A 57,671-nucleotide genomic window follows, 5' to 3' on the forward strand; every position below is an offset into this window, starting at 1 on the left:
CAAATCTGCACCTTGCTCAACAAACGCTTGTTGCTCAACAACAGTCGTATAATCTGAACAAACGTCGTTTTGAAGTTGGGATTGACAGCGAAATACCACTACGCCAAGCACAAATTTCGGTAGAAACAGCACGTAATGACGTCGCAAACTACAAAACCCAAATTGCAGAAGCACAAAACTTGTTAAATCTGTTGGTGGGTCAATCTGTACCGACTGAATTACTGCCAGTGCAGACTGTACACAACATTACCCGTCAGTCTGTTTTTGGAACAGGTTTACCGAGTGACTTGCTAAATAACCGTCCCGATATACAACAAGCGCAATATCAACTGAGTGCTGCGGGTGCAAATATTGGTGCAGCGAAAGCACGTTTGTTCCCAACCATCAGCTTAACCAGTTCGGCAGGTTTGGCATCAGCAGATTTATCAGATCTATTTAAATCTGGTTCATTTGTCTGGTCTGTCGCACCGAGTCTGGACTTGCCTATTTTTGACTGGGGAACACGCAAAGCTAATGTAAAAATTTCTCAGACAGATCAGCAAATTGCGTTAACGTCTTATGAGAAATCGATTCAAACCGCTTTCCGTGAAGTCAGTGATGCTCTTGCGATTCGCCAAAATATTGGAGATCGTCTATCAGCACAACGTCGACTAGTTGAAGCAACCAACAGAAACTATCAACTTTCTAGTGCGCGTTTCCGTGCAGGGATTGATGATTATTTGACAGTGTTAGATGCTCAGCGTTCGAACTACTCTGCTGAACAAGGTTTACTCACACTACAACAAGCCAATTTGAACAACCAAATTGAACTCTACAAAACGCTGGGTGGTGGTGTTAAAGCCCAAACCAGCGATGAAGTTCAACATCAACCTTCTAGTCAAGAATTACAACAAAAGTAATTCTGTCTGAAATAAAAAATGCTTACTTCGGTAAGCATTTTTTATAGGTCAAATTCGGATATTGAAAGCTCATCAATCGCATGATTCATCAGAACAGATAAAGCAAGTATCATCGACAAAACACAACTGACGTTTATTTTACTTTTGATTTACGGATCATTTTATACAACCATTGCGGTGCAATACGTGACATTGCCACACCTAGTTTTTCTTTTGCGCCGCCAATCACAATATATTCCTGTCCACTCATCACTGCCCGAATTGCAGCTTTGGCAAATGTATCGACATCGAGTCCTTGCTCAATGGCTTCATCCTGATGTGCCTGTGGTTGCCCCGCACCATTAAGTGCATTAAATGACACATTGGTCTGAACAAACCCCGGGAAAATCACCGCAACGCCAATCCCCTGATCTGCCACTTCGGCACGTAGACTATTTGCCCACATGTGAATAGCAGCTTTTGCAGCAGAATAAGTTGCACGATATTGTGTCCCAATTAACCCTGCAACACTCGACACAAACACAATTTGACCATGACCTTGTGCTAACATTTTAGGCAAAACAATTTTGGTTAAACAGACCTGTGCAAAATAATCAATTTCCATGATTTTACGTTCAGTTTGCATCGATGTTTCACTAATCAAGGCACGTTGACTAATCCCTGCATTATTAATGAGCCAATCTACTTTACCTTTGCGTTGTAAAATCTGCTGATAGGCATCTACCACCTGTTGCTCATTAGTCACATCCATCACCACATAGTCATGTCTTTCTGGTGCGGGTAAATCTTGCAAAACTGCTTTTAACTCATCTTCCCGACGTGCCGACAAAATCACCTGTGCACCTTGTACAGCACAGACTTGAGCCAATGCCCGACCAATCCCCGAAGATGCCCCTGTAATCCACACTACCTGATCGTTTAGGTTTATATTTGACATTACTTTTTCCTTTGATTATTCAGTCGTGTTTTCAGGGTTTAAAAAAGTTAAAAAATGGTCGATATAATAAGGTGCAGACTCCAGATCCACCTCTCGTCCTAAACCTTCTAAGCGTTTATATGCAAGATGGCAACTCATCTGAATCACTCCATTGAGGGTTTTATCCACCACAAAATTAAATTTCAGCATATCTTTGGGATGATGAATCAATTGTTGGATACCTAAATCAATGATCTCAATCAAACACCCAAAAGCTTCAGGAATAGCCACTTTTTCGCCCTCCCTGACACGCTGAATCGTGGCATACGTTTTTGCCACCAAGTCATCATTTACATCATACTTTATAAAAATCTGATTTTGCTGCTGCACAATCATCTCATTAAAATAATTTACAACAGGCGCTAAGCGTTCATTACTGAACAACGCAATTGCCCACGGTAAATACTTTTGAATCGCATGCAACACATGTTCTATGACTTTTTCAGAATCCTGTGCAATTTTATGCCCTTCAGGTTTTCGGATACGACGTTTTTGCTGTTCTAATAACGCAACAAAAACCTGCCGAATAATCTGTACCGCAACATCTGCCAAGACTTCGCCTAAATCATGCGCCTGTTTGTGTTTAACTTTGGCGTTCAATGCGGTCCGAATCTGTAAAAATTTTTGATAAGACTGCGTGTCTACCTGCAAATATACTGCATACGCCATAAAAACGATTACCCCAACTTTTGTTCTATTCCTGCCGTTTCTCGCCTGTTTACAAACCGTAATAAGATGGCGATGGTCAGCTTTACACTTGCGCTATCATCTCAAAAATACGCATCGTTTTAAACATAAACGATGTCGCTTTTCCGCTTCGTCACACCTCACGCAACACTTAAATTTTTTGTTATAATTAAAAGCAATTTTTATTCACTTTTGATCTGTTAATTATGACTGACGCTCAAGCAACAAACGCTCAGAATATTGCTACAACGTACGATCCGACTGAGATCGAAAAGAAATGGTACTCCATCTGGGAAGAAAATGGCTATTTTAAACCATCAGGTCAGGGTGAATCTTTTAGTATTGTGATTCCACCGCCAAACGTGACAGGCAGCCTGCACATGGGGCATGGTTTTAACAATACCATTATGGATGCTTTAACCCGTTATAACCGTATGATGGGTAAAAACACACTTTGGCAACCGGGAACTGACCATGCGGGTATCGCAACGCAAATGGTGGTTGAACGCCAACTTGGCGCGCAAAACATTAGCCGTCATGACTTGGGCCGTGAAAAATTCATCGACAAAGTTTGGGAATGGAAAGAACAGTCGGGTGGCAACATTACACGTCAAATCCGTCGTTTGGGTTCATCTGTAGACTGGTCACGTGAACGCTTCACCATGGATGAAGGTTTATCGAATGCCGTAAAAGAAGTCTTTGTTCAACTTCACGAACAAGGTCTGATTTACCGTGGTAAACGCCTAGTAAACTGGGATCCAAAATTACAAACTGCCCTGTCTGACCTTGAAGTTGAAAACCATGAAGAAAAAGGCTCTTTATGGCACTTTAAATATTTCTTTGAAGATAAATCTGTTAAAACTCAAGATGGCAAAGACTATTTAGTCGTTGCAACAACGCGTCCTGAAACACTATTAGGTGATACAGCAGTTGCGGTACATCCTGAAGATGAACGCTATCAACACCTAATTGGTAAAAACATTGTCTTGCCAATTACAGGACGTTTAGTTGCGATTGTTGCTGATGATTATGTCGAAAAAGATTTCGGTACAGGCTGCGTAAAAATTACCCCTGCACACGACTTTAACGACTACGATTTAGGTCGTCGTAATCACTTGCCAATTATCAATATTTTCAACAAAGAAGCAGCGATTTTGCCTGAGTTTGAATATATTGAAAAAGCTGGCGAACAAATTTCTAAAACCATTACTGCACCTGCGGACTATATTGGTTTAGACCGTTTTGTGGCACGTAAGAAATTAGTCGCTCAAGCCGAAGCTGAAGGCTGGTTAGATCAAATCCAACCTTACGACTTAAAAGCACCACGTGGTGACCGTTCAGGCGTAATCGTTGAGCCACTTTTAACCGATCAGTGGTATATCAAAATTGAACCGCTTGCAAAACCTGCTGTTGAAGCGGTTCAAGACGGACGCATCAAATTTGTTCCAGAACAATACACCAACATGTATATGTCATGGATGAATAATATCCAAGACTGGTGTATCTCTCGTCAACTTTGGTGGGGTCATCGTATTCCTGCTTGGTACGATGCCGAAGGCAACATCTATGTTGGTCGTAGCGAAGAAGAAGTACGTGCCAAAAACAACATTGCAGACAGCGTTGAATTACAGCAAGACGAAGATGTGTTAGACACATGGTTCTCATCTGGTTTATGGACATTCTCAACTTTAGGCTGGACGGGCGATGCTGCTCAAGATGCAGCAAATGACATTTTAAAAACCTTCCACCCAACAGATGTGTTGGTGACTGGTTTTGACATCATTTTCTTCTGGGTTGCCCGTATGATCATGATGACCATGCACTTCATGAAGAATGAAGATGGTACGCCACAAGTTCCATTTAAGACTGTTTACGTTCATGGCTTGGTACGTGATGGCGAAGGTCAAAAAATGTCGAAGTCGAAAGGTAACGTGCTTGACCCACTTGACCTTATTGACGGGATTGACCTAGAAAGCCTTGTTGCTAAACGTACTACAGGTTTGATGAATCCGAAACAAGCCGAGAAAATTGAAAAATCGACTCGCAAAGAATTCCCTGAAGGGATTAATGCCTATGGTACAGATGCAGTTCGTTTCACGTTCTGTGCACTTGCAAACACTGGTCGTGACATCAAGTTCGACTTAAAACGTGTTGAAGGCTACCGTAACTTCTGTAACAAAATCTGGAACGCAACTCGTTTCGTTCTGATGAATGTCGAAGGTCAAACTGTTGGTACTGATGCTCGCCCTGATCTATGGGAACTTCCAGAACAATGGATTATGAGCCGTCTGCAGAAAGCTGAAGCTGCTGTACACCAAGCGTTTGCAACGTATCGTTTAGACCTTGCTGCTCAAGCGATTTACGACTTTATCTGGAATGAATACTGTGACTGGTACGTTGAATTGACCAAACCAGTTCTGAACGATGCAGACGTTTCAGAAGAGCGTAAAGCTGAAGTACGTCGTGTATTGCTTGCAGTGATGGAAGCATCTTTACGTTTGGCTCATCCGTTAATGCCGTATTTGACTGAAGAAATCTGGCAAACTCTTGCACCAATGCTTGGCAAAGGTGGTGCAACCATCATGACAGCGCAATACCCAGTGCCTGAAACTGCAAAAATGAATGACCAAGCCGAAGCAGATATGCAATGGCTACAAGGTTTGATTGGCGCAGTGCGTAACATTCGTGGTGAAATGGGCTTAGGGAATGCGCGCTTATTGCCTGTGTTACTGCAAAATATTTCTGATGCTGAACGTGAGCAAATTGAACGTATTCAACCTTTATTCAAAGCATTGGCTAAAGTTGAAAGCATTGAGTTTTTAAGCCTAGACCAAGAACCACCACTTTCTTCTTCAAGTGTGGTGGGTCATGCGTCTGTGTTTGTACCAATGAAAGGTTTAATTGACCCGAAAGCGGAACTTGCCCGTTTGCAAAAAGACTTGGATAAAGTCCAAAAGCAACATGACCAAATTGCAAATAAACTTGCAAATGAAGGCTTTGTTTCTAAAGCACCAGCAGCGGTGGTTGAAGGTGAAAAAGCGAAGCTTGCTGAGTTTGCTGCTCAGTTAGAGAAAGTTAAGGCGAATATGGAGCAAATTGCTGCGCTTTAATGCAGTGGTTTGATTAAAAAAATCCCCTCATTTGAGGGGATTTTTTATTTATAATTTAATAAATTAAATTATGAAAAATATTATGCCAAAATATGATCTAAAAAACATAATCCATGAAATGCAGGATTCACCAGCTTTAAAATTTTTCCGAGAAATGCAAGATTCTCCTACTGTGAAAGCTATTCGGGAAATGCAAAACTCTCCTGCTATGAAAGCTTTTCGGGAAATGCAGAGCTCTCCTGCTATGAAAGCTTTTCGGGAAATACACGATTCTCCTACTATGAAAGCTTTAAGTGCCATTCGTGCATCACAACAGAAAAGTTTGAGCTCTATTTTCAGTACAAATTTAGAGGCACAACTAAGATTAGGAAGTACTTTAAGTGCTTTACAGCAACATAGTATTAGTTCAGTTTTGCATGAACGAATGATTGATTACTTTTCTTCTCAACCAATTATTCAAGACCTAGAATCAGCTAATGTTCCAATCACCCCCAACAAAGATAATCTAACGGTCAGCTCAACAACTACAACCGAAGAAAATAGTTCTGCTTCGATCATCATTTCCATTATGTTCTCGATTTTTATAAATATTTGTTCGAGTTCAGTATTTAAAAAATTATCCGTAGATGCTGCTTTTGACTTAACTATAGCTTTTGTCTTTGAATATGCTGTTAAACCTTTAGTTGATGAATTAATAAAAAATGATTCTGAAAGAGCCAATTGTAATACTGAACCAGTAGCTAATATTTCCAACCAAGAAACTCTAAATCAATTTCTTGCAAATAAAAGAGTTGTTATAAATACCGTAGACTTTTTTGAGTCACCCAAGAAGAAAAGCTCCATTATTGAGAGCTTACCCTCAGGCACTCTGCTAACAGTTATACCTGATAAAACCATTTCTAAATCATGGTTAAAAGTTCGAATTACATTAGATCAAAGTGAAATTGAAGGTTATGTTTTAAGGCGTTATACATCACCAGTTAAATAACCCCTACTCCAATTCTTTCCCTGAAGGTGAGGGAGTATCCTTTGTGAATTAACTTGTTATTCGATACGCAATGAAGTTCCCTCTCCTCAAAGGAGAGGGTTAGGGAGAGGTCATATTCGAACACTCACCACAAACAACCCACAAATCCCCCAAAACTGATTCAGTATTCCTCAGCACATCATTATTCCAATACCGCACAACTTTCAAACCCAAAGCTTCTAAAAACTTAGTCCGTTCGGCGTCGTAAGCTCGACCATCATCAGTGCCATGCTGACTACCATCTAACTCAATAACCAAACCTATTTCATGGCAGTAAAAATCCACAATATACGGTGCAATCACATGCTGCCTACGAAATTTAAGATTCATAAATCGCTTGGCTCGAAGTAATTGCCACATTAAGCTTTCTGCATCTGTAGCATTACTTCGCATAGTTTTGGCAAATACTAATAATTGTGGGTTTAGCTTCATTCTTTATTTTCCATTTTAATTACCCTCACCCCAGCCCTCTCCCTAGGGGAGAAGGAGTATCCTTTGTGAATTAACTTGTTATTCGATACGCAATGAAGTTCCCTCTCCTCAAAGGAGAGGGTTAGGGAGAGGTTATAAACCCCCACCACCCAACAACATCTCTACCCCACTCACTTTTTTCATATGTTTTAAGCGTTCCTTTTCCCATTTCAACTGCTGCTTTAACTCAGCACAGTCCGCCTCTATAGCTTTATAAACATCGTTGATATGCACATGCTCTGCTTTTACATTCTTGGCTAACTGAAAAGAATCTAAAATCTCAGCTATTTGGCTCTCAAGCTGCTGACTTTGTGCATCTAAAGCCAGTTTATAAAACCGTAACTGTTCGGCTGATAGTTCTTTAGTGCCTAGCCCTTTATTCTGTTCAAGCCGCAACTGGAGCTTGAGTAAATAAAACAAATCCTGCTTTTCATAGGCCTGACTTGCCTGTTGAAACAACTCAGTTTTTTCTTCTTTCTTTGTTTCATCTTGCTCACGGTCTGGGTGAATCATCGCAGCAATTTTTAAGTAAACTGTTTTGAGTGACTGCGCTGCCATTTGCTCAGCTTGTTTACGTTTCTGTTGTTGCCTTTGCTGTTTGGCTTGTTCTCGCGCTTGTTGTTGCTCGGCAGCATACTGCTCAAAGTCTTCTTCTAACTCTGCACGTTGATCAACGCTTTCTTCATATTCAAATTCTACGGAATGAACTTTTTTATTCTTTTTTCCCGACTCTTGTACATGTTGCTGATAAAAGGTCTCGATCTGTTTTACTAAATCCAACTGTTCAGCAGATAGCATTTTGGAACGCTTCAACATTTGTGCAAGCTGAGCAATTTTTTCATCGAGTTGTTGCATGTCTGCTTTGGAAAACTCATGGCTATGTAACATATTCCAAAGTTGATCCAACTGCTGAAATAGCACTTCATGCAAATCATGATACACAGGTATCAGTTTTTGCCGTATGTGCTGTTGAATCTCGGCTTGTGCATTTTGCCAAGTCGTAAGACTCACTTTTTGCTGTTCTATTTTATCAATTAGGCGATTCAGTTTTTTCTGCTGTGCAGACGGTTCAGACCTTCGCTGCACACTCACTTTGAGATCAAAGGACATACTCATCCACCTGAAAAAGAAAAAAGTGTAGCAATAATCAGATCAGGAAGGTAGCAAAGCATGCTTTAAGAGTGAATCAGTATGTTAATTTCTAGTGAATAGAAAGTGGCTTTCTTCGCTTTATCTTCTTCCCTACCCAGCGATTACCCACATTACAATGATCATGAATAAATCGTCACCATATCCAAGCCAATAAAAACCCAACCATTTACAACATAAAAAGTATAAAAAACATGCGATAACTTTAAGCTGTTCTTATTTTTACAAAGAGGCACAGCGCTATGAATCCAAACACTGCCCCTCTACTGATTGTCACCGACTTAGACGGCTCTTTGCTCGATCATCACAGCTATAGCTGGGCAGCCGCAGAACCTTGTTTAAATCGGCTTAAACAACACAATACTCCGATCATGTTTTGTACCAGCAAAACTAAGCCTGAAGTCGAATTATTACAGCAACAAATGGGACTGACAGAACAGCCTTATATCTGTGAAAATGGTGCTATCCTTGCGACAAACCAACAGACAGCGATTATTGCCCGTCAGTCTTCTGCACTCAATTATTTAGAAATAACACGCATTTTAGATCAGCTTAAAAAGAAATATCATTTTCATTTTTCAGGTTTTGCACACGCTTCATTGCAGGAAATTATGCAATGGACAGGGTTAAGCCCGCTGCAAGCCCAATTTGCTAAACAACGCATTGCGTCAGAACCCATTTTATGGCAAGACTCAACCGACCAATTTACACAATTTCAACAGCAGCTTGAACAATATCAACTATGCTTAATTAAAGGCGGGCGTTTTTGGCATGTCATGAATATTGGCAGTAACAAAGGCGTCGCTCTTTCTCACTTTTTACAGCAAGAACAACAACAAGGTCGTTACTGGCAAACTATCGGTTTAGGAGATAGTCCCAATGACCTACCATTACTAGAAGTTACTGATTTTTCAGTGATTATACAGTCAGCACAGTCCCAAAATATTCTATTGCAGCGAAAAGACTCATCGCATATTTTCCATAGCCAACACTCAGGGCCAACAGGCTGGTGTGAAGGCATTTCCTTTTTTATCAATCATTTAAATTTATAAAAAACAGTGAGGTGTATATGTCAGATTTTCATCAAAATGGATGCTTTACCAATTTTCATAACCTCACACGTCGTCCCGTAGAAGAATTAGAACAAGAACTTATCACTTTTTCAAAACGCCGCAAAATGGGGCTGATTTTACCTTCATTATTTTCAGAACTCGAAGGCCCTGCACTTAAACATATTATTGATGAACTCACACAAGTCCCTTATTTAGAAGAAATTGTCATTGGTTTAGATCGGGCGAATCGTGACCAGTTTCTTTACGCAAAAGAATTTTTTAGTCGCCTTCCACAACGCCATCGTATTTTGTGGAACGATGGCCCACGCCTACAAGAAATTGACGCAAAACTAAAAAAAGAGGGATTATCCCCGCTCGAAGCTGGTAAAGGTCGCAATGTCTGGTTTTGTATGGGGTACACACTGGCCTCAGACCGTACAGACTGTGTGGCTTTACATGACTGTGATATTTTAACTTATGATCGTTCTTTACTTGCCCGACTCATTTATCCCGTTGCCAACCCCACCTTTCAATATGTCTTTTGCAAAGGCTATTATTCTCGTATTGCCAATAACAAATTAAATGGTCGTGTCTGCCGTTTACTGGTTACGCCATTATTACGTGCTTTAGAAATGGTCTATGGCAAGCATGATTTTTTAAGTTATTTATCCAATTTCCGCTATGCACTTTCAGGTGAGTTTGCAATGCGAACCCGTGTGCTCAATGGTATTAAAATTCCCGGAGACTGGGGTTTAGAAATTGGAATTTTGTCTGAAATCTATCGAAACTATAGTCCAAAACGCAGTTGCCAGATTGATATCTTGGATCATTATGACCATAAACATCAACCACTTGCCAATGAAGATGGCACGGGTGGCTTAAAGCGTATGAGCAACGACATTATCTTATCGCTGTTACGAAAACTGGCGACTTTGGGAGTTCATGTGACCAGTGATTCTTTTCGGATTTTAAAAGCGGCTTATTATCGTAATGCACTGGATATGATTGATGTTTATCAACATGATGCACAAATGAATGGTTTGTATTTTGATCAACACAATGAAGAAGCGGCTGTCGAGCTATTTACCCAATGTATTTTAGATGCAGGTCAATCCTTTATCGAACGCCCCAATGATCAACCTTTTATTCCAAGTTGGAGTCGGATTGAATCTGCCTTTCCCGATCTTTTTCAGGAAATTTATGATGCAGTTGAAGAGGATAATTTAGGCAATGTTTAAGATAACTTATCCTCTAGCCATGTTTATCATGATGAATGGTAAATTTTTGGAAATAATAAAAAATTAGCTATAAAATTTCATTAACTTACGTAAAAATTCAATCATATCAAGAATAAAAAAACAGACTTGATTGAGATTTTAACCAAGTCTGTTTTTTACTCAATCGATTGATTTTCTTTCCACATATCGCTCAAAAACATAGCGGATATTAGCGCTGTCCATCGGTGGATTTTTAATTTGAATCTGCTTCATCTGTATTACAACTTGTTCATGGTTGTTATGTTGATATCCTTCAATTGGACTATAAAAATTTAACCAGTTTTCATCTAGTGTCTGCTTTTTCCCTAAAGCGTTATAACTGACTTTTTTGACTTGTAAGCACTGAGTCTGCATGACGCCTGCAACACACGGTTTCGTCTGCGGTGCAATTTCTAAATATAACGGTTCAGATGAAGGCTGTGATTTTACAGGAAGCTGACTACACGCTGTAAATAGCCCTAAAGTGACCATCCAATAATGTTTTTTCAAATTGATTCTCCTTAAATGAAAAAAATCACCAACAACATGGCTGCACATAACACATTAAACAGACCTAAAAGCATCGCTAAATCTGTTCGATACCCCGCAATCAATTCAGCAGGGTTAAGTGATTTCAAAGCGACTTTATATTGTCGTATCGACCATAGACTCATCCCTGCTGCCAGTAGCACAATGATGACTGCAAACCATTTACTTAACGTGGCTTTAGCAAGGTGTTCATGTGGATTAAGAAGCTGAATCAGTAAACTTGAACGCTCTAACACAAAACCAAATGCAATCAGCCCTAAACTACTTCTGTTCCAAGCTAGAAGTGTGCGTTCTAAAGCCAAAAGTACCCGTGGGTCTTGTAAATTAGACATTTTTATCCTTTGATATATTTATCATTATGACTATACTCACCTTATTTCTTTCTAATTGATCTGTAAAGTTTTATTCAGAACACCTTTACACCAAACCTATAAAGCACTATTTTTGTGCCATTTTTCCATTTTAGTGCGCAATTTGCGCTATATCGATTCTTTGTTGGTTTTTATTTTTTTCTATCAATATTTCCATCCTGACATTGCTATATTGGTGCATGTTGCATGGTTATACTTGTGCGATTTTCAGTATACGCACTCTTGTAGATCATTATTATGCAAAATATTGACATCTTATTTCTTTTACTTGGGGCCGTCCTTGTTTTAGCCATGCATGCAGGTTTTGCATTTCTTGAGCTTGGAACAGTTCGTCATAAAAATCAGGTCAATGCGCTGAGTAAAATTTTGTCAGATTTCTCTATTTCTGCCATCGCCTATTTCTTTGTAGGTTACTACATTGCTTATGGACAACATTTTTTCCATAGTGGTGCTGACCTTGCTTTACATCATGGTTATAACCTGATGCGTTGTTTTTTCTTACTCACCTTTGCCGCAGCCGTACCCGCAATTATTTCGGGTGGTATTGCCGAACGTGCCAAAATGCGTCCCCAAGCCATTGCCACCTTACTTTTGGTAGGTTTGGTTTATCCTTTTATTGAAGGGCTAATCTGGAATAATAATCTGCATTTTCAAGACTGGCTGCAACAGCATTTCCATGCCACTTTTCATGATTTTGCGGGTTCAGTGGTGGTTCATGCCGTAGGTGGTTGGATGGCGCTTGCTGCGGTATTACTGCTCGGTGCCCGCTATGGTCGTTACCGTAAAGATGGTGCGATTTTCGCGCACCCACCTTCATCGATTCCATTTTTAGCCTTAGGTTCATGGATTTTGATTGTCGGCTGGTTTGGCTTTAATGTAATGAGTGCGCAACGCGTGGATGCGATTTCTGGACTGGTTGCCATTAACTCACTCATGGCAATGGTTGGCGGAACACTGACTGCAAATCTTATGGGTAAAAATGACCCAGGTTTCTTACACAACGGCCCTTTAGCAGGTTTAGTCGCCATCTGTGCAGGTTCAGATATTGTTCACCCTGTCGGTGCATTAATGATTGGTGCAATTGCAGGGGTCTTGTTCGTACAACTGTTTACATATACCCAAAACAAACTCAAGGTGGATGATGTACTTGGGGTCTGGCCTATGCACGGTGTATGTGGTGCATTTGGTGGTATTGCCGCAGGAGTTTTTGGTCAAACATGGCTTGGTGGTTTGGGCAATGTGTCTTTGATTGTGCAATTTATCGGAACGGTTGTTGCAATTGTGATTGCCTTTGCAGGCAGCCTAGTGGTTTATGGCATCTTAAAAGCAACTATCGGGATTCGTCTAACCCAAGAAGAAGAATACCGTGGTGCCGATTTATCGATTCACCGTATTTCAGCAAATGCCGAAGAGAGTAAATTTTAAGCTAGATTTCAAACCAAGATGAGCAAGAGATCAACTGCTCATCTTGCCTCGGGGAAGAAAACGGCCTGGAACATAGCTTCTCTATATGTTTTAACGTAATATAGGTGCCTCGTTTAGATGCAACTTTTTAACATGCAGAAATATCAAGAATTTTTAGCCGCTACTGTCTCTACTCAAATAGAGTCAATTGAGTCTTATGAAATTGATGGTATCAAAGTATGGCTCAAAAAAGCATCAAAACGCCATCCAAAATGGATGTATACCCTTGCTGCTTGGGGTGCTCGTCTGTTTAATGTGCAAATTTTAACCCCTGTGCCAAACTATGGCGGAGCAGCTTCAATTCATTGTGAAGCATCTCGCATTCAAGCATTGGCTGCTATAGGGGTAAATGTTCCTAAAGTGCTTGCCGTTTCAGATCAAGGTTTATTGATTCAAGATAATGCACAGAATAATAATCGACTCATGCAACTTGACCATGCCTTGGCAAATACAGCAGATTTTGATCGGCGCTTTGCATTATTTCAACAGGCTTGCGAAGAGATAAAAAAAATTCATCTTAAACACAACTATTTGAGTGAAGCATTTGCACGAAATATTTTAGTCGATGAACAATTGAATATTTCTTTTATCGACTTTGAAACCGACCCAAATACAATATTAGACTTAGATATTTGTCAGGCACGAGACTGGTTGTGTTTTCTTTTTTCTACTGCCTTTCGCTTTAGCGAACAAGAAAGACCGCAAGTTGAACAGTACTTTTCAAATTTGCTTCAGGATCAGCCTAAAAGTTTAGCTCAATTAAGTAAACTTGGACGACGTTTTGGCTGGCTCAATCAGGTTAAGGTTGAAAAAACAGGAAACGATGGAAAACGTATGAAAATCTTTCTTATGTTCCTGCAAAAATTAGGTCAACCCCAAAGCTGATTTTTCATTGGGCAAGGTCAACGGTAATCTGACCGTGACCTTTAAACCATTTAGTTCAACACTTTTCGCAAAGGTCAATTCACCACCCACTCGCTGAATGGCCTTTTGCACAATAGATAATCCCAAACCGCTTCCTACTTCCAAATGATGATGCACGCGATAAAAGCGTTTTAATACTTCCTCATATTGCGCTTCGGGAATCCCAGGACCACTATCTTCAATAATGATATAGGCATCCTGTTCTCCCCCAGCATAAACAGAAATATTAATCACGCCTGCCTGCGGAGTATATTTAATTGCATTATCAATCAGGTTATAAATCACTGAATGAAGTGTCGGCTCATAACTCTGTAAAAGCACTTCATCATTTCGCTCAAATCCTAAATCAATATCTTTTTCCATCGCAAGATTCATTAATTGCTCAACGCAGCTCAACGCCACATCGTTTAAACAAATCTTCTTCGGCATTTCCATAATATTGATCGAAGCATCTTGTTTAGCCAATGATAATAATTGGCTCACCAAATGCTGAATACGAGCAAGCCCTTTACTCAAATTGATTAACGCATCATTTTCAGGAAAATCACGCAATAAAATTTTTGTTTGTAAATTTAATGCCGTAATCGGTGTTCGTAACTCATGAGCAGCATCGGCTACAAATTGTTTTTGTTCTTGCTGTGTTTTGGAAATACGGTCAAATAAATAGTTAATTTCATGAATGGCAGGCAATAATTCAATTGGATATTGCCCCTCTTCAATATGGCTCAGTTCATTTGAATCCCGTTGTGCCAACTCATTTTTCATATCATCGAGCGGTTTTAAACTGCGTCGGATCATCCAAAAAATAAATAACAACACCACAGGCATAATCAGAATATACGGCAGCACCATACTTCCTGCGAGTTCTAATGCCAGAACTTGTCTTACCCGTTCATGCTGACTAACTTGAATCTGAAATTTTTCAGTTGGCAACACATAGGTATACCACGTGCCATTTCCCGTTTCTCGCTGATAAAACCCTGCTTTCGATACTTTAGGGACCAAAAGCGGATTCTTTTGCACATCTGTTAAATCATCATAAGACCAGATATCAATTAATAATTCTTGATGTAAATAATCCTGATCTAAATTAAAACTCGTGTGCATTTTTCGCAAATGAAAGACTGTTGCTCTTTTTGCCAGAAACTCCATCTGTGTATCTAAAATACGGGTGAGTTCTTTTAATGCAATATGATAGGTTGAAAACATCAAAATGCATGCCATCACCAAACTTAAGAGTGATGTAAATAAAACCAGCCTTGAATTTAATGATGTGCGCTTTGGCATAAAACAGACTCTAGGTTAATGGTGCCCTAGACGATATCCTAACCCACGAATTGTACGAATAAAATCTTTTCCGAGTTTGGCACGTAAATGATGAATATAAACTTCTATCGTATTACTCGAAACTTCACTATCAAAATCGTAAAGTTTGTCTTCTAAATTGGCTTTTGAAAAAATCTTATTCGGATGCGTCATTAAAGGGGTTAAAATTGCCCATTCACGATTAGACAATTCAATAATTTGCCCTTTATATTTTGCAATATGCTGTTCGATATCTAAAATTAAATCACCATTGACCAAGACTTTATCGTTTTGTGTAGTTTGAGCTTCCACCCCTGCACGGCGTAACAAGGCCTGAATACGCGCCAATAACTCTTCAAACTCATAAGGCTTAACTAAATAGTCATCCGCCCCTTGGTTTAAACCATCTACGCGGTTTTCGAGCTGATCTCGTGCTGAAATAATGAGCACAGGAATTTGTGTTTTTTGTCTAATCTGTTTGAGTACCTGCATGCCATCCATCATGGGCAAACCAAGATCTAGAAGTACAATATCAAACTTCTGTTTGGCCAATGTTGCTAAACCATCAACACCATTATTTACCCATTCGACATCAAAACCATGATATTTCAATAAGGTAATCGTTGATTCGGCAATCATAAAATCATCTTCAATTATTAATATCTTGGTCATGCTTTGCACTCTAGTTTGATGCAGTAAGTGAATGCCTTACCTCATCTTGTAAAATGAATCTCCTAAATTCTAGATTCGGATGATTCATTAAAATAAATTTGTACAGAATTTTCCATACCCCTCATCGCACTAAGAAAATCGAGAAGTATTGGCTTTTTTTCATTGTGAAATTCATTCTACCCTTAAAGTATTCTTTTCTATATCAGATAAAGCTTTAATCGTAAAATATAACAACGCCTTTCATACTCGGCAATGTATAAGGATTAACTTAAAAAACACTTAAACAATAGTTTACAATGCAATTCGTCCCCAATTAGGGAAATTTTTCACCTGAAAAATGATTGTAAAAATGCTTTTCATAATACTCTCTATACAAGTAAAAACATTTCTTGCTTCGTATAAAATGTTCACAAAACAAACAAAAACAGCAGATCATTTGAGCGTTTTAGACACACCCAAAAGCTGCCATAAACAATTTTTTAATTTCTATCCTAAACATGTTTTATGGCTAAAATTTAACCTTTTTCATTGGACTTAAATCAAGCATTGCATTTTCAGAGGACTGTGAATAATGCAAAAATAAGGCTGTTGACCTATATAAACCCGTATTCAACAGCCCCTTTTTTACTGTATTTAGAAATTATTTGGATTTTCCAATTGTTTCATTTCCACAATTTTACTTGGGTCATGTACTGCTGCAACACCATCATCAGCTTTCGTATCAGATAAATGTTCTGGGTTATAAATAGTAATGGTTTCATTCCCATTTGCATCTTCACCAACAATATATTTAATGCCTTTACGGTTCATTTTATGGCACATACGCTGATACCAACCTTTGAAGCCTTTCGTTTCTTCATTTGGGTTGTAATAAAATGCATTCATTACCGCAGGTAAACCTAAACCACAAACCAGACCGGACATTAATACACTAATAAATGTATAACCGATAAGAATACTGCTATATGGGCTTAAAGTCGGATGGTTAGCAACGGCAAGAATCAGTGCTAAAGAAAGACCACCACGTACCCCACCCCAGCTTAAAATCGCTAGACTTCCATTATAGCTTTTGTGGCGAAAAGATGGAAAAAACGCAAACGACATAAAGTTTGCAGCAAACCGTGAAATATGCAAAATAATAAAAGCAACCATTCCACCTAAAATCATGCTGAAATTCAAATCAAGGATAAATAATTCCAAACCAATTAGGGTAAATAAGAAAGAATTAATAATCCCTTCAACAGTATGCCAAAAATGATTAATTTCACGAACAGCATGTTCATTTAAAATATCTGTCCATTTATTTCCAACCACCAAACCACCAATCACACAGGCAATCGGTGCAGAAGCATGGGCAAAAAGTGCAACAAGGTAAGAACCACATGCCAACAATGCCGTCGTTAAAATCAGTGATTCAGGCTCATGCTTACCACGTAAAATCCGTAAAATCCCCTGACCAAATGCCCAGCCAATCAACACTGCAACAACAATTTCATACAACAGTGTTTCAAGCGTTCCACTCAAATTAAAGTTTTTACCCTGAATAACATTTAACAACGTCATGAATACGGCAATACACATAGCGTCATTAAATAAAGACTCACCTTCAAGCTTGACCATTAAATGATGTGGCGCACGAACCGAGCTTAAAACGCCTTTCACACCAATCGGATCTGTTGCCCCTAAGGCTGAACCTAATAAAAGTAACACAATAATTGGAACAGGATGTCCAACCAAAAATTGAAAGCCGTAAAGCATCCCACCAAATAAAACTGCACACAGCACCAATGAAATACTGGCTAAAATACTAATCGGTTTCCAATGATTCCTTAAATCTGACAATTTAAATTTGAGTGCAGATGAGGTCAAAATAAAACAAATAACCCCATTAATTAAAAAATCATAAAAATCGATGCTACGTACTGCACTTTCAATATTATGTAAATTAATCGTAATAAATTGATTTCCACTTAATAAACTGGCAGCCCACTGTAAAACAAAGACTAAAACAGCAGAAACAATCGGAACGCCAATGGCTTGTGGAAAACCTAAGATTCGTTTATTAAAGGTTGTAGTAATAATAGATAAGGCAAAAACAACCGTGAAAACTTGTAAAATAAAATAATTTCCCATGAACTCCCTTACCAACAAAATAAAAAAGAAAAGTATCTTTGTATATCAAACCACGGACTATGAAATGTCAACAAACACATATATAAAAAAACAAATTTATTAAAATGAGTCGTTTTATATCTATCAGAAAGATCAGGAAAAATACCTGATCTCATTATAATGAACCATTACCGAACGTATTACATTGATTTAAATCACCTGATTCAAAACCACGTTTAAACCAAGTCATACGTTGCTCGCTCGTACCATGTGTGAAACTATCTGGAACAATCTGACCTGTAGCGCGCTTTTGAAGATAATCATCGCCAATTTTTTGTGCAGCATCCATGGCTTCATCAATATCCCCCTCCTCCAAAAAGTGGGTGCGCTCATTGTTTGACTTGGCCCAAATGCCTGCAAAACAGTCAGCCTGTAGTTCTTGACGTACAGATAATCGGTTTCCCTGAGCCTGACTTAATTGGCGACGCTGATTATAGACTTTATCAGAAATTCCCAATAAATTCTGAACATGATGCCCCACTTCATGCGCAATCACATAAGCCAAAGCAAAATCGCCCGCCTGATCATTTCTAGATAACTGAGTGTTGTTCTTGTTACCTGTAATTCCAAGCTCTTTACGCATTTCTACAAAGAAAGCGGTATCTAAATATACCGTTTGGTCAGATGGACAATAAAATGGCCCCATTGCCGCCTGCCCTGTACCACAGGCAGTCGTGGTCGCACCACTATAAAGGACCAGTTTAGGTGCCGTGTACTGCAAATGATGTGCTTTAAAAATTTCAGTCCAAGTATCTTCTGTATCGGCCTGAATTGTTGCGACGAACTGTTTCGCTTCTTGTTGTTCAGGCGTTGGCTGGGTTAAAGCCGCATTAGATGAAGTTGTTTGCTGAGTGACCTGTTTGGTGACCTGATATGCCTGTTGTGGATCGACACCAAAAAATTTCCATGCCACAAAAGCAACGACCAGACCAATCACGCTGATTCCACCCGCTTTTGCTGCACCACCGCCACGGCGATCTTCCAAGTTATCGCTTTCTCTACGTCCTTTCCAAAGCATAGGTCACCTCTAAAATATGGCTGATTCCGAAAAATCTAACTTATTTCTCTTTTTTTAACATTTTCTGAATCAAGGATACAACCGCCAAAACAATGGCACCTGCAACAAAACCAATCAACATGTTCAGTGTTGTTGGCATGACACTTCCAAGAATTTGTCCAATAGTTGGAATCACTTCTGCCTGATCTGCCGTGTGTTCAGAGAAATGATGAACAAAAGGAACAGCGTGATTGATAATACCACCACCAACGAGGAACATTGCAATCGTGCCAACGATAGACAAGGCTTTCATTAGCTTAGGTGCAAAACTTAACAAAATCCGTCCTAACGTCTGTTTCCAGCGCTGTGTCATTTTCGATAAAAACAAGCCAGCATCATCAATTTTGACAATGACTGCGACAAATCCATACACACCGACGGTCATAACAAATGCAATCAAACTCATCACAACCACTTTGCTCATCAGTGGCGCACTTGAAACCGTACCTAGAGTAATCACGACAATTTCGGCAGACAAAATAAAGTCTGTACGTACGGCACCTTTGACCTTATCTTTTTCATAGGCAGTAATATCTGTGATGGCTTGGTCAGCAGCAACTTCTTCGACATTTTGATGTTTTTTATGGGTCAAACTATGCAGTACTTTTTCAACGCCTTCATAGCATAAAAATAAGCCCCCAATAACCAACAGCGGGTTAATCAACCATGATGCAACCACACTAATCAACAATGCTAAAGGCACTAAAATACATTTATTCAGCAACGAACCTTTGGCAACCTGCCACACAACAGGTAGCTCACGGTCTGCTTTAACACCAGTGACCTGTTGTGCATTTAATGCCAAATCATCACCGAGCACACCCGCAGTTTTCTTTGCTGCGGTTTTACTCATTAATGCAACATCGTCTAAAACCGTTGCAATATCATCAAGCAGAAGAAGCAAGCTACTCGCCATAAAAGAATCCAAATTATTTTCTTATTTTTTCATTGTAAAGCTATTTTTAAGGTTGGTATGCATCAACTTTAGCAACTTTATGTTATTTGATAGATTTACTTATCTTATGTTAATAAGAATAGAACTTTTTATTGTGATATACCGTACAATAAGTGCCATTCATTTACATGATCATTGATAAAGTTTCAGGATATCCCATGACAACAGCAGATCAACGCCCAATTATTTTGACTGGAGATCGCCCAACTGGACAATTACATTTGGGTCATTTTGTTGGTTCTTTACGCTCTCGTGTTGGCTTGCAAGATTCGCATCACCAGCACATTTTATTGGCTGATGCACAGGCACTTACAGACAATGCCGATAACTTTGAAAAAGTTCGCCATAACATTTTGCAAGTTGCCCTCGATTATCTTGCCGTTGGAATTGACCCAACAAAAACCACAATTTGCGTACAATCTCATTTGCCCGCATTAAATGAACTTACCATGCTCTATCTCAACTTTGTCACAGTTGCACGACTAGAGCGAAATCCAACCGTCAAAGCTGAAATTCAACTTCGTGGTTTTGAACGCGATATTCCAGCAGGCTTCTTGTGTTATCCAGCAGCACAAGCCGCAGATATTACGGCATTTAAGGCAACGGTTGTTCCTGTGGGTGAAGACCAGATTCCAATGATTGAGCAAACCAACGAGATTGTACGTCGTGTAAATCGCCAAGTTGGTCGTGAGCTATTACCAGAATGCAAAGTACTCCTTTCTAATGTGTCACGTTTACCGGGCTTCGACGGTAAAGCCAAAATGTCAAAATCTTTAGGCAATACCATCGTACTCAATGCATCGGATAAAGACATCAAAAAAGCTGTCAATGCAATGTATACAGATCCAAATCACTTACGCATTGAAGATCCAGGTCAAGTCGAAGGCAACATCGTCTTTACCTATCTTGATGCATTCGACCCAAACAAAGAAGAACTAGAAGAACTTAAAGCACACTATCGTCGTGGTGGTTTGGGCGACGGTACAGTGAAAAAACGTCTAGAAGGCATTTTAAAAGAGCTGATTGCCCCGATTCGTGAACGTCGTAATGAGTTAGAAAAAGATCCAGATTATATTTTGGATATTTTAAAGACGGGAACTGACAAGTGTAAGATCATCACTCAAGCTACTTTAGATGAAATTAAAGATGGTTTAGGCATGTTCCGTTTTTAAGTGTGTTTGCATAAATTATAGACAAAAAGCCCATTATTTGAGAAATAATGGGCTTTTTTTTACATAAGTTTTCATTTTATTACATTAAACTGTAATTATTCTGTGATAAATCCTATTAATTCAGTCTGATTTCCGCTATTATTCTTTTAGACCATTTGGTTTTAATTAACTAAATGTCATTTCTCCATTTTACGAAGCTGTACTAATTCAGTTTTTCGTTGTTCAACGCAGTGGTCACCCCAACCATTGCGTTTTTTTTATGCTTTTTATTCCTATTTTCTATTCAGGCTTATGGACTTTACAAAAATCTGCGCTCTAAATTTTATACCATACAGTAAAAACTAATTAAAAATTTCAGAGGAGGAACGATTCATCCAAACAATTAATCCATCAATTATTCTGAATAAAAAACACCAAAACATAGCGAGAGTTTATGGCTAAAAGTCCTTAAATACAGTAATCGACAATTTGTCATTTCAAACCCTATTTAAGTCATTTTAGCCAATCACGCATTTTATCGATGAAACCCTTTATTTATAAAAAGGAATCACCTCATGCAACCAATTTATTTTTTGCTTTTTAATAAATCAAACATTGTCTGACCAATTTCTGCAGGGCTTCTTGTATAAGCAATCCCCGCTTTCTCAAATGCCTGAAATTTTTCCTCGGCCGTTCCTTTCCCACCTGAAATAATTGCCCCTGCATGCCCCATACGCTTGCCTTTAGGTGCAGTTACTCCGGCAATATAACCAACAACAGGTTTCGTGACTTCTGACTGGATAAATTCGGCAGCTTCTTCTTCCGCTGTCCCTCCAATTTCCCCAATCATAACCACAGCTTCAGTCTCTGGGTCATCTTGGAACAGTTTCAGTGCATCAATCTGATTCATCCCCGGAATCGGATCACCTCCAATTCCAATACATGTTGACTGTCCTAGACCTAATTTTGTGGTCTGCGCTACAGCTTCATAAGTTAAAGTCCCTGAACGGGAGATAATACCGATTTTTCCTGCTTGATGAATATGTCCCGGCATAATGCCAATTTTACATTCGCCTGGCGTAATAATCCCTGGACAGTTTGGCCCGATTAAACGTGCACCACCACCATAAGTTTCCAAGTAGCGTTTTGCTTTTAGCATATCTAAGGTTGGAACACCTTCAGTGATCACGACAACCAGACCAATACCACTATCTAGTGCTTCAATAATCGAATCTAAAACATAAGGTGCAGGCACAAAAATAACCGATGCATCAGCTTTTGTTTCGCGTACTGCATCACGCATAGTATTAAACACAGGCAAATCCAAATGCGTTTGCCCACCTTTACCAGGTGTTACCCCACCTACAATTTTAGTTCCATAATCAAGGGCCTGAACGGAGTGAAAAGTACCATTTTTCCCAGTAAATCCTTGCACCAATACCTTTGTATCTTTATTTACGAGGACACTCATTACTCTGCTCCTTCAACGATATTTTTTTCTTGTTGTTGTACAGCCAAAACCACTTTATCGGCAGCATCTGCCAAACCATTTGCAGAAATCAAATCCAGATCAGACTCATCTAAGATTTTTGCCCCTAATTCTGCATTATTTCCTTCTAAACGAACCACGACAGGGATATTGACTTGTACCTCTTGTATAGCCGCAATAATTGCTTCTGCAATCATGTCACAGCGAACAATCCCTCCAAAAATATTGATCAATACCGCTTCAACTGCACGATCATCTAAAATGATCTTAAATGCTTCTATGACACGCTCTTTTGTCGCACCACCTCCAACATCCAAAAAGTTGGCAGGTTTTCCTCCATACAGTTGAATAATATCCATCGTTGCCATAGCCAAACCCGCGCCATTGACCATACAACCAATATTGCCATCTAAAGCCACATAATTCAGGTCATGTTCAGATGCTTTCAACTCTCGCTCATTTTCTTGTGTTTTATCACGTAAAGCTTCAATTTGAGGAATACGATATAGCGCATTTGAATCGATATTAATTTTGGCATCAACGCACAAAATTTCTCCATTTTCACGAACAGATAATGGATTAATTTCAAATAATGAAAAATCATTTTCGATAAAAGCGCGATATGCGCCTTGTAGTAACTGTGTGAATTGATGAACCTGAGCTTCATCTAAATGCAAGGCATATCCCATTTCCCTTGCCTGAAAAGGTAACAAACCAATCAATGGGTCAATTGCAATTTTAAAAATCTTTTCTGGAGTTTCTTCGGCTACTTTTTCGATTTCAACACCACCTTCGGTTGAAGCCATAAAGACAACCCGACGTGAAGAACGATCAATCACTGCACCTAAATATAGCTCACGAGCGACAGGATAAACATCTTCACACACCAAGATGCTATTCACAGGTTGCCCAAGCGCATCTGTTTGATAAGTCACTAATCGACTACCCAACAATGCTGATGCACACTCAATTGCTTCGTCTTTGGATTTTACAACCTTAACACCACCAGCCTTTCCCCGTCCGCCTGCATGAACTTGGGCTTTTAATACAGCAAATTTTCCTCCTAGTTTTTTATATGCCGCCCCTGCTTCTTCGGGTGTTGTAATTAAAATACCTTCCTGAACAGGTAAACCATATTGCTTCAATAGCGCTTTGGCTTGATATTCATGCAAATTCATTTTTGTACCTTTTGTTCTGTGACACATTATTATTGGGATTAACATCACACCAATGCACCAAAACATTGATGCATCTTTAATGTTGTAGAAGATTTATTATAAAAATTCAATTGGTCGCAACAATTCAACAAACGAATTTTTCATTTATTTATTTTGACTTATATAAAGAAATCATTTCCATAAAAAAAGAGTGGTCAAAACCACTCTTTTTACTCAATAATCCTTAGATTATTTACGTTTACGTTGAATCGCGTGGATAGCACGACCATCTACAGCAAGTGCAGCTTCATGCACAACTTCTGAGAATGTCGGGTGACCAAATGTCATCAATTGAAGATCCTCAACAGAAGAGACAAACTCAAGTGCAATCATGCCCTGATGAACGATATCAGATGCATTAGGGCCAACAATGTGCATACCCAATAAACGGTCTGTTTTTGCATCGGCAACGAATTTTACGAAACCAGCAGACTCACCAGCAGCTAAAGCACGACCATTTACCGCAAATGGGAATTGACCTGCTTTTACTTCATGACCTTTTGCAACTGCTTGTTCTTCAGTTAAACCAACCCAAGCCGCTTCAGGATGTGTATAGATTACACTGATGATTGTGTCATAGTTCACTTGCGCTGCATGACCGTGAATACGCTCAACTGCCATTACGCCTTCTTCCATTGCTTTATGTGCAAGCATTGGACCACGAACCAAGTCACCAATCGCATACACACCTTCTACAGAAGTTGCACAGTGATCATTCACTTCAACTAAACCACGTTCAGTAAGCTTAACGCCTGAATCTTCAGCAAGTAAGCCTTCTGCATACGCTTTACGGCCTACACAAACAATCACTTTATCAAAAGTTGCTGTTTTGTCTTCGCCCGCTTGGTTATATTTTACAGTAACTTCACGACCTTGAATTTCTGTACCCGCAACTTTTGCACCGATACGAATATCCAAACCTTGTTTAGTCAAGATTTTTTGATATTCTTTTGCCAATGCTTTGTCTGCGATTGGAAGGAACGCATCAGTTGCTTCAAAAATCACAACTTCTGAACCCAAACGACGCCATACTGAACCAAGTTCTAAGCCAATAACACCAGCACCAATCACACCTAAGCGTTTTGGTACTTCAGTGAAACTTAAAGCGCCTGTTGAATCAACAATGAGGTCTTCATCGACTGGTGCAACTGGAATATTTACAGGTACAGAACCCGAAGCCAAAATCACATATTTTGGTTCAAGCACTTGAGTTTCGCCTTCAAAAGGTACGAACTCAACTTTTTTACCTGCAAGTAATTTACCAGTACCTTGCAACCACTCAATACCATTACCTTTAAGTAATTGAGCAACACCACCTGTTAATTGATCAACAACTTTATCTTTACGAGCCAATAATTTCGCAAGATCAACAGAAACTTCACCTGTTGTAATACCGTGATCAGCCAACTCGTGCTGAGTAGATTCATAACGATGAGATGAATCCAATAAAGCTTTAGATGGAATACAACCCACGTTTAAGCAAGTACCACCTAAAGAAGGTTTTCCGTTGTGGATACGTTTTTCGATACAAGCAACTTTAAAGCCTAATTGAGCAGCACGAATCGCTGCTTCATAACCACCTGGCCCACCGCCAATCACAACAAGATCAAATTGCTGAGACATATTTATCTCCGTGTACCAAAACAGAGGGTTGCTCTGTCTTGGTTTAATATCCGTAAAAAATTAAAGGTCTAAGATCAGTTTAGCTGGTTCTTCTAACAATTCTTTGATTGTCACCAAGAAACCTACCGCTTCTTTACCATCGATCATACGGTGGTCATAAGAAAGTGCCAAATACATCATCGGTAAGATTTCAACTTGACCATTGACTGCCATAGGACGTTCTTGGATTTTGTGCATCCCCAAGATACCTGTTTGTGGCTGGTTCAAAATTGGTGTAGAAAGCAATGAACCGAAAGTACCACCGTTAGTAATGGTGAATGTACCGCCTGACATTTCTTCAATTGTCAATTTACCTTCGCGTGCTTTACCAGCATATGCAGCAATACCAGATTCTACTTCTGCATAGCTCATACGATCTGTATCACGAAGTACAGGTACAACAAGACCACGATCACTTGATACTGCAACACCAATATCATAGTAACCATGATAAACAATATCATCGCCATCAATTGATGCATTTACAGCAGGATAGCGTTTCAATGCTTCAGTCACTGCTTTTACGAAGAAAGACATAAAGCCTAAACGTGCGCCATGACGTTTTTCAAAGATATCTTTGTACTGTTTACGCATTTCCATAACAGGTTTCATGTTAACTTCGTTGAACGTGGTTAACATTGCTGTTTGTTGTGTAGCAGAAAGCAGACGCTCAGCAACACGTTTACGTAAACGTGTCATTGGTACGCGTTTTTCAATACGCTCACCAACTGCAACACTTAAAGGTGTTACATTTGCAGCTGGTTTAGTTTGATGATTCGCAACATCTTCTTTAGTGATACGACCACCACGACCAGTACCTTGTACCTCTGTCGCATTGATTCCTGTTTCAGTTAACGCTTTGCGTACTGCTGGCGCTTGGTCTGAAACGGGTTGTGAACGCTCAACAACAGGTGCAGCACCTGCTTGTGTATTTGCAGCAGCTTGCTCAACTTTTTCTTCGCTTTGAACGGCTTCAGTTGCAGCAGCACCAGAAACAGCACCTTCTTCAAACTGAGCAATCACTTCGCTAGAAAGTACAGTATCGCCTTCATTTTTAACAATTGCAGTCAAACTACCATCGGCAGGAGCAACCACTTCTAATACAACTTTATCAGTTTCAATATCACAGATCACTTCATCACGTGATACCGCTTCCCCAACTTTTTTATGCCATGTCGCAATTGTTCCGTCTGCTACAGACTCTGGAAATACGGGTGCCTTAATTTCAGTTGCCATTCTTTAGTCTCTCCTGATTATTCAGCGTCAAACGCAAGCGCGTCTTGAATTAACTGAGCTTGTTGTTTTGCATGCAAATATGGTGAACCAACTGCTGGTGCAGCTGCAGCGTCACGTCCTGCATATGTAATACGTGTTGATTTTCCTAAAGTTAACACGCTTTCATATAAACGATGTGCAATGAAATGCCATGCGCCTTGGTTCTGTGGTTCTTCTTGACACCATACAAAATCAACTGCATTTGGATATTGTTTCAATACTTCTGCCAAACGCTGCTCTGGGTACGGATATAATTGTTCAATACGCACAATCGCAACATTATTGAGTTCTAACTCACGGCGTTTTTCGAGTAAGTCATAGTAAACTTTACCACCACACAGCACGACACGAGTCACATCAGACGCTGTTAGCGTATCAATCTCATCAATCACAGTCTGGAATTGACCATGTGCCAATTCGTCCAGATTAGATGTTGCTAACTTGTGACGTAACAATGACTTAGGTGACATAACGATCAATGGTTTACGAATTGGGCGTACAGCCTGACGACGCAAAGCATGGAAAATCTGTGCAGGTGTAGTTGGTGTAATCACTTGCATATTATCTTCAGCACAAAGCTGTAAATAACGCTCTAAACGTGCAGATGAATGCTCAGGACCTTGACCTTCAAAGCCATGTGGTAACAGCATGGTTAAACCACATACACGTTCCCATTTGGTTTCACCTGAAGCGATGAACTGGTCAATTACAACTTGCGCACCATTTGCGAAGTCACCAAATTGAGCTTCCCAAACAATCAAACTATTCGGCAATGTTGTCGCATAACCATATTCAAATGCCAATACAGCTTCTTCAGAAAGCAATGAATCCCAAAGCGCAAAACGTGGCTGGTTTTCTTTGACATGGCATAATGGAATATAAACCGAACCATCAACCTGATTATGTAATTTCGCATGACGATGAGAGAAAGTACCACGACCAACGTCTTCACCACTGATACGTACAAGATAGCCTTCATCTACTAATGTTGCATAAGCTAGAGTTTCAGCCGCACCCCAGTTTAAAGGCGCTTCACCAGTTTGCATTTTCAAACGCTCATCAATGACTTTCGCCACTTGACGTTGCATTTCAAAACCTTCTGGTAACTTATGCATACCACGGCCAAGTTCTTTCAAACGCTCAATGTTGAATGAAGTATCCCAATCGTCGGTGTACTCATGACCCAAATACGGTTTCCAGTCTACAAACATTTTTGTGTTTGGCTCTAGAACCAATGCATTTGCAACATGTTTACCCGCTTCTAAATCAGAACGGTATTCTTCAACCATTTTGTCAGCTTGCGCACGATCTAATACTTTTTCTTGTACCAAGACATCAGCATAAAGCGTACGTGTTGTCGGCTTTTTATTGATGACTTTATACATTACTGGTTGAGTTGCAGATGGTTCATCTGCTTCGTTGTGACCACGACGACGATAACAGAACAAATCAATCACAACATCTTTACGGAAAGTATGACGGAAATCGTGTGCCAATTGAGCAATAAAGACTACAGCTTCAGGATCATCACCATTTACATGGAAAATAGGTGCCTGAACCATTTTTGCGATATCTGTAGAATATTCAGTAGAACGTGCATCACGTGGATCTGATGTTGTAAAACCAACTTGGTTATTTACAACAATGTGAACTGTACCGCCAACGGTATAACCACGGGTTTGTGACATCTGGAAAGTTTCCATATTCACACCTTGACCCGCAAAAGCAGCATCACCATGAACACTTAATGGCAATACATCATCACCACCGATATCTTTACGACGGACTTGACGCGCACGTACTGAACCTTCAATTACAGGCCCAACGATTTCTAAATGAGATGGGTTAAATGCCAATGCCAAGTGAACTTCGCCACCTTGTGTCATCACATTTGAAGAGAAACCTTGATGGTATTTTACATCTCCTGAACCTTTTTTGGTTAATGAGCGACCTTCGAACTCACCAAACAAATCAGATGGGTTTTTACCCATGATATTCACAAGAAGATTTAGACGACCACGGTGTGGCATACCAATCACAACTTCTTTACAACCAACCGTGCCTGCGCGTTGAATAATTTCATCTACCATTGGAATGAAAGATTCACCACCTTCCAAACCAAAACGCTTCGCACCAACGTATTTATTACCCAGATATTTTTCTAAGCCTTCAGCAGCAGTCAAACGCTCTAAAAAGTGTTTTTTCTGATCTGCACCAAAGTTAAACTGACCACGAACACTTTCTAAACGCTGTTGAATCCAACGTCTTTCTACTGTATCCACAATGTGCATATATTCTGCACCAATCGTTTCACAGTAAACTGATTCAAGTGTGTTCACGATCTCGCCAAGCGTGGCTTCTTCTTTACCAATAGCAAGATTACCTGTATTAAATACAGTATCTAGATCCGATTTAGTTAAGCCATGCGCACCCAATTCTAAATCAGGCACCTCTTCACGCTTTGCTAAACCAAGAGGATCAAGTTTCGCCTTTTGATGACCACGGTTACGATAAGCTGCGATTAGCTGTAAAACACCAATCTGACGCTTTTCATGTTCTGTGCTAACCGTACTTTGAACTACTGGTTGTATACGGTTTGAATTACGACCAAGTAATAAAAATTGTTCACGCACAGTTCCGTGTGGTTGGTCGCCTTTAGGGAATTTATCAAAATATTGACGCCAGTCTTCACTGACAGATGATGGAGAAGTTAAGTATTGCTCGTATAACTCTTCAATATACGCTGCACTATCACCAGAAAGTTCAGTATCAAGACGCAATGCGTCAGCAACTTCTTGCATTTGTGGACCCATTTCCTATTGCAAAAACATTACAGATTGCTTTGTAAAGCAATCCATGATCAATAATGTCAGATTGCTAAACATGACATTATGCCTAATGACTTTCATCATCAGGGTCGTTAATTTGTCCATGCAGGCATATTTCTCCTGATGAACTCAATGAATTATCACGCCCATACCTGGCATCATCACTCATCTTTATACCCGACAACTGCCGAGCAATTTTTTGCAAATCGTCTTAGAAAAGATAAATTGTGTTTTTAGCTTTTCTAAGGCGGTTTTTTAAATTTTATGAAACGCTGCCATTTTCTCATATTTTGAAAATTAAGTGTTATTTTAATACGCTTTTTTTTCAATATAGTGACTTACTAAATGCTACCATGTTCTCCATTCAGAATAAATTTTTTTATCCTATAGTTCCCATCACAAATAAAAATATAAGCATTCCTAGCAACCTGTATATGGTGATTGATCTCATAAAAACTTGCAATTAAAACCATTACATCATTAACAGAGTAACTACATATAAAAAAACGCACATCCGAAGATGTGCGTTTTAAAATTACAATAGGATTAACCTGCTTGGTCTAACAACATGCTACGGATATGACCAATAGCCTTTGTTGGGTTTAACCCTTTAGGACAAACAGATACACAGTTCATAATCCCTTTACAACGGAATAAGCTAAATGGATCATCAAGACGAGCCAAACGCTCTTGTGTTGCTGTATCACGCGAATCAATAATGAAACGGTATGCATTTAACAATGCTGATGGTCCTAAGAATTTATCAGGGTTCCACCAGAATGATGGGCATGAAGTTGAACAGCATGCACATAAAATACACTCATACAAACCATTTAAATGTTCACGTTCTTCAGGTGACTGCAAGCGCTCTTTTGCTGGTGCAGGCTGATTGTTGATCAAGAATGGATGAATTTTGTCATACTGATCGTAGAATTGGTTCATATCAACAACCAAATCTTTAATCACAGGCAACCCTGGCAATGGACGAATCACAATTTTTTCTGGTAAATCATTTAGGTTTTGCAAACAAGCCAAACCATTTTTACCATTGATATTCACACCATCCGATCCACAAATACCTTCACGGCAAGAACGACGGAATGTCAAAGTTTCATCTTGAACTTTCAACGCAAGTAAGGCATCAAGCAACATACGGTGCTTGTCTGTTAACTCAAGTTTAAAAGTTTGCATGTACGGTGCTTTATCCTTATCAGGATCATAGCGGTAGATTTCGAATGTACGAGTACCTCTACTCATCTTTATACTCCCGATTAGAATGTGCGTGGTTTAGGTTCAATAGGATCAACAGTTAACGGTTTGTAGCGTACAGGTTTGTACTCTAAATGGTTATCTGTAGAATACCATAATGTATGTTTCATCCACTCATCATCACGACGGCCATATGGATAGTCAGCATGATCTGGCGGTAACTCATAATCAACAACCGTATGTGCACCACGACATTCTTTACGTGCAGCCGCAGAAATCAAGGTCGCTTTAGCAACTTCATATAAGTTTTCAACTTCTAACGCTTCAACACGGGCAGTATTAAACACTTTAGATTTGTCTTTTAAATGAATGTTGCGAACACGAGGCTCTAAAGCAAGAATCTGTTTCACACCTTCATCAAGCAATGCCTGTGTACGGAATACACCAGCATGATCCTGAACGATATCACGAATTGTATCTGCAACTTCCTGAGCGTTCTCACCACCTGTTGTTTCATCCAAGTGACGGATACGTTGCAATGTTTTGTCTAAAACATCGTTTGGTAGTGGCGCATAATCATCACCATGATGTTTGGTTACATAGTCAATGATATGTTCGCCAGCAGCTTTACCAAATACAACCAAGTCAAGTAATGAGTTTGTTCCTAAACGGTTCGCACCATGTACAGACACACAAGAACACTCACCGATTGCATAAAAACCTTTTACAGGTTTAGTGTAATCACGGCTGCCTTTGTAAGAATACTCTTTAGTATCCTTGTTGTAATAGGTAGAAAACTCACCTTCTTCCGTACCAAATGGCACAACAACCTGACCATGAATATTGGTTGGAATACCACCCATTTGATAATGGATTGTTGGGACAACTGGAATTGGCTCTTTGGTGATATCTACGTTCGCGAATTTTTTACCAATCTCAAATACAGAAGGCAAACGCTTCATAATTGTGTCTGCACCCAAGTGAGTCATATCTAGCAAGATATAGTCACCCTTAGGACCACAACCACGACCTTCTTTAATTTCTTGGTCCATTGAACGCGAAACGAAGTCACGTGGAGCCAAATCTTTTAAAGTCGGAGCATAACGCTCCATGAATGGTTCGCCATCTTTGTTACGAAGAATTGCGCCTTCACCACGACAACCTTCTGTTAACAATACACCTGCGCCTGCAACACCTGTTGGGTGGAATTGCCAGAATTCCATATCTTGTAACGGAATACCTGCACGAGCAGCCATCCCAAGACCATCACCAGTATTGATATACGCATTGGTAGATGCACGGTAAACACGACCAGCACCACCTGTAGCAAACAATGTCGCTTTTGCTTGGAATACTGCAATGTTCCCTGTTTCTTGGTCATATGCAGTTACACCAAGTACATCACCTTCTTCGTTACGGATTAAATCAAGAGCAATCCATTCAACAAAGAATTGTGTACCCATTTTCACGTTGCTTTGATACAAGGTATGCAATAACGCATGTCCTGTACGGTCAGCCGCTGCACATGCGCGAGGTACTGCTTTTTCACCATAGTTTGCAGAGTGACCACCAAATGGACGTTGATAAATCGTACCATCCTTGTTACGGTCAAATGGCATCCCCATGTGTTCAAGCTCATAAACAACTTTTGGTGCTTCGCGAGTCATGAACTCACAAGCATCCTGATCGCTCAGCCAGTCACCACCCTTAACAGTGTCATAAAAATGGTAATGCCAATTATCTTCCTGCATGTTACCAAGAGACGCACCAATACCACCTTGTGCGGCAACTGTATGAGAGCGTGTAGGAAACACTTTAGTCAAAACTGCAACTTTCAAACCAGCCTGAGCCAGTTGATATGCAGCACGCATACCTGAACCACCCCCACCAACGATAACTGTATCGAAAGTAAGGTTTGGAATATTTGAATAATCTTCTTTAGGGGTTATAGCGCCCATGATCTTTTCCTATCAATTCGCCCAGAAAATCTGGCATGTCCAGATTGCATACACAAACACAGCAACAATGACTGCACTCGTTAACACAAGGCGCAAACCTTTAGCCGATGGACCCATATGACGAGTAGTTACATAGTCTGTAAATACTTGCCACATTCCAATCCATGCGTGTGCTACCAATGACAAAACAGCCAACAAAGAGAAAACCTTCATTGGCAAGGTTTTCATAAACCCAGTCCATTGATCAAAGCTAAAACCGCTATGGCAAAGAATCCAACCGAATATTACAACCGTATAAGCAGCCAGAATAACGGCACTTAGACGTTGAATATACCAATCACGAGAACCTGAACCCGTTAAACCTGTAGCACTATTCATTAGATTACAATCCATATAAATGCTGCGATAATTGCTATCACAGACAAGACCAATGAAATTGTAGCTGCAACCCGACCACTTTGTAGTTCTTCATTAAAACCAAGGTCAGCAAGCAGATGTTTAACACCACCAATAAAGTGATAGATTAAACCTGCTACAAAAACCCAAACAATGAATCGTACTAAGAAATTCCCAAATATTTGTTCTTTTACATAAGTAAAGCCTTCTGGCGAAGACAATGACTTATCTAATATCCATAATAGTACTGGAACCAACAAAAATACGATGACACCTGATAAACGGTGTAAAATTGATGCAATAGCCACGGGCGAGCGTAAGTTTACCGCTAATACCTGACCCATGGACAAATTGACAGGTCTGTTGCTTTTCACAGCGGGCATCCTGTAAGTAAAAACTCCAGCTGGAGTTTGTAGATTAATTCGAAGGAAAGCTGGCATCTTTAGGCAAACGACTGCCTAAACTTCTAAACGACAATGAATTATAAAACGCAAAATGTCAAAATTCAAACAACTAAAATCAACACCACTCCAATAAACCCATATAAATAATAATCATTATCAAATAAATACCTATCATTTATAGGATATGAAGGATTGCACCCCACTATTTTGCTCACCTCACATATAAATTCTAAAAATCAAAATGCAAAAAAGTCTCATGGTTTTTGCTGAATGTTATTAGACTAAAGCAGAATACATTCTGGCGAATCCCTCTTTCATTTTTTTCGTATATTCATAGCAAAAGCTAAGATATTCGGACTTAGCCGATTAAAACCTGCTGATATTTCAAACATATTTTCAACATCAACCACATACGACACCGTACATTTTTAAAGCTTTCCAGAACCCTAAATATAAATTATCAGTTTTAATTTATTTGTGATTTCCAGCAACGATGAAAAACCCACGGCGGTAAAAAATCCCCCTGTTTTTGAAATTTCTGTTGTTTTTTATCATTGCTTTTAAAAAAATAAATGATTTTTCCAATTAAAATGAAAGAAAAAATCAATTAAACATCAATCAAATAGTCTAAATAATGAGTTTTTAACAATAAAAGTTTTACTAAATATTTCGATTGTTAAAGCCATAAATATAAAGGTTTTCATAGGGAAAAAGATTATTTTACGAACAGCTATTTATCGTTTTTTTCTATTTTTACACAAATATTTCAGAAGAGTTTCATGTTTTTTTTCCGTGGCTTGCTGTAAATTGGTTACGAAGCAAGATCCTCTACACTCAATTTTGTATGGATACAGGCACGGAAGCAGTCATCACTCATGAAGCTAAACGAGTTCATCCATAAGTATGATTGACAATTTTTGAGTAAAGAATAAGCTTGGTTCAATTTTATCCCGCTGATGACGTTCACGAAAAGACTATTAATTACGCATCAGTATCACATTCACCAGGACAGGAGATCTATTGAATGTCTGAAGCAACTGGCAAGAAAGCCGTTTTAAAACTTGATGGAAAAGAAATTGAATTACCAATTTACAGCGGTACTTTAGGTCCCGATGTCATCGATGTTAAGGATGTTTTAGCTGCAGGTCACTTCACTTTTGATCCAGGGTTTATGGCGACAGCTTCTTGTGAATCAAAAATTACTTTTATTGATGGAAATAAAGGTATTTTATTACACAGAGGCTATCCAATCGATCAACTAGCAACTAAAGCAGATTACTTAGAAACTTGCTATTTGCTACTTAACGGTGAACTTCCAACGCCTGAACAAAAAGCTGAATTTGATACAAAAGTTCGCAACCACACCATGGTACACGACCAAGTCAGCCGTTTCTTCAATGGTTTCCGTCGTGACGCACATCCAATGGCAATTATGGTTGGTGTTGTTGGTGCTTTGTCTGCGTTCTATCACAATGGTTTAGATCTTGAAGATGTTAATCACCGTGAAATTACAGCAATTCGCCTAATTGCAAAAATTCCAACATTGGCAGCTTGGAGCTACAAATACACTGTAGGTCAACCGTTCATTTACCCACGTAATGACTTGAACTATGCAGAAAACTTCCTGCATATGATGTTTGCAACACCTGCTGACCGTGATTACAAAGTAAATCCAGTTCTTGCAAAAGCAATGGATCGTATTTTTACGCTTCATGCTGATCATGAACAAAATGCGTCTACTTCTACTGTTCGTCTTGCTGGTTCTACTGGCGCTAACCCTTATGCATGTATTGCTGCGGGTATTGCTGCACTTTGGGGGCCTGCTCACGGTGGTGCGAACGAAGCTGTACTTAAGATGCTAGATGAAATTGGTAGCGTAGAACACGTTCCTGAATTCATGGAAAAAGTAAAACGCAAAGAAGTGAAGCTTATGGGCTTCGGTCACCGTGTGTATAAAAACTTTGACCCACGTGCCAAAGTAATGAAACAAACATGTGACGAAGTACTTGCTGCTCTAGGCATTAATGATCCACAACTTGCACTTGCAATGGAGCTTGAGCGTATTGCGCTTTCTGACCCATACTTCGTAGAACGCAATCTATATCCTAACGTAGACTTCTATTCTGGAATCATCTTAAAAGCAATTGGTATTCCAACAGAAATGTTTACTGTGATTTTTGCGCTTGCACGTACTGTTGGCTGGATTAGCCACTGGTTAGAAATGCACAGTGCTGCATATAAAATTGGCCGTCCACGCCAACTTTATACAGGTGCAACTCAGCGCGATATTCAACGCTAGTTTCCTCTGGAAAGCTGAAAAAACGACAAAAAAGGCCGCTAACGCGGTCTTTTTTAATGCTATGATTTAAGTCATGACGATCTTTCAAAATTCCATTTTTCTTTCCATCCGTAGTCTTTTTTACTACTGGTGCTTTTATTTTTTTAATATTTATACCTTTCAATATCGCTATTTAACGGACAATGAAGTTCAACTGGCTTATAAGGTGTTTGGAAATCAACTTAATTATTCCACCATTCAAGTTTTGAATACTCCCTATTTGCCTTGGCAACCTGTTGGTTTATTTATGGCACCTGTTGGAAAGATTTTTGTAAACCCAGAAAATTATAAAGAAGATTACAGCTTAGAAAGTTTGGCTTATCAATGCACTTTTATTCATGAGTTGGCCCATATTTATCAGTATCAACAACATATTAATGTGCTGTTCAAAGGTGCCCTGCTTCAAATTGCTTATTACCTAAGCTTTCAAAATTACAATCCCTATCATTACAATTTTATCCCTCAAAAATCATTTTGGGACTATAACATTGAGCAACAAGGCGATATTGCCCGAGATATCTTTCTAGATAAAATTCCCAATATTATTTTACACTCGCAAAATCAATAACGGTTTGATTGGTCACGACCATGTAATCTAAAAAATAACATTGTCGATCCCTTTTATTTTCTTAGGTTTAGAGCAGCATGAAATCGATATGTATTTTTTTATACATTTCATGCAGTTTTTTTAATTTTTAAGATTAATATCAGCTAGGTTTCGTATATAGTATCACCTACCCACATACTTTGATTTTTTGTTGTTATTACACGGAACTGAATAATTAAATTTATAAATCAGTGCCATGTAACTACCCTATAGGAATAGGACTTAATTTAAATGAAAAATTTTAAAATTGCCCTTGCTCAATTTTCTCCACACATTGGCAATATTGAAAACAATACCGCAAAGATGATTGAACAGGCAAATCAAGCGAAAGCGCAACAAGCAGATATTGTTATCTTTCCCGAGTTAAGCGTTATTGGTTATCCTGCTGAAGATCTTTTACTACGTCCAAGTTTAAAAAATCGTACTCAGCAAGCATTATCTCAACTCAAAGAAGTAAAAGATATTGTGATGGTGTTTGGCTTTGTCCATCAGGCTGAAGATGGTCAACGCTTTAACTCTGCGGCAGTAATGAAAGATGGTGAAATTCTAGGTATTTATAATAAACAAAACTTACCGAATTATAGCGTTTTTGATGAAAAGCGTTATTTTAATCTTGGTCATCAACATTTAGTTTTCGAATATCTTGAGCATAAATTTGGTGTTCTGATTTGTGAAGATATTTGGAATATCAATACAGTTCAGCAACTTGCCCAATTAAATGTAGATACAATTCTTGTTCTCAATTCATCCCCATACGAAGTCGGTAAACCTCAGCATCGTATTGCTACAATGACTGAATTGACCAAGCAATTGCGGGTTAATCTGGTCTATACCAATCAGGTCGGTGGTCAGGATGATCTGATTTTTGATGGTTCTAGCTTTGTTCTTGACCGCGAAGGTCAATTGATTTGTCGTGCTGAAAGCTTTAAAGAACAACTATCTTTTGCAGAATTTAATGCAGAACAAGGTAGCTTTAAAGCTCAGGAAACTCAACCTGAATTAGAAACCATGGCCGAGATCTATCAAGGTCTTGTAATGGCGACACGTGACTATGTGCAACGCTCTGGTTTCCCTGGCGTTATTTTGGGATTATCTGGCGGAATTGATTCTGCCCTCACCCTTGCCATCGCAGTAGATGCATTAGGCGCTGACAAAGTTCAAGCCGTTATGATGCCTTATACCTATACTGCTCAAATTAGTATTGAAGATGCTGCTGAACAAGCAAAACGTCTAGGTATTACGTTTGGGGTTGCAGAAATTCACCCTGTCGTGAACAGCTTCATGCAAACGCTTTATCCGTTCTTTGGCAATATGCCTGCCGATGCAACTGAAGAAAATTTACAAGCACGTTCACGCGGCACTTTATTGATGGCGCTTTCAAACAAGTTTGGTAACCTCGTTTTATCAACGGGTAATAAGTCTGAACTCGCTGTTGGCTATTGCACTTTATATGGTGATATGGTCGGTGGTTTTGCAGTATTAAAAGATGTTTATAAAACGATTGTTTTTGAATTGGCAAAATATCGTAATAGCATCAGTGAAACGCCTGTAATTCCTGAACGTGTGATTACTCGTCCACCTTCTGCCGAATTACGTCCAGACCAGAAAGATCAGGACTCATTACCTGCTTATGATGTACTTGATGCGATCCTTTACGCTTACATCGAAGAAGACTTGAGCCAACAAGCCATTATTGAACGTGGCTTTGACCCTCAAGTGGTTGAGAAAGTGATTCGCCTTGTAGATATAAATGAATATAAACGTCGACAAGGTGCAATCGGTCCACGTATTAGTTCACGTGCTTTTAGTCGTGAGCGTCGTTATCCGATTATCAATGGCTGGAAAGCAGGTAGCTAAATTTACCTGATTCTGGATGAAGCCTAAACTTTGATGTTTAGGCTTTTTCATTTTTATAAAACGCAGATAAAAAGAAACCATGCTAGGAGCATGGTTTATAAAAATGGTGGCTATGACGAGACTTGAACTTGTGACCCCCGCATTATGAGTGCGGTGCTCTAACCAACTGAGCTACATAGCCGTAAACTGTGCGTGCATTATCTATAGTTCTTTCAATAAGGTCAATACATGTATTGAGTTAGATGATCACCAAACAATCAAACATCCATCATTTCACTCATTTTTTTAAAATGCTGAAATTTCAATCTATAAATCAAAATTTTACATATAAAAAAGCCAGTTCAATAACTGGCTTCTTAAGTGTTTTAAAAACTTACCAAATATCTGAATCTACTTTCTTTTTAAATTCAGGATGTTCTTCTAGTTTAAAAACTGGATCTTGAACGCCCTGTTTCAACTGACGACGATAGTCTTTTAATAGCATTTTCAAATAAGGCATCAGCAGTACAATTGCAACCAAGTTGATTGTGGCCATGATTCCCATTGACAAGTCAGCCATCGACCAGACTAAAGGTACACTTGTAATTGCACCAAAGTACACCATCACCAACACAAAGACTCGGAAAATAAACATGACAGGACGACTGTTATGAATAAACTGCATGTTACTTTCAGCGTAAGCATAGTTCCCTAAAATTGCTGAATAACAGAATAAGAAGAGAATAAATGCAAGGAAATCACCGCCATAATGACCAATTTGTGTTTCCAAAGCATGTTGCGTTAATTCAACACCTTGTAAACCACCCGTATTTGTATATACGCCTGAAATCAGGATGATCATGGCTGTACTTGTACACACGATAAAGGTATCGACAAATACCCCAAGCATTTGGACTAAACCTTGGTTTACAGGGTGTTTTACATCAGATGCAGCAGCCGCGTTAGGTGCAGAACCCATACCCGCTTCATTTGAGTATAAACCACGCTTAATCCCTTGCATCATTGCCATAGAAACAACGCTACCAAAGAAACCACCTGCCGCTGCATCAAACTGGAATGCTTTTGAAAAAATTAAACCAATAATATGTGGCAAAATATCATAATTACTTGCACAAATATAAAATGCAATCGCAAGATATAAACCAGCTTTTAATGGAACAAACATTTCTGCAAAGTGTGCAATACGTTTAATCCCACCAAAAATTGCAATTGCAACCAATGCAACAAGCACCAAACCAACCCATGAAATCGTCAGGTTTAAACCGCCTAATGGCAATACAACATTCGCTTTGTCCCATCCCCATGCATGAGAAGACGAGTCAATAATCGCATTGGCCTGAACTGAGTTAAACACCAAGCCATAGGTAATAATCATGGCGATAGCGAATACAATCCCAAAAGGTTTGCTCTTTAAGCCTTTGGTAATATAGTACGCAGGACCACCACGAAATTGTTGGTTCTCTTTATCTCGAATTTTAAAGAGCTGTGCCAAAGTTGACTCTACAAATGCAGAACTCATCCCAAGCAATGCAGTAACCCACATCCAGAAAACCGCACCCGGCCCGCCAATCGCAATTGCAATTGCCACGCCGCCGATATTACCCACACCAACACGACTTGCTAAGCCCGTTACGAAAGCCTGAAATGGCGTAAGCCCATGCTCATCTTCACCTTCTTGACGGCTGCTTTTCATGACTCGAATACTTTCAAAAAACATTCGAATTTGTACACCACCGGTGACAATAGTGTAAATTATCCCTACAGAGAGAAGAAATATCACTAAGAAATTCCATAATGGATCATTTAATGCTTTGATCCATGACATGAGAATATCGTTTAATTCCTGATTCATTCAGACGTCCTTATAGATAATACGGCTAATGTTTCATACCTGACGATGTGTTCTATCTTTTCAGTCAAAATAAAGACCCACTCCCTGTTAAGTCCAATACTTTGAAATGTATAAATACATAAGATAAATTTTACGGCCTCGTTACACGAGGTGACCGCTAGGTATAGTACTTTGCTTAATGTGATGCCAATTGGGTTTCACAAGTCGCTCAAGAAGTGCAGCCGTTTCTAAACATTGCTTGGTAAGATGAGCTGTCGCTAAAAATACGTGCTATTTTAGCTGTAACATAAATTTAACAATCCAACCTTTAAGGAAAGTTAAAAATAAAACGTTTGGCTGTTTTTTGCACCAAAAATCAACATTGTTGATAAATTAGGCTTCAAAAAAACGCAATTATACTGATTCATGTCATTAATCCAACTTTTTTCTTATTTTTTGCACTATTTTGTGTGCTATTTTTTTATTTTAAGACCTAATGCACATTTTTACGCTTTGTTTTGGTGCTTAAAAATAAAACATTATTTCATTTCAGCCTGCGCATCTTAAAGTTATTGTTAATGATCTGATAGACATTGTTGTTTTCTCTCAATTTGTAATGATTCAACTAGCCAGTGCTAGGCGAGATCGTTTATATTGCCCAAAACGAAAAGATTAAATAAAGGAGTCACCATGAATTCGGATCAGATTCAACTCGTTGATGAAGCCATTGTTTCACGCCATTCTGTTCGGGCTTTTTTAGATACCCAAGTTAGCCCAGAAATCATCCAAGATATATTACGTGTTGCAAGCCGTGCCCCTTCTGGAACCAATACGCAGCCATGGAAAGTGTACGTTGTTTCAGGCAAAAAACGAGATGAAATGGTTGACCGAGTCTGTAAAGCTCAACTTGAAGTGAATGCGAATCCCGAACTCGCTCAACAATATAAAGAAACTTTTGCATATTATCCTGAAACATGGATTTCTCCTTTTATTGATCGTCGTCGTGAAAATGGTTGGGGGCTATATGGATTACTCAATATTCAACGTGGCGAAAAGGAAAAAATGGCAGCACAACAACTCAGGAACTTTAAGTTGTTTGATGCACCTGTAGGACTCTATTTCACAGTCAATAAAGCCATGGGAATCGGTTCCAAAATGGATATCGCCATGATGATTCAAAATGTAATGATTGCGGCAAAAGCAAGAGGACTAGATACTTGCCCGCAAGCGGCATGGAATCATTTCCACCCGATTGTCCTTGATGTTTTAAATGCCTCAGCGGATGAAGAGCTGGTATGTACCGTTGCTTTAGGTTATGCAGATCCTGACGCATTAGTGAACAGTTTTATAACACCACGTGAACCTGTAGAAAACTTTGCAGTTTTTTTAGATCAATAATTTTTTATTAAATTAGGTCAGGTTCTGTCCATGTACCTGACCTTTTTATTTGTCGCTAAAAACTTTGGCTACGAACTTCACCATTAAATGTTAAACAATCTTGAACTCTAATTTGTTGTACAGGGCTTAGTTCCGTGACATCAAACCATTGATAAGCCGAATGTTCATGACTCAGTTGAATCTGTTGATTTTGTTTGAACTGACAACGAAAAATAAACGCATGTGAATGCACTGTGGGATGAAAATAAGCCCCGCTTAAATATAAAATTTCAATATCGCAGCCCAATTCTTCTTTGCATTCACGAATTAATGCTTGATGTATCGTTTCCCCAACATCTAAGCCCCCACCCGGAAGTCCCCAAGCAGCATCGGCATAGGTTGCCTTCAACAATAACACCTGCTTTTCTGTGTTGGTGATCACCGCATGTGAACTCATACGATATAAATCATGAAATGACATCTTAATCTAACCCTAAATCAATCGATATCATTTTCCATTGCCATCCATGACGGGCAAAAATAAAAGTCGTTTGTTTGTCATCATGGCGTATTAATTTCACCGCAAAACGATTGGGCGATAAATAACTTGTTTGATAGCGAATTGAATCATCTTCTTTTTCTGCCGTGTTTGCATGGGTAATGGTGCTGGCTTGCAACATATTGGGTGCCGAAAGACGCTCTTTTGCCACTTCAAAATGAGGAATCATTTTTGAGAGCTGTTTCCCTTCCATCAGTAATTGTATGGTCTGATTAGAAACCAGCAAATCTAAAACACGCTGGCTAATGTGACTGTCCAATACATCCCGAATAGTGTTATACCAAGGATTACTGTTTTGACTCTGCCCTGTTTTTAAATGTAGTAAAAGTGCTTTTTCGATCTGCGGCTTTAGGCTAGTTCTGACTTGTTCATAATCAATATAACCTGATATTTTTTCAGATTGATGTTGTTGATACGCTTGTCTGAGCTGATAAAGCATCCAGTAAGGCGATGCAATCCAGGTGATCAAAATCAGGCTAAACATTACCATTAGACTGAGAAGCCACTTCTTCATAAATATTCCTGCTACTCATCATAAAAAAAGCATGCCTAAGCATGCTTAGGGTCTGTTGACATTTAATAAACGACTTGTGTTATCGGCTCAGACCCCATTGTCCAAGTATAAATGAATTGTCAACAGACCATAATGTAACGGAATTCATTTTAACCCAGTGTTAGATCTTTAATCGTTTGTGTAATGCCATTGTTTTTTACAGAGGCAATGCCTTTATCTCGTGCTTGTTCGGTACTATACATTTGGCTTGTGCCAATAATTTGATGATTTGCCGCCTTTAAATTGAAATAGGCCTTGCCATTTTTTGCTGTCAGCGGATCATATCGTACATCATTAGGGCTATTGGTTTGTACAGACTGAATACCATTAACTGCCGATGCTTTGGCTTTATATAACTCACTTGTGAGAATAACTTCGCCATTTCCTGCTTTTAGTACAAAACGATACTGTCCATCAGATGCTTGAGAAATTTCATACCATCCACTCATACCCACCTCTTTTTCTGCTTGTTTGTCTATAGTTTTATCACTTTGGTGATTGGCTTAAGATATGTTGACATTTAATCCATAACTTGTGTGATCAACTAAAAAATAGCCATCTTCACAAACATAGCAAAACAATCAACTGACCTTAATATAAGAGAATATAATTCGGAGAAAGTGTACATTTTGTAAGCAAATGCTATTTTTCTAGATCTTTCCTTACTTTTGGTTTTTTAATCATCCTTATTATTTTCATCTGCTTTATCGTTCATACATACTGGGGTGATTTTCCTTTCAGACAAAAGCTGAATTTTTTCTCAAATTCGTCCACAATAGTCCTATCTTTTCATTTTGACTTGAAAGCTTATATGAACCATTTAGCGTTTATTCGTTATCAGCTACAAGGTGTAGATGCACTCAAATTTTTGCAGGGACAAGTCACATTACATGTAGATCGCCTTGCAACAGCAACACCCCGCTATACAGCCATTTGTGATTTAAAGGGTCGTATCCAGTTTGGACTATGGTTAACCAAGCAGTCTGCTGAACATTTTGAAATTGTGGTGACACAAGACCAAAGTGAAGAATTCGCCAAACATATCCGAAAATATGGGGCTTTTTCTAAAATGACGCTGTCTGACCCAACACAGGTTTATCCAGAAATCACAGCAGATTCAACGCAGTTTAGCCCTGAAATTACGGATGTTATAACTTGGCAATTGCAAGCGATTGAACAGGGTCAGGCATTTATACGTCAGGCAACCGCACACGAGTTCCAACCTCAAGAGTTACGCCTGCATCAGCGTGAAGGTGTTCATTATGATAAAGGCTGTTATCTAGGACAAGAAATTGTTGCTCGCCTTTGGTTTAAAGCCAAACCGAAACATTGGTTACACTTGGTACAGGGTCAAGGTGTCGCACCTCAAGCGGGTGAAAAATTAAATGCCGATGTTCAAGTCGTTAATAGCATTGCCGATGCAGATGGCTTTAAAGCTTTGGTTGTCGCAAAGCCAGATGCACTAGCACCACTTGGTTTAAGCATTTTAAACCTACCAGAAAGCTTAAACGGCGATGTTGCAAGACCACAAAGTTAAGGAATTTTTTGGGGACTACACGTTTTAAGCGTGTGTCTCCAAACATCATCACGCCTGTCTTTAGACATATTTTGTTTAGTTCATTTATAAAAAAATACAGTTCTTTAGACTTATTTTAAGGACAAGCTTAGATTTATATTCTATAAACCCTCTTAAGCTTACTTTTATGAAAGATTTACCATGAATATCAAACCATTATTTACTGCGCTTGGTCTAAGCCTCGCTGCAATCACGGCAGCTCATGCTGACTCAAAAACAGTTGAACACAATATAAAAACCAACTTTCCAGACATTCAGGTTCAATCGGTACAAGCCACACCTGTTCCAGACATCTATGAAGTGTATATGGATGGACAAATTGTCTATACCAATAACGATGCACGTTATTTCTTTTTAGGTAATTTGGTTGATCTAAAGAACAAAGTGAATTTAACGTCGGTGCGTCAACAAGAATTGACAAAAATTGATGTTAAAACGCTGCCATTGCAACAAGCGATTAAACATGTAAAAGGCAATGGTAAACGTGTCATGTATTTATTCAGTGACCCTGATTGCCCATATTGCCAAGCCTTAGAAAAAGAATTGCAAAAAGTGGATAATGTCACTATCTATCTATTTTTATACCCATTAACCACACTTCACCCAAATGCAGAAAAAATTGCAACGCAGGTCTGGTGCTCAAAAACACCTTATCAGTCTTGGGAAAATTATGTGTTAAATCATCAACAACCGACTGCCAGCAAAAGCTGTAGTACTCCGATTGCTAAAAATCTAGAACTAGGTAAAAAGTTAAATGTTGATGGAACACCAACTTTCTTCCTGCAAAATGGTAATCGTATCTCTGGTGCTCAATCAGCGAGTGATATTAACCAGTTATTAGATTCAGCAGCCAAATAAATTTTTTTCTTCGGATTTGTCTCTATTTCCCTCATACGTTGATGATGAACGAAAATGACAAATCCGAATGAAATCGTTCTGCCCCGACCTTACAGCTCATTTTCGAAAATCTGGCAAATAGCCTCGGGTCGGTTTAAATTAAATGCTTTTTAAAGGCTTTATTCGCCCTGATCTTCTGATATACTTTGCTGTGCAAAACGACTGGCAAGAATGCCGCAGACAATTAATTGAATTTGGTGAAATAACATCAATGGCAATAAAATCAAGCCTATCGGTTGCCCAGCAAAAATGATTTTTGCCATTGGGACACCACTTGCCAAAGTCTTTTTAGAACCACAAAATAAAATCGCAATTCGGTCTGCACGATTAAAACCAAATGCTTTACTTGAATAGCTAAGTAAAATCATCACAATCGCAAGCAACCCACAGCATATCAATACCAAAGCAACGAGCGTTTCAATCGACACTTGATGCCAAATTCCTTCAATGACAGCTTCACTAAATGCCGCATATACAACCATTAAGATTGAACCTTGGTCGACTGCTTTAACCACAACAGCACGTTCTTTTAGCCAAGGAAAAATTTTAGCTCGGCAGATTTGCCCTAAAATAAATGGTACCAAGAGCAGCATGACAATATTAAGTACCGCATCCCCTGAACCACTCGCCCCTTGATGCATCGATTGTGCAATGAATAAACTCACCAAAAACGGTGTAATAAACATGCCCAATAAATTTGAAGCAGATGCACTACATAACGCTGCGGGCACATTTCCTTTGGCGATTGAAGTAAAAGCAATCGACGATTGCACTGTAGAGGGCAACATACAGACGTAAAGAATCCCTAAATACAGTTGATGTCCCAATAATGGTTCTATAACAGGTTTTAAAACCAGCCCGAGAATCGGAAACATTACAAACGTGGATGCAAAAATAAATAAATGCAGCCGCCAATGGGTCAATCCTGCAATAACAGCTTCTCTAGAAAGCTTGGCACCATGTAAAAAAAATAACAGTGCAATCGCAAAATTTGTCAGATGATTAAATATGACCGCAGCCTGCCCATAAATCGGGACAATGCTGGCCAAAATTACCATACCCATAATCATTAAACTAAAATTATCGGGTAGAAAACGTGGTCTTGTCATTCATACTTCCCTGTTTATCCAGAGTATTTATAAAATAAAATGTTGTGTTATAAAAACATATTTAAAACAAACATTAAAGCAGACTATCGTTTATCTGGGTATATTTGGGAACACCATTTAGAAAAAGCCAACAAAGGCGGTTAATTATCACCCGTTACCACCACTGCATGATTAAAATACTTACCCCAACAAATCCCAGTATAGTACTGAGCATCAAAGCACTAAGCGCCTGTTTTTCCAGATTATAGATCTGCCCTAAAATCCCAAAAATAATCGGCATCGGGAGAGCTGCTATCAGCGTACCTGCATGTTTCATTTCATCTGACACATTAGGCAAAATACTGAACATGCCATATATCACCAATGGCATAATTGAGATATTCGAAAAGACAACGGATAAAACCTGAATATTTATTGTTTTAAAACCAAGACCAACCAAACTACCACCAATCACAAAAAGTGCTAATGGAGAGGCACTTTGTCCGATATTTTTAAGTACCTGATCTAAAAGTGGGGGTAAATGAACTTCAAATAACACACAAAAAACTGCAATAAGAATGGCAACCACCAACGGCGTTTTGATCAGGTTTGCCATGGTTTTTTTTAACATGATATCGGTACGTGCCTGTCCATGAAGACCCGCTTCAGCCAAGAGTAAAACCATCGTAATCATGACCAGATTTTCGATCATCAAAGTCAGTGAAATATAAACGACAGCATGGCTTGCCATTAATAAAGGTAAAATTGCTGTCCCAATCAGCCCGGTATTAGACATTGCAGCACCCATGGAAAGTACCGCAGATTGAGTAAGCGTATTTCTAAAATAATAGCGGTATAACAGATATGCACTACCAAACACCAATAATGACCCGCCCATATACGCAATCAAATAACTCGGTAGCCATATTTCTTTTAAATTTTTACTTGCAAGTGCATGTAGGATATAAGCAGGTAGTGCAATTTTAATAACAAATGCCCCAAGCCCCTTGATTTGCTCAGGTGTGAACAGATTTAGACGGACACTGACATAACCTAAGGATATGCACAGAAAAATGGGGAATAAGATACTAAATAACAAAGCGACCTCAAAAAAAGAGCATTTAAATTCTATTTTAAATGCTCTTTTATCATCACTGATGAAAAGGTTGTAACAAATGGCGGAAACCGTGAGGTTGGCAACGCAGATATTGCGGTGCAACTTCCATTTTTACACCGAAAGCAGCCGCAGCATGCCAAGGCCAACGTGGGTCGTACAATATTGCCCGAGCAACCGCAATCGCGTCTGCTTGTCCACCACGTACAATCAATTCCGCCTGCTGTGCTTCGGTAATCAAACCAACGGCAATAATTGGAGTTTTCACCTCTGCCTTGATGGCTTCGGCAAATCCAACCTGATAATTGGGCTCAATATCAATTTCCTGACGGGCATGTAAACCACCACTAGAAACATGAATATAAGCCACATTCAGTTGTTCAAGTTGTTTGGCTAGTGCAAGACTTGAAACCAAATCCCAACTTGGCTCGCCAGCATATTCCATCCAGTCTGTTGCAGAAATACGCACACCCACTGGATAACCCGTTGGCACAACAGCCTGAATGGCCCGAATAACCTCTAACGTGAAACGAATACGGTTTTCCAGACTCCCACCATATTGGTCCTGACGCTGATTTGAAAGTGGCGACATAAATTGATGCAGCAAATAACCATGTGCAGCATGAACCTCAATCAAATCAAATCCTGCTTCAACTGCACGCACCGCAGCTTGAGCAAAATCAGTTTTGATTTGCGCTATTTCCTCAAGCGTAAGCGCATGAGGTTGCATGTCTTGCTCATTAAAAGCAATCACACTTGGCGCAACCGTTTGCCAACCATGTGTATCTTGAGGAGAGAACTGCCCTCGTCCAAGCCATGGTTTATCTGTCGATGCCTTACGCCCAGCATGTCCCAATTGCACTGCAAAAGGCATCGGTGACAAACTTTTTACTTTGTTCAGTAAGATTTTAATCTGATCTCGTTGCTGATCGTTCCATAACCCCAAATCAGCAAAAGAAATTCGACCTTGTGGTTGAACAGCCGTTGCTTCAATGATGCACAGCCCCGCACCAGATAGTGCATAACTTGCCCATTGCTGTTCGTGCCAATAGCTGACTTCACCCTGTTCGGTCGCTGAATATTGGCACATTGGTGCAATAATAATTTTATTACTAAGTTCTAGCCCACCAAACTGAATGGGTTGAAATAACTGTGGCATTGATCACTTATCCCCGATTAAAATTGTTTTGTAATACTTAGCCCTGCGCTCCAATTCCGTCCTTCTGCTGGTTCAAAATAACGTCCATTACTGTCATTTACAATCACAGAACCAATATATTTTTTATCAAAAAGATTATCTACACGGGCATAGGTATTAAACGCCCAATCTTTCATTTTCCAGCTATATCCTACATTTAAAGCTGTTGTAGTATAACTTGGTGCAATTGAGGTATTTTGGTCATCTGCAAAAATCTTATCCATATAATGTACATCTACCCCACCATATAGACCTTGTTCTGGCTTCCAGCCTAAACCTAAATATGCCTGATTTTTAGCAATACCTGGGATATAGGCATCTTTGTTAATTGCATTAGCAACCAACTTCCCTGTTTTTTGATCATATATTGCAGAGGTATTACTATCAAATTTTGCATCTAAATAGCTATAACTGGCTTGAGCTGTTAAGTCTTTCCATAGTTTTTTATTCCACGACACCTCTACGCCTTCACGCAATGTTTTATCAGCATTACGGAATGTTGAACGTCCATTAGAAGACCCTGCTGAAACAATGTCATTTTGAGTTTTACTTTGGAATAGTGCAAGTGTGAAATTACCCAATACATTATTCGACTTCAACCCTAACTCATAGTTGTCACTGCTTGATGGTCGTAAATCAAAGTTAAAACCTGTCCCACCATCTGTACGATAGGCCATCTCGGTAAAGGTTGGGGTTTCAAAGCCTTTGGTATAACTAATATATGCCAATAAATCTGGCTGAATTTGCCAGCTTAACGCTGCCGAAGGCAAAGTTTTAGAGTATTCAGTTTTACCGCTATCATCACCATTACTTAAGAAATGGTCTTTAGATTTATAATGCACATTGCTATACCGCACACCAGTATCCAAACGCCAAGTCGGTAAGAATTGCCAAGAAGCTTGCATATATGGGTCGGCATTCCAAAGGGTGTTGTCTTCATCACGGCGTAAATTACCTTTCACTCCATACGATGGTTTACCACTCACCATCGTAAAGTTTTCATATCCTTTACGGTCTTCATCCATTGCATCCAAAGCCAAACCAACATTTACAGTGGTATTCGGTAATAGTTCCTTTCCTGTCCAACGGAAATCTGCACCATAATAATTACGGCTAAAGTCAATCACCCCACCTGCATGATTTTTATTTAACTGTGCAGTATTTGGAATAGATTGGTACTGTGTGACCTGACGATTGCCCACATACGCCATAGCATACAGTTCATTATGATCATTAATCGGTTTTGACCATGTTATGCCTGTTTGGGTCTGCTGAATGTCTTTGCGCACATTATAAATATTTTGAGCATCATTCATCTGTTTAGGATTTTGTTGCCATTGTTGATAGCTTAGCCCTTGAGGATCTTGTGCATGGATTTTGACATAATTGGTCACCCAATTAATTTTGCTACCATCGGTTAAGTTCCAAGTCAATTTGGCATTATTGAGTACTTTATCTGCGGCACTATGGTCACGATAACCGTTGGTGTCAAAATAAGATGAACTCACCACATAACTCGGTTCATTATCGTGTTTTGCACCACCTTGCAAGATCAGCGAGCTACTACTACGCTGATCACTGCCGCCAGCATACCCCATCGTAATTGAATCAGGACCTTTTCCTTCTTTGGTGGTCGCCATCACAACGCCACCAGAAGAGTTCCCATATAACGATGAAAATGGCCCAGTCAAAACCTCTAAATGGTCTAAACTGTGTAAATCAATATTTGATGTTTGCCCCTGACCATCGGGCATGGTTGCAGGAATTCCATCGACATATAAACGAATCCCACGAACGCCAAATGTCGAACGTGCCCCGAAACCTCGCATCGAAAGTTGCAAATCTTGCGCATAGTTTTCACGGTTATTTAGCTGAACACTTGGAACCCCTTGTAGCACCTCAGTTAAATTAACGCCTAAGCTATTTTGTTGTTGTGGAGCATCTACCCGAAAAACCGAAGCAGGCGTCTGTAAATACGATGTATCTGTATGCGTTGCTTCTACTTTAATGGTCGGTAATTGTGCAACATTATGATCATCCGCCTCCTGTGCATACAATTGCTGCGTCACACATAAAGATAACAACAGCATCGTACTTTTGGGAAATTTAATATTTGGATCAGAATACATTTTCGCAACCTGGTTTTGGGGAGAGTGGGAATTTTCCATTAAAGGATATGTTATATAAAAATCGTTCTGCAACAACATCCTGATCAGAAGTCAAAATATAATATAGAGAAACTATTACTTATTGTATTAATCCCCAGCATTGAACTCAAGCAACAGCTTTGTCTTTAATACATACACATTTCACACAATGCCATTGTTCACGTACAATAATCTTTTTTTACATTGACATTCTCATGCCTGAATTACCCGAAGTTGAAACGACTAAAACTAGTCTGGAGCCTTTATTAGGACAAACTGTTCAAGGTATTCTTGTCAGAAATGGTCAATTAAGATGGCCTATTCCTGAAGATATTGCCTTATTAAAAGGACAAAAACTTCTACAACTTTACCGCCGATCAAAATACATCATTGCACGTTTTGAAAAGCACAGTATGTTGTGGCATTTAGGAATGTCGGGTAGTTTTCGGATTTGCCATTCAGAAGATGAGCTTCGTAAACATGATCATTTAATTATTCAGTTTGACCAACTGCAACTACGTTACCACGACCCTCGTCGTTTTGGCTGCATTGTTTGGCTCAATGATGAAAATCAAAAAAAACTGCTGGATCCTCTTGGCCCCGAACCACTCACAACCGACTTTAATGCTGATGATTTATTTGAAAAACTAAAAACTAAAAAAATCGGCATAAAAATTGCAATCATGGATAATCATATTGTTGTCGGTGTGGGAAATATCTACGCAACTGAAAGTCTTTTCAACTTGGGAATTCATCCCGCACAGCCTGCACACTCTCTAAGTTTTGATCAAATTGAAAAACTGGTTTCTGAGATCAAGCGTATCTTGCAACAAGCCATTACCCTTGGAGGCTCAACCCTCAGAGACTATAGTAATGCTATGGGAGAAAACGGTTATTTTCAGCAAACGCTTTTGGCTTATGGTCGTGCAGGAGAAATGTGTGTCAACTGCGAAACCACTCTCGAGAACATAAAATTAGGTCAACGTGCCAGTGTGTTTTGTCCTCACTGTCAGCCATTTAAAAAAGCATCTGTTTAGCAAGGAGTACATGCATGCAAACAGCCATTGTCCGACATATCTTGGTAAAAGATAAAAATCTAGCTGAGCAACTGAAACAAAAAATTCAGGCAGGTAGCGACTTTGCAAAAATTGCCAAACAGTACTCGACCTGTAATTCGGCAAAACGTGGTGGAGAATTAGGTGAAGTCAGAAAAGGACAACTTGTTCCTATTATTGACCGTCTGGTTTTCTCAGCAGCAGAAAGAGTGTTGCACGGCCCAGTCAAAAGCCAATTTGGTTTTCACTTACTTGAAGTAAAATTCCGCACAGATTTTTAAGATCTTTTGACCAAACACTTATGTTTTTATGATGGGTATTTTTGAAACGTACACGCACAGTTGGAATATGATCATTACAAAATGAACGTTTCATCACATCGTGGCAATAAAAATACCCTCAAAATTTCAATGTTCTGTTGCATCAAATGAAGTGTTGGTTTTTGCATGCGGATTCATCACATAAATCCAAACCTCTATCGTTTCACCTGTCTGTAACTGAGCATGTGTTTGAACCCGCTGATATTGAAAGCCCTCAAAATCATCTAGCATTTGCCAATGATTTTGCAACTTGTCTGATGAAAAAATATAGCCTTCAACGCCAGTAGGTGTTCCATCTAGAATAACGGCAAATAAACCCTGATCAGGCCCCCAATCCAAGATATGTACTGTGCCATCTACGCTAGCCTCTTGCCAGATTCCACCAATATTTTCCAATAGATAGGCATTTTCATGCTGAGGACGTAAAGTGCCATATACGAAAAGATGATCCATTTTGACCTTTTATCTTTAAAAATTTACGATAAAAAACGGCACCTAAATGTGCCGTTTCTCTTTTTATCTTGCTTACTTTTTCAAAGCATCGCGAATTTCACGAAGCAATTGAATATCTTCTGGTGTTGCAACAGGTGCTGGAGCAGCTTCTGCTTCTTGTTTACGGCGCATTCTATTAATTAATTTCACCATAATAAAGACAACCCAAGCCAAAATAATAAAGTTAATTAAGATGGTTAGGAAGTTACCATAAGTCAATACGTTAACCCCTGCCTTTTGAAGCTCGGCTAGAGATTGTAAGTTATTAGGATTATTGCCCAGTACGATAAACTTTTGTGTAAAGTCGACCCCTCCCCCTGTAATAAGGGTAATAATCGGCATAAAAATATCTTTAACCAAAGAATCCACGATTTTACCAAATGCACCACCAATGATGACACCCACGGCTAAATCGATCATATTCCCTTTAACAGCAAACTCACGGAACTCTTTTAAAATACTCATTTCAATCTCCAGCGCTTTTCATCTGAGTTATATAATATGGTATATATTATGTATGTATTTCCATCTAATTTACTTGGTTTTGAAAATTTGCCAATGCTTTGTAGAGAATTTTATACAAAAAAACCGCTAATTAGCATTAGCGGTTTTTTTTAACGCTCAAGAAAACTTATTTATCGCGGTTACGCTTACGTTCGTTTTCAGTCAAATAACGCTTACGAATACGAATTGATTTTGGTGTTACTTCTACCAACTCATCATCTTCAATAAATTCAAGCGCTTGTTCAAGCGTGTATTCAATTGCAGGAACCAATGTCAACGCATCATCTGTACCAGATGCACGAACGTTTGTTAACTGTTTCGCTTTCGTTGGGTTAACAACCATATCGTCTGAACGAGAGTTAATCCCTACGATCATTCCTTCGTAAACTTCTAACTGAGGTTTAGCGAATAAACGACCACGGTCTTGTAAACCGAACAACGCATAGCCCAAGCAAGTCCCTTGAACCATAGAAATCAACACACCGTTTTGACGTTTCGCAACAGTACCTTGTTTCACAGGACCATAGTGAGAGAAGCTTGAAGTCATGATTCCTGTACCAGAAGTCATGGTCAAGAATTCAGAACGGAAACCGATTAGACCGCGTGAAGGAACAGTTGCTTCAATACGGATACGGCCTTTACCGTCAACTTCCATATTGGTCATTTCGCCTTTACGGTGACCCATTTGTTCCATTACCGCACCTTGATGTTGTTCTTCAACGTCAAAAGTTACGTTTTCATATGGTTCTTGTTTTTCACCATCAATTTCTTTGATGATTACTTGTGGACGTGATACGCCCATTTCGAAGCCTTCACGACGCATGTTTTCAATTAATACTGAAAGGTGAAGTTCACCACGACCAGATACTTTGAAACGGTCTGGACTGTCAGTGTCTTCAACACGTAAAGCGACGTTATGAATCAATTCACGGTCAAGACGTTCACGAATATTACGTGACGTTACGAATTTACCTTCTTTACCAGCAAACGGAGAGTTGTTTACTTGGAAAGTCATCGAAACTGTAGGTTCATCTACAGATAATGCTGGTAATGCTTCAACATTTTTTGGATCACAGATTGTGTCTGAGATGTTTAATGCATCAATACCTGTGATACATACGATATCACCAGCAGAAGCTTCTTCAACATCAACACGCTCTAAACCGTGATAACCCATGATTTTAAGGATACGACCGTTACGTGTGTTGCCTTCTTTATCAATCACAGTCACAGGTGTATTTAATTTTACAGAACCACGTTGAATACGACCAACACCGATTACACCTACGAAACTGTTATAGTCAAGTGATGAAATTTGCATTTGGAATGGACCATCAACATCAACTGCTGGTGGTTCAACGATGTCAACAATTGTTTCAAACAATGGTGTCATGTCTTCAGCTAATTCTTCTGGTGCAGGACCTGCAACACCACGTAAGCCTGAAGCATATACGATTGGGAAATCTAACTGTTCGTCAGTTCCACCCAAGTTATCAAATAAATCAAATACTTGATCAATAACCCAGTCTGGACGCGCACTTGGTTTATCTACTTTGTTAATGATCACGATTGGTTTCAAACCACGTGCGAACGCTTTTTGCGTTACGAAACGTGTTTGTGGCATTGGACCTTCTTGAGCATCAACCAAAAGAAGTACGCAGTCAACCATCGACATAACACGTTCAACTTCACCACCAAAGTCGGCGTGTCCCGGGGTATCCACGATGTTGATACGGTATGTTGTATCAGTACGTTTATCCAACCAAGTGATTGCCGTGTTTTTTGCCAAGATGGTAATACCACGTTCACTTTCTAGCGCGTTCGAGTCCATGACACGCTCAATCTCGCCTGCACGGTCGCCAAGTGCACCAGATTGCTGAAGAAGTTTATCGACAAGCGTCGTTTTACCGTGGTCGACGTGTGCAATAATTGCAATATTACGGAGATTTTTAATATCTGACATGGATTTCGATAGGCCTAAAAATGAGGGCAAATTATACTAAAAAAACTGCTTAAAGAGTAGTGACAGTTGCCAGAGTCACTGCTTTTTTTTAAAACAGACTCTCTTTTTATTTTATAAACTTTTGTAACTCGATTAGAATACAGCCATCTTCGCCCATTCCATTCACTCCACATGTCTAATTTATCTACCACGACAAATAAGTCTGAACAACATTCAGATTTAGTTTTTGGTTTAAATGATAAACCCAAATTACCACATGCTTTGCTAGCAGCATTTCAACATCTGCTCGCCATATTGGTACCTATCTTAACGCCGGGACTACTCATCTGTGGTGCCTTAAAAGTTCCCGCACACGAAACCACCATGATTTTATCAATGTCACTGGTGATCTCAGGGATTGCAACTTTTATACAAAGTAAAAAAATTGGTCCATTAGGTGCTGGTTTACTGATTGTACAAGGGACAAGTTTCAATTTTATTGCACCGATTATGACCATCGGCAGCCTGATGATTGCAAAAGGTACACCGTATCAACAGGTGATGGCTGCCATTTTTGGTGTAGTCATTGCAGGTGCATTCATCGAAATGGGCGTTTCCCGCATTTTACCTTGGATTAAAAAACTCATTACTCCTCTTGTGACAGGTATCGTGGTTTTACTGATTGGTCTAACCCTAATCAAAGAAGGGTTAATCAGTATGGGCGGTGGATATGGCGCTATGGCAGATGGTAGTTTTGCCAGCCCAGACAATTTAATCATGTCAGGATTAGTGCTTGGACTCATTATTTTACTCAATCGGATTTCTATTCTATGGGTAAAAAGTTCAGCCATTTTATTTGCACTGATTATTGGTTATATTGTTGCGGGACTGATGGGGCACCTCGACTTTACCGCATTCGATCAAGCACCTGTTTTTCAATTGCCAACACCGCTACATTTTGGAATTGATTTTAACTGGTCACTTTTTTTGCCACTCGCCTTTATCTATCTTGTAACATCTTTAGAAGCGATTGGTGATATCACCGCAACAAGTCAAATTTCCAAAGAACCGATGAGCGGCCCAATCTGGATGCAACGGATTAAAGGGGGCGTTCTTGTTAATGGTGCAAACTCATTATTGGCAGGTATTTTTAATACATTCCCAAGTTCTGTTTTCGCCCAAAATAATGGCATTATTCAACTGACAGGGGTCGCAAGTCGCTATGTTGGATTATGGATTGCTGGCCTTTTGGTCATTTTAGGATTATTCCCTAAAATTGCAGGTCTGATTCAAGCTGTGCCCCAAGCCGTATTAGGCGGAGCTGTCATGGTCATGTTTGGTGCTGTTGCTGCATCGGGCATTAATATTTTAGCCAGCATCCGACTTGATCGTCGTGCATTACTGATTATTGCAATTTCTTTGGCGCTTGGTCTAGGTATCGCACAAGTTCCAGACTTTTTGAAGCATCTACCAGAATTATTGCGAAATATCTTAAGCTCAGGCGTTGCAACGGGCGGCATTACTGCTTTAATTTTAAATCTTGTTCTTCCAGAACAACGCCCGTAACCACATTTTTATTCTTTGCCCAGTATTGTTCTGGGCATTTGTGTTTTAAAAGGTCTCTCATGGATCCTCGAAGTGAAGTTATTCTACGCCAGCAAGAGCATTTAAACGGGCATGTCTTATTTATCAATGCCCCAAATGATGCTTTACTTTTCGAACTTCCCCAGACAGTTCAACAAACAACGATCTGGACATGGAATTTTGCAGAGTTCCAATCCCAACAACAAAAAGGACTGCACAGTCACTTTGGTACATCACTCCCTACGGGTACATTCGATCAGGTTGTGATCTTTATTCCCAAATCAAAAGAGTTACTTCACTATGTGTTGTACCAAATTGCCAGTCATTTAGCGCTTGGAACTTTGGTCTTTCTTGTTGGGGAGAAAAAAGGCGGAATCGAAGGGGCAGCAAAACAAACCTTAAAATACGGTAAGGCAACCAAATTAGACAGTGCACGACATTGTCAGTTGTGGTGCTATCGTTTAGAAAAAGACATGCCTATTCAGCCTCTTGAATACTGGTTAAAATCGTATTCACTTCAAGTTCAGACCCAGCAAATTCAAATTTTTGCACTCCCTGGTGTTTTTAGTCAGGAACGTCTAGATATTGGCACAGCAGTACTTCTCCCCTACCTGTCCCAAGTAAAATCAGGTAAACTCGCCGACTTTGGCTGTGGTGCCGGTATCATTAGCTGTACTTTGGCAAAATTAAATCCACAAAATACAGTCTATGCATTAGACGTGGATGCATTTGCGCTCAAATCGACTGAGATCAGCAGTGACCGAAATGGACTGTCTGGGCAAATACAAACTTTAGCTGTAACAGGGATAGAGGATGCACCAACTGCATTAGATGCTCTTATCAGCAATCCGCCCTTCCACCAAGGAATTCACACCCATTACCAAGCCAGTGAAAATTTATGTCTACAAAGTAAACGACATTTGACTGTGACAGGTGAATTGTGGATT

At 39.4% G+C, this 57,671-nt stretch carries 49 protein-coding genes and 1 tRNA gene (2 of these 50 only partly in view); 18 read left to right on the plus strand and 32 right to left on the minus strand.

Annotation, left to right across the window (positions count from 1 at the left end; genetic code table 11):
* Positions 1-899 carry the 3' portion of an AdeC/AdeK/OprM family multidrug efflux complex outer membrane factor gene (gene adeC / locus ABDV70_RS02855; RefSeq protein ID WP_343595482.1) on the plus strand. The gene continues 553 nt to the left of window position 1, outside the view, so the window shows 899 of its 1,452 coding nt (coding positions 554-1,452); the start codon falls outside the window, past its left edge; it ends in the stop codon at positions 897-899.
* 133 nt (positions 900-1,032) lie between these two features.
* Here the strand turns inward: adeC and ABDV70_RS02860 are convergent, their stop codons facing one another.
* The gene (locus tag ABDV70_RS02860) at positions 1,033-1,836 is read right to left on the minus strand and encodes an SDR family NAD(P)-dependent oxidoreductase (protein ID WP_343595247.1); all 804 of its coding nucleotides are present in this window, start codon (positions 1,834-1,836) and stop codon (positions 1,033-1,035) included.
* A 15-nt stretch (positions 1,837-1,851) separates the two neighbouring features.
* Positions 1,852-2,544 (minus strand): hypothetical protein, encoded by a 693-nt coding sequence (locus ABDV70_RS02865; RefSeq protein WP_343595248.1) that lies wholly within the window; start codon positions 2,542-2,544, stop codon positions 1,852-1,854.
* 224 nt (positions 2,545-2,768) lie between these two features.
* On the opposite strand from ABDV70_RS02865, the gene ABDV70_RS02870 reads away from it, so the two are divergent.
* Positions 2,769-5,672, plus strand: coding sequence for a valine--tRNA ligase (locus tag ABDV70_RS02870; protein WP_343595249.1), 2,904 nt, complete (start codon positions 2,769-2,771; stop codon positions 5,670-5,672).
* A 70-nt stretch (positions 5,673-5,742) separates the two neighbouring features.
* The gene (locus ABDV70_RS02875; protein ID WP_343595250.1) at positions 5,743-6,660 is read left to right on the plus strand and encodes a hypothetical protein; all 918 of its coding nucleotides are present in this window, start codon (positions 5,743-5,745) and stop codon (positions 6,658-6,660) included.
* Positions 6,661-6,759: 99 nt separating this feature from the next.
* Here ABDV70_RS02875 and ABDV70_RS02880 read toward each other — a convergent pair whose 3' ends face one another.
* Both ABDV70_RS02880 and ABDV70_RS02885 read right to left on the minus strand, forming a co-directional pair.
* Positions 6,760-7,131: an endonuclease domain-containing protein gene (locus ABDV70_RS02880; protein ID WP_343595252.1), complete on the minus strand. Its 372-nt coding sequence runs from the start codon at positions 7,129-7,131 to the stop codon at positions 6,760-6,762.
* Between the two features lie 132 nt (positions 7,132-7,263).
* Complete coding sequence (locus tag ABDV70_RS02885; RefSeq protein WP_343595253.1) at positions 7,264-8,280, minus strand: molecular chaperone DnaJ; 1,017 nt, start codon at positions 8,278-8,280, stop codon at positions 7,264-7,266.
* Between the two features lie 281 nt (positions 8,281-8,561).
* Here ABDV70_RS02885 and ABDV70_RS02890 point away from each other — a divergent pair, with 281 nt between their 5' ends.
* Both ABDV70_RS02890 and ABDV70_RS02895 read left to right on the plus strand, forming a co-directional pair.
* Positions 8,562-9,371, plus strand: a complete 810-nt coding sequence (locus tag ABDV70_RS02890) for an HAD-IIB family hydrolase (RefSeq protein ID WP_343595254.1) — start codon at positions 8,562-8,564, stop codon at positions 9,369-9,371.
* A gap of 17 nt (positions 9,372-9,388) precedes the next feature.
* Positions 9,389-10,609 carry a glycosyl transferase gene (locus tag ABDV70_RS02895; protein ID WP_343595256.1) on the plus strand — a complete coding sequence of 407 codons (1,221 nt, stop codon included), beginning with the start codon at positions 9,389-9,391 and terminating at the stop codon, positions 10,607-10,609.
* A gap of 159 nt (positions 10,610-10,768) precedes the next feature.
* On the opposite strand, the gene ABDV70_RS02900 is transcribed toward ABDV70_RS02895, so the two are convergent.
* Together ABDV70_RS02900 and ABDV70_RS02905 are read right to left on the minus strand one after the other, a co-directional pair.
* Positions 10,769-11,137: a DUF4377 domain-containing protein gene (locus ABDV70_RS02900; RefSeq protein ID WP_343595259.1), complete on the minus strand. Its 369-nt coding sequence runs from the start codon at positions 11,135-11,137 to the stop codon at positions 10,769-10,771.
* Between the two features lie 11 nt (positions 11,138-11,148).
* Positions 11,149-11,508, minus strand: coding sequence for a DUF202 domain-containing protein (locus tag ABDV70_RS02905; RefSeq protein WP_343595260.1), 360 nt, complete (start codon positions 11,506-11,508; stop codon positions 11,149-11,151).
* Between the two features lie 276 nt (positions 11,509-11,784).
* On the opposite strand from ABDV70_RS02905, the gene ABDV70_RS02910 reads away from it, so the two are divergent.
* On the plus strand, positions 11,785-12,972 hold the full coding sequence (locus ABDV70_RS02910; protein WP_343595261.1) for an ammonium transporter: 1,188 nt from the start codon (positions 11,785-11,787) through the stop codon (positions 12,970-12,972).
* 117 nt (positions 12,973-13,089) lie between these two features.
* Positions 13,090-13,896 carry a hypothetical protein gene (locus ABDV70_RS02915; protein WP_343595262.1) on the plus strand — a complete coding sequence of 269 codons (807 nt, stop codon included), beginning with the start codon at positions 13,090-13,092 and terminating at the stop codon, positions 13,894-13,896.
* On the opposite strand, the gene ABDV70_RS02920 is transcribed toward ABDV70_RS02915, so the two are convergent.
* The 5 genes from ABDV70_RS02920 to ABDV70_RS02940 form a co-directional block, all read right to left on the minus strand.
* Positions 13,876-15,222, minus strand: coding sequence for an ATP-binding protein (locus ABDV70_RS02920; RefSeq protein ID WP_343595263.1), 1,347 nt, complete (start codon positions 15,220-15,222; stop codon positions 13,876-13,878). The two genes, ABDV70_RS02915 and ABDV70_RS02920, sit on opposite strands and share 21 nt — an antisense overlap.
* Before the next feature lie 15 nt (positions 15,223-15,237).
* Positions 15,238-15,912, minus strand: a complete 675-nt coding sequence (locus ABDV70_RS02925; protein ID WP_343595265.1) for a response regulator transcription factor — start codon at positions 15,910-15,912, stop codon at positions 15,238-15,240.
* A gap of 633 nt (positions 15,913-16,545) precedes the next feature.
* Positions 16,546-18,045, minus strand: a complete 1,500-nt coding sequence (locus tag ABDV70_RS02930; protein WP_343595267.1) for a sodium:proton antiporter — start codon at positions 18,043-18,045, stop codon at positions 16,546-16,548.
* Positions 18,046-18,199: 154 nt separating this feature from the next.
* Entirely contained in the window at positions 18,200-19,102 is a 903-nt protein-coding gene (locus tag ABDV70_RS02935) for a neutral zinc metallopeptidase (protein ID WP_343595269.1), read from the minus strand.
* Positions 19,103-19,142: 40 nt separating this feature from the next.
* Positions 19,143-20,057, minus strand: coding sequence for a DUF808 domain-containing protein (locus ABDV70_RS02940; RefSeq protein WP_343595271.1), 915 nt, complete (start codon positions 20,055-20,057; stop codon positions 19,143-19,145).
* A 197-nt stretch (positions 20,058-20,254) separates the two neighbouring features.
* On the opposite strand from ABDV70_RS02940, the gene trpS reads away from it, so the two are divergent.
* The gene (gene trpS / locus ABDV70_RS02945; RefSeq protein WP_343595273.1) at positions 20,255-21,268 is read left to right on the plus strand and encodes a tryptophan--tRNA ligase; all 1,014 of its coding nucleotides are present in this window, start codon (positions 20,255-20,257) and stop codon (positions 21,266-21,268) included.
* A gap of 565 nt (positions 21,269-21,833) precedes the next feature.
* On the opposite strand, the gene sucD is transcribed toward trpS, so the two are convergent.
* From sucD to sdhC, 9 genes are all read right to left on the minus strand, one after another.
* A complete protein-coding gene (sucD, locus tag ABDV70_RS02950; protein WP_343595275.1) occupies positions 21,834-22,718 on the minus strand; it encodes a succinate--CoA ligase subunit alpha in 885 nt (294 codons plus the stop codon).
* The gene (gene sucC, locus ABDV70_RS02955; protein ID WP_343595277.1) at positions 22,718-23,914 is read right to left on the minus strand and encodes an ADP-forming succinate--CoA ligase subunit beta; all 1,197 of its coding nucleotides are present in this window, start codon (positions 23,912-23,914) and stop codon (positions 22,718-22,720) included. The genes sucD and sucC overlap by 1 nt, the downstream gene beginning before the upstream one ends.
* Positions 23,915-24,142: 228 nt before the next feature.
* Complete coding sequence (gene lpdA, locus ABDV70_RS02960) at positions 24,143-25,576, minus strand: dihydrolipoyl dehydrogenase (protein ID WP_343595278.1); 1,434 nt, start codon at positions 25,574-25,576, stop codon at positions 24,143-24,145.
* 60 nt (positions 25,577-25,636) lie between these two features.
* Positions 25,637-26,851 (minus strand): 2-oxoglutarate dehydrogenase complex dihydrolipoyllysine-residue succinyltransferase, encoded by a 1,215-nt coding sequence (gene odhB / locus ABDV70_RS02965; RefSeq protein ID WP_343595280.1) that lies wholly within the window; start codon positions 26,849-26,851, stop codon positions 25,637-25,639.
* Positions 26,852-26,868: 17 nt separating this feature from the next.
* Positions 26,869-29,691 (minus strand): 2-oxoglutarate dehydrogenase E1 component, encoded by a 2,823-nt coding sequence (locus ABDV70_RS02970; RefSeq protein WP_343595281.1) that lies wholly within the window; start codon positions 29,689-29,691, stop codon positions 26,869-26,871.
* Between the two features lie 573 nt (positions 29,692-30,264).
* Positions 30,265-30,975, minus strand: coding sequence for a succinate dehydrogenase iron-sulfur subunit (locus tag ABDV70_RS02975; RefSeq protein WP_343595283.1), 711 nt, complete (start codon positions 30,973-30,975; stop codon positions 30,265-30,267).
* Between the two features lie 14 nt (positions 30,976-30,989).
* Positions 30,990-32,885, minus strand: coding sequence for a succinate dehydrogenase flavoprotein subunit (sdhA, locus tag ABDV70_RS02980; protein ID WP_343595285.1), 1,896 nt, complete (start codon positions 32,883-32,885; stop codon positions 30,990-30,992).
* Between the two features lie 12 nt (positions 32,886-32,897).
* Positions 32,898-33,263: a succinate dehydrogenase, hydrophobic membrane anchor protein gene (gene sdhD, locus ABDV70_RS02985; RefSeq protein WP_343595287.1), complete on the minus strand. Its 366-nt coding sequence runs from the start codon at positions 33,261-33,263 to the stop codon at positions 32,898-32,900.
* The gene (gene sdhC / locus ABDV70_RS02990; RefSeq protein WP_343595289.1) at positions 33,263-33,664 is read right to left on the minus strand and encodes a succinate dehydrogenase, cytochrome b556 subunit; all 402 of its coding nucleotides are present in this window, start codon (positions 33,662-33,664) and stop codon (positions 33,263-33,265) included. The genes sdhD and sdhC overlap by 1 nt, the downstream gene beginning before the upstream one ends.
* Positions 33,665-34,709: 1,045 nt before the next feature.
* On the opposite strand from sdhC, the gene gltA reads away from it, so the two are divergent.
* The 3 genes from gltA to ABDV70_RS03005 all read left to right on the plus strand — a co-directional run bounded on the left by gltA (position 34,710) and on the right by ABDV70_RS03005 (position 38,487).
* Entirely contained in the window at positions 34,710-35,984 is a 1,275-nt protein-coding gene (gene gltA, locus ABDV70_RS02995; protein WP_343595291.1) for a citrate synthase, read from the plus strand.
* Positions 35,985-36,057: 73 nt separating this feature from the next.
* A complete protein-coding gene (locus ABDV70_RS03000; RefSeq protein WP_343595293.1) occupies positions 36,058-36,591 on the plus strand; it encodes a hypothetical protein in 534 nt (177 codons plus the stop codon).
* A gap of 270 nt (positions 36,592-36,861) precedes the next feature.
* Complete coding sequence (locus ABDV70_RS03005) at positions 36,862-38,487, plus strand: NAD+ synthase (RefSeq protein ID WP_343595295.1); 1,626 nt, start codon at positions 36,862-36,864, stop codon at positions 38,485-38,487.
* A 104-nt stretch (positions 38,488-38,591) separates the two neighbouring features.
* Here ABDV70_RS03005 and ABDV70_RS03010 read toward each other — a convergent pair.
* Both ABDV70_RS03010 and ABDV70_RS03015 read right to left on the minus strand, forming a co-directional pair.
* Positions 38,592-38,668, minus strand: a tRNA-Met gene (locus tag ABDV70_RS03010).
* A 192-nt stretch (positions 38,669-38,860) separates the two neighbouring features.
* Complete coding sequence (locus tag ABDV70_RS03015; RefSeq protein ID WP_343595297.1) at positions 38,861-40,339, minus strand: sodium:alanine symporter family protein; 1,479 nt, start codon at positions 40,337-40,339, stop codon at positions 38,861-38,863.
* Positions 40,340-41,008: 669 nt separating this feature from the next.
* Between ABDV70_RS03015 and ABDV70_RS03020 the strand changes: the two genes are divergently transcribed.
* On the plus strand, positions 41,009-41,716 hold the full coding sequence (locus tag ABDV70_RS03020) for a nitroreductase (RefSeq protein WP_343595299.1): 708 nt from the start codon (positions 41,009-41,011) through the stop codon (positions 41,714-41,716).
* Between the two features lie 55 nt (positions 41,717-41,771).
* Here ABDV70_RS03020 and ABDV70_RS03025 read toward each other — a convergent pair whose 3' ends face one another.
* From ABDV70_RS03025 to ABDV70_RS03035, 3 genes are all read right to left on the minus strand, one after another.
* Positions 41,772-42,176 carry an NUDIX domain-containing protein gene (locus ABDV70_RS03025; protein ID WP_343595301.1) on the minus strand — a complete coding sequence of 135 codons (405 nt, stop codon included), beginning with the start codon at positions 42,174-42,176 and terminating at the stop codon, positions 41,772-41,774.
* Position 42,177: 1 nt separating this feature from the next.
* The gene (locus ABDV70_RS03030) at positions 42,178-42,768 is read right to left on the minus strand and encodes a DUF2939 domain-containing protein (protein ID WP_343595303.1); all 591 of its coding nucleotides are present in this window, start codon (positions 42,766-42,768) and stop codon (positions 42,178-42,180) included.
* A 149-nt stretch (positions 42,769-42,917) separates the two neighbouring features.
* Positions 42,918-43,256, minus strand: coding sequence for a YegP family protein (locus tag ABDV70_RS03035; RefSeq protein ID WP_343595305.1), 339 nt, complete (start codon positions 43,254-43,256; stop codon positions 42,918-42,920).
* Between the two features lie 362 nt (positions 43,257-43,618).
* Here ABDV70_RS03035 and ABDV70_RS03040 point away from each other — a divergent pair, with 362 nt between their 5' ends.
* Positions 43,619-44,344, plus strand: coding sequence for a folate-binding Fe/S cluster repair protein (locus ABDV70_RS03040; RefSeq protein WP_343595307.1), 726 nt, complete (start codon positions 43,619-43,621; stop codon positions 44,342-44,344).
* A 180-nt stretch (positions 44,345-44,524) separates the two neighbouring features.
* Complete coding sequence (locus tag ABDV70_RS03045) at positions 44,525-45,241, plus strand: DsbC family protein (RefSeq protein WP_343595309.1); 717 nt, start codon at positions 44,525-44,527, stop codon at positions 45,239-45,241.
* Positions 45,242-45,399: 158 nt separating this feature from the next.
* Here ABDV70_RS03045 and ABDV70_RS03050 read toward each other — a convergent pair whose 3' ends face one another.
* From ABDV70_RS03050 to ABDV70_RS03065, 4 genes are all read right to left on the minus strand, one after another.
* Entirely contained in the window at positions 45,400-46,389 is a 990-nt protein-coding gene (locus tag ABDV70_RS03050; protein WP_343595311.1) for a bile acid:sodium symporter family protein, read from the minus strand.
* 154 nt (positions 46,390-46,543) lie between these two features.
* A complete protein-coding gene (locus ABDV70_RS03055) occupies positions 46,544-47,467 on the minus strand; it encodes an AEC family transporter (RefSeq protein WP_343595312.1) in 924 nt (307 codons plus the stop codon).
* A gap of 52 nt (positions 47,468-47,519) precedes the next feature.
* The gene (locus ABDV70_RS03060; RefSeq protein ID WP_343595313.1) at positions 47,520-48,641 is read right to left on the minus strand and encodes an NADH:flavin oxidoreductase/NADH oxidase; all 1,122 of its coding nucleotides are present in this window, start codon (positions 48,639-48,641) and stop codon (positions 47,520-47,522) included.
* Between the two features lie 17 nt (positions 48,642-48,658).
* Entirely contained in the window at positions 48,659-50,770 is a 2,112-nt protein-coding gene (locus ABDV70_RS03065; RefSeq protein WP_343595484.1) for a TonB-dependent receptor, read from the minus strand.
* Between the two features lie 272 nt (positions 50,771-51,042).
* On the opposite strand from ABDV70_RS03065, the gene mutM reads away from it, so the two are divergent.
* Both mutM and ABDV70_RS03075 read left to right on the plus strand, forming a co-directional pair.
* Positions 51,043-51,864 (plus strand): bifunctional DNA-formamidopyrimidine glycosylase/DNA-(apurinic or apyrimidinic site) lyase, encoded by an 822-nt coding sequence (gene mutM, locus ABDV70_RS03070; RefSeq protein ID WP_343595314.1) that lies wholly within the window; start codon positions 51,043-51,045, stop codon positions 51,862-51,864.
* A 14-nt stretch (positions 51,865-51,878) separates the two neighbouring features.
* The gene (locus ABDV70_RS03075) at positions 51,879-52,163 is read left to right on the plus strand and encodes a peptidylprolyl isomerase (protein ID WP_343595316.1); all 285 of its coding nucleotides are present in this window, start codon (positions 51,879-51,881) and stop codon (positions 52,161-52,163) included.
* Between the two features lie 126 nt (positions 52,164-52,289).
* Here ABDV70_RS03075 and ABDV70_RS03080 read toward each other — a convergent pair whose 3' ends face one another.
* The 3 genes from ABDV70_RS03080 to typA all read right to left on the minus strand — a co-directional run bounded on the left by ABDV70_RS03080 (position 52,290) and on the right by typA (position 55,161).
* The gene (locus ABDV70_RS03080) at positions 52,290-52,655 is read right to left on the minus strand and encodes a gamma-glutamylcyclotransferase family protein (RefSeq protein ID WP_343595318.1); all 366 of its coding nucleotides are present in this window, start codon (positions 52,653-52,655) and stop codon (positions 52,290-52,292) included.
* A 72-nt stretch (positions 52,656-52,727) separates the two neighbouring features.
* Positions 52,728-53,159 (minus strand): large conductance mechanosensitive channel protein MscL, encoded by a 432-nt coding sequence (gene mscL, locus ABDV70_RS03085; protein WP_343595320.1) that lies wholly within the window; start codon positions 53,157-53,159, stop codon positions 52,728-52,730.
* A gap of 166 nt (positions 53,160-53,325) precedes the next feature.
* Entirely contained in the window at positions 53,326-55,161 is a 1,836-nt protein-coding gene (typA, locus tag ABDV70_RS03090; protein WP_343595322.1) for a translational GTPase TypA, read from the minus strand.
* A gap of 171 nt (positions 55,162-55,332) precedes the next feature.
* Between typA and ABDV70_RS03095 the strand changes: the two genes are divergently transcribed.
* Both ABDV70_RS03095 and ABDV70_RS03100 read left to right on the plus strand, forming a co-directional pair.
* The gene (locus ABDV70_RS03095; RefSeq protein WP_343595323.1) at positions 55,333-56,706 is read left to right on the plus strand and encodes a nucleobase:cation symporter-2 family protein; all 1,374 of its coding nucleotides are present in this window, start codon (positions 55,333-55,335) and stop codon (positions 56,704-56,706) included.
* A 59-nt stretch (positions 56,707-56,765) separates the two neighbouring features.
* Positions 56,766-57,671, plus strand: the 5' portion of a protein-coding gene (locus tag ABDV70_RS03100; RefSeq protein WP_343595325.1) for a class I SAM-dependent methyltransferase. The gene runs 114 nt beyond the window's last position; the window shows 906 of its 1,020 coding nt (coding positions 1-906); it begins with the start codon at positions 56,766-56,768; its stop codon lies beyond the right edge, outside the window.

This window comes from Acinetobacter sp. (genome assembly GCF_039596015.1).
In the GTDB taxonomy this organism is placed as follows: Bacteria; Pseudomonadota; Gammaproteobacteria; order Pseudomonadales; family Moraxellaceae; genus Acinetobacter.

What these genes read in the sequence shown, in the direction of transcription:
- ABDV70_RS02860 (WP_343595247.1), bottom strand. Translation starts at nt 1,836, where the DNA reads ATGTCAAATATAAACCTAAACGATCAGGTAGTGTGGATTACAGGGGCA.
- ABDV70_RS02865 (WP_343595248.1), bottom strand. Translation starts at nt 2,544, where the DNA reads ATGGCGTATGCAGTATATTTGCAGGTAGACACGCAGTCTTATCAAAAA.
- ABDV70_RS02870 (WP_343595249.1), top strand. Translation starts at nt 2,769, where the DNA reads ATGACTGACGCTCAAGCAACAAACGCTCAGAATATTGCTACAACGTAC.
- ABDV70_RS02875 (WP_343595250.1), top strand. Translation starts at nt 5,743, where the DNA reads ATGAAAAATATTATGCCAAAATATGATCTAAAAAACATAATCCATGAA.
- ABDV70_RS02880 (WP_343595252.1), bottom strand. Translation starts at nt 7,131, where the DNA reads ATGAAGCTAAACCCACAATTATTAGTATTTGCCAAAACTATGCGAAGT.
- ABDV70_RS02885 (WP_343595253.1), bottom strand. Translation starts at nt 8,280, where the DNA reads ATGTCCTTTGATCTCAAAGTGAGTGTGCAGCGAAGGTCTGAACCGTCT.
- ABDV70_RS02890 (WP_343595254.1), top strand. Translation starts at nt 8,562, where the DNA reads ATGAATCCAAACACTGCCCCTCTACTGATTGTCACCGACTTAGACGGC.
- ABDV70_RS02895 (WP_343595256.1), top strand. Translation starts at nt 9,389, where the DNA reads ATGTCAGATTTTCATCAAAATGGATGCTTTACCAATTTTCATAACCTC.
- ABDV70_RS02905 (WP_343595260.1), bottom strand. Translation starts at nt 11,508, where the DNA reads ATGTCTAATTTACAAGACCCACGGGTACTTTTGGCTTTAGAACGCACA.
- ABDV70_RS02910 (WP_343595261.1), top strand. Translation starts at nt 11,785, where the DNA reads ATGCAAAATATTGACATCTTATTTCTTTTACTTGGGGCCGTCCTTGTT.
- ABDV70_RS02915 (WP_343595262.1), top strand. Translation starts at nt 13,090, where the DNA reads ATGCAACTTTTTAACATGCAGAAATATCAAGAATTTTTAGCCGCTACT.
- ABDV70_RS02920 (WP_343595263.1), bottom strand. Translation starts at nt 15,222, where the DNA reads ATGCCAAAGCGCACATCATTAAATTCAAGGCTGGTTTTATTTACATCA.
- ABDV70_RS02925 (WP_343595265.1), bottom strand. Translation starts at nt 15,912, where the DNA reads ATGACCAAGATATTAATAATTGAAGATGATTTTATGATTGCCGAATCA.
- ABDV70_RS02930 (WP_343595267.1), bottom strand. Translation starts at nt 18,045, where the DNA reads ATGGGAAATTATTTTATTTTACAAGTTTTCACGGTTGTTTTTGCCTTA.
- ABDV70_RS02935 (WP_343595269.1), bottom strand. Translation starts at nt 19,102, where the DNA reads ATGCTTTGGAAAGGACGTAGAGAAAGCGATAACTTGGAAGATCGCCGT.
- ABDV70_RS02940 (WP_343595271.1), bottom strand. Translation starts at nt 20,057, where the DNA reads ATGGCGAGTAGCTTGCTTCTTCTGCTTGATGATATTGCAACGGTTTTA.
- trpS (WP_343595273.1), top strand. Translation starts at nt 20,255, where the DNA reads ATGACAACAGCAGATCAACGCCCAATTATTTTGACTGGAGATCGCCCA.
- sucD (WP_343595275.1), bottom strand. Translation starts at nt 22,718, where the DNA reads ATGAGTGTCCTCGTAAATAAAGATACAAAGGTATTGGTGCAAGGATTT.
- sucC (WP_343595277.1), bottom strand. Translation starts at nt 23,914, where the DNA reads ATGAATTTGCATGAATATCAAGCCAAAGCGCTATTGAAGCAATATGGT.
- lpdA (WP_343595278.1), bottom strand. Translation starts at nt 25,576, where the DNA reads ATGTCTCAGCAATTTGATCTTGTTGTGATTGGCGGTGGGCCAGGTGGT.
- odhB (WP_343595280.1), bottom strand. Translation starts at nt 26,851, where the DNA reads ATGGCAACTGAAATTAAGGCACCCGTATTTCCAGAGTCTGTAGCAGAC.
- ABDV70_RS02970 (WP_343595281.1), bottom strand. Translation starts at nt 29,691, where the DNA reads ATGCAAGAAGTTGCTGACGCATTGCGTCTTGATACTGAACTTTCTGGT.
- ABDV70_RS02975 (WP_343595283.1), bottom strand. Translation starts at nt 30,975, where the DNA reads ATGAGTAGAGGTACTCGTACATTCGAAATCTACCGCTATGATCCTGAT.
- sdhA (WP_343595285.1), bottom strand. Translation starts at nt 32,885, where the DNA reads ATGGGCGCTATAACCCCTAAAGAAGATTATTCAAATATTCCAAACCTT.
- sdhD (WP_343595287.1), bottom strand. Translation starts at nt 33,263, where the DNA reads ATGAATAGTGCTACAGGTTTAACGGGTTCAGGTTCTCGTGATTGGTAT.
- sdhC (WP_343595289.1), bottom strand. Translation starts at nt 33,664, where the DNA reads ATGCCCGCTGTGAAAAGCAACAGACCTGTCAATTTGTCCATGGGTCAG.
- gltA (WP_343595291.1), top strand. Translation starts at nt 34,710, where the DNA reads ATGTCTGAAGCAACTGGCAAGAAAGCCGTTTTAAAACTTGATGGAAAA.
- ABDV70_RS03000 (WP_343595293.1), top strand. Translation starts at nt 36,058, where the DNA reads ATGACGATCTTTCAAAATTCCATTTTTCTTTCCATCCGTAGTCTTTTT.
- ABDV70_RS03005 (WP_343595295.1), top strand. Translation starts at nt 36,862, where the DNA reads ATGAAAAATTTTAAAATTGCCCTTGCTCAATTTTCTCCACACATTGGC.
- ABDV70_RS03015 (WP_343595297.1), bottom strand. Translation starts at nt 40,339, where the DNA reads ATGAATCAGGAATTAAACGATATTCTCATGTCATGGATCAAAGCATTA.
- ABDV70_RS03020 (WP_343595299.1), top strand. Translation starts at nt 41,009, where the DNA reads ATGAATTCGGATCAGATTCAACTCGTTGATGAAGCCATTGTTTCACGC.
- ABDV70_RS03025 (WP_343595301.1), bottom strand. Translation starts at nt 42,176, where the DNA reads ATGTCATTTCATGATTTATATCGTATGAGTTCACATGCGGTGATCACC.
- ABDV70_RS03030 (WP_343595303.1), bottom strand. Translation starts at nt 42,768, where the DNA reads ATGAAGAAGTGGCTTCTCAGTCTAATGGTAATGTTTAGCCTGATTTTG.
- ABDV70_RS03035 (WP_343595305.1), bottom strand. Translation starts at nt 43,256, where the DNA reads ATGAGTGGATGGTATGAAATTTCTCAAGCATCTGATGGACAGTATCGT.
- ABDV70_RS03040 (WP_343595307.1), top strand. Translation starts at nt 43,619, where the DNA reads ATGAACCATTTAGCGTTTATTCGTTATCAGCTACAAGGTGTAGATGCA.
- ABDV70_RS03045 (WP_343595309.1), top strand. Translation starts at nt 44,525, where the DNA reads ATGAATATCAAACCATTATTTACTGCGCTTGGTCTAAGCCTCGCTGCA.
- ABDV70_RS03050 (WP_343595311.1), bottom strand. Translation starts at nt 46,389, where the DNA reads ATGACAAGACCACGTTTTCTACCCGATAATTTTAGTTTAATGATTATG.
- ABDV70_RS03060 (WP_343595313.1), bottom strand. Translation starts at nt 48,641, where the DNA reads ATGCCACAGTTATTTCAACCCATTCAGTTTGGTGGGCTAGAACTTAGT.
- ABDV70_RS03065 (WP_343595484.1), bottom strand. Translation starts at nt 50,770, where the DNA reads ATGCTGTTGTTATCTTTATGTGTGACGCAGCAATTGTATGCACAGGAG.
- mutM (WP_343595314.1), top strand. Translation starts at nt 51,043, where the DNA reads ATGCCTGAATTACCCGAAGTTGAAACGACTAAAACTAGTCTGGAGCCT.
- ABDV70_RS03075 (WP_343595316.1), top strand. Translation starts at nt 51,879, where the DNA reads ATGCAAACAGCCATTGTCCGACATATCTTGGTAAAAGATAAAAATCTA.
- ABDV70_RS03080 (WP_343595318.1), bottom strand. Translation starts at nt 52,655, where the DNA reads ATGGATCATCTTTTCGTATATGGCACTTTACGTCCTCAGCATGAAAAT.
- mscL (WP_343595320.1), bottom strand. Translation starts at nt 53,159, where the DNA reads ATGAGTATTTTAAAAGAGTTCCGTGAGTTTGCTGTTAAAGGGAATATG.
- typA (WP_343595322.1), bottom strand. Translation starts at nt 55,161, where the DNA reads ATGTCAGATATTAAAAATCTCCGTAATATTGCAATTATTGCACACGTC.
- ABDV70_RS03095 (WP_343595323.1), top strand. Translation starts at nt 55,333, where the DNA reads ATGTCTAATTTATCTACCACGACAAATAAGTCTGAACAACATTCAGAT.